The organism is Paenibacillus stellifer, from assembly GCF_000758685.1.
Taxonomy (GTDB): domain Bacteria; phylum Bacillota; class Bacilli; order Paenibacillales; family Paenibacillaceae; genus Paenibacillus_AQ; species Paenibacillus_AQ stellifer.
The window spans coordinates 2,903,595-2,961,265 of the sequence record NZ_CP009286.1 but is presented as its reverse complement, the minus strand read 5'-3'; the positions used below and the strand labels follow the sequence as shown (position 1 = coordinate 2,961,265).

Below are 57,671 nucleotides of genomic sequence, written 5' to 3'. Positions count from 1 at the left end.
TCATGGGCTGTTGCCATAAGGCTTTTGCTCTTAATGGAGCGTCCAAGGCGATTGCAATATATATACAGCCACTGCTTCCAGATCAGGGATACAGCCGCAGCGATAAGGGCGATCAGACTGGGCTTCGAGGCCGGGTGGGAGATTGAAAGCACGGCATGATAGGCGATGAAGAACGCCGCGATAATCATGATCACGGCTACGATGGCAGAGCCGATGACTTCAGCCTTGCCATGTCCGTACATATGGCTCTCGTCCTTGGGCCTGTTCGCAACTTTGGTGGACGCAAGCGCCGCAATCGTTGCGATCACATCGCCCGCATTATGTACGCCGTCGGCGACCAAGACTTGGCTTCCCGCCAGAGCGCCGACTGCAATTTTTATGCCCGTTAAAAACATATTGCTTATAAGACTGATCCAGATGGCTTGTTCGCCCGCAGATCTACCTGTCTTGTTCATAAGTCCTCCCGCGATGGTCATCCAGTTCAATTGGAGCCTGTTCATACCAGTGATGCCGGGCTCCGAAAGCTGCGCCGGAACAAAAATAACCGCGCCTCGCACGGTCAATGATAGTATATGTTTTTTTACCATTCAAATGCAATAAGCTCCGTTGGTGATCTTCTCGAGCCTATGCTCCACAGAAACTAAAAAGAGGAACCGCAATGGTTCCTCCTTAGAAAGATCGGGACGATTAGAAACGGTTGGCCAGAGCCGTAACTTCGGCAAGGCCTTCGCTGATGATGCTCTGCGAACGGTCAGGGAACTGGTTGTGTCCTTCGATCACGACGACCTCCGGATTTTGGATGCCCCAGAAGCCCAGTGTGTTCTTCACATAGTTCAGGGACATTTCAAGTCCATCCATTGGAGCAACGGAGTATACACCGCCGCGGGCTTGCAGCAGAGCAACCTTCTTGTCACCGACAAGTCCGACCGGACCTTGTTCCGTGTACTTGAATGTTTTGCCTGCCTGGTTCAGATAGAAGAAATAAGTCAGCAGCTGCGCCGGAATGGTGAAGTTCCAGAGCGGGAATGCGATAACGACCTTATCGGCTCCGAGGAATTGATCCAGGTAAGTATTGGCCAGATCCGCCAGACGCTGCTCGTCAGCAGTTGCTTCATAACCATTGGCAAGCTTATACAGGCCGGTCATCATTTGCTCGTCATAATAAGGCAGGTTCGCGTCGAACAAATTCAGCTCTGTGATTTGATCGTCTGGATGGGAAGCTCTGTATGCATTTACGAATGCGTCGTACATTTTTACGGTAACCGACTGCTCGATGGAGCGGTTGTTAGCTTTCAGAAATAATACTTTGGACATGATTCTCTCTCCCTCTTATGTTTCTGCATGTACTTACGTTATTTAAGTTACAGTATATTTAACAGATAATCAAGTCAAAAATTTAATTATTTCATTTTGCCGTTTATTTGCTTTTGATTTGGGAACGAAGCCGGTTGTATTGGTCGGCCAGAAAATGCGCTGAATATGGCGTATCTTTACGGAGCCAAGAAACAATTAATCCGATCAAGGCTGATGAATGGTACCAAATGGCGATATCCCTCTGAATGCCGGCATTTTGTAACGACTCTTCGGCTCCGCTCTGTTCCATTCTCTCAGTAACCAATTCCGACAGAAGCCGCAAGAGACGCTCTGTAAAGACCGGCGTTCGTCTGGACGCCAACACGACCTTGTAGAACTTGCTGTGTTTCGCGATATGCTCAAGCAGTCGAACCAATGCCGTCCAGTCGTCTGACGAGGCTGCATCAAGCGATTGCCGCTCCTGCTTCAGAATTCCCTCAAGATGACAGATCATCTCATCCGCCATCTTGTCCATTAAGTCCACAATATCTTTGTAATGCAGATAAAAGGTGACCCGGTTGATCGTCGCCCGCTCAGCGATACGGTTGATGGTGATTTTCTCGATATCCATTTCTTGCAGAAGCTCGATGAAAGCTTCGCGAATCAGCTGGCGAGTTCGTAAAATCCGGGGATCTGTTGAATTTTTGGGGGACTCCATTCTTATTCTCCTTTTTACGGACTACAATCTTTTGATTTTTGTAGGATATGTGCCGCTTCTTTTACACATTGGATAACTCTGTCGTCTACTCAACATTTCCGGCGAAACTGTCGCTTGTCAGATTAAGGCCACCGGAGTACTCTAGTTTATGCCACGTTTATTATACAACACAGTGTAAATTAAACAAGAGAGAGATACGAAAGGATGGAGCGGTTTGAGTGGACAAAGAGAAAAAACAACTGACGGCATCAAGAAAGGGCCAATTCTATTCATTATGATTTTGGGCGCTTTTCTTGCAACGCTGAACCAAACGATTATGAGCGTTGCCGTTCCCAAGCTGATGGTTGATTTCGACATTTCAGCAACAACCGCCCAGTGGCTGACCACAGGCTATATGCTGGTTAACGGTGTATTGATTCCGATCACCGCTTATTTCATGCAGCGTTTTACGACAAGGCAGCTGTTCCAGGCTTCCATGCTGATCTTTCTGGCGGGTACTCTAGTATCCGCCTTCGCATCCAGCTTCCCGGCGCTGCTTACGGGCCGGATGATTCAAGCGGCCGGAGCAGGCATCATCATGCCGCTGCTGACGAATGTTATTCTGACCCTCTTCCCTCCTGAAAAAAGAGGCGCCGCCATGGGGATGGTCGGTTTGGCTATTATTTTCGCACCGGCAATCGGACCGACGCTTGCAGGCTACATTCTGGAGAATTATGCCTGGGAGACGATGTTCTACGGGATGATTCCGCTTGCCCTTCTGGTTATTGTATGCGGGTTTGTCTACCTTAGAAACGTATCCGAGAAAGTTGCGACCAGGATCGATATCCTGAGCGTTATCCTCTCCACGATCGGTTCGGGCATTCAAGTACAACATGTTCTCCCTGACAACGCTGATCAATGTCGCGGTTACGATGGTCATGTACGCAGATATGATGCTGCTGCCGCTCTATCTCCAGAATGCCAGAGGTTACACGGCCCTGGAATCCGGACTTCTGCTGCTTCCCGGCGCGCTTGTGATGGGTGTGCTGATGCCGGTTACCGGCAGGCTGTTTGACCGCTTCGGAGCCAAGTGGCTGGCGGTCATCGGTATGATCATTACGATCACCACCACTCTCGGCTTCATTAATTTGACCGACTCAACCAGTTACACCTATCTGGTGCTGATGTCGACGGGCCGCCGGATCGGCATGGCTCTCCTGATGATGCCGATTCAGACAGCAGGTCTCAACCAGCTCCCTTCGAAGCTTAACGCCCACGGAACCGCGATCTCCAATACGATCCGGCAGGTGGCGGGTGCGGTCGGCACTTCCCTGTTAGTCACCGTCATGACAAGCCGGACCAAAACGCATTTCATGGAAATGATGACATCCGGCAGCGGAAAGGGCGCTTCGCAGGAACATATGGTTATGGAAGCCTCGATTCAGGGCATCAACAATGCCTACCTGGTTATCATCGGCATCGGGTTGATCGGCCTGCTGCTGAGCTTCTTCATCAAGCAGAGCAAGAAACCGGTGGCCTTGAAGAAGGCGGTCGTACAGGAAGCGTAAAGTTCGCTTGCGAAGACTTCAGCCGCATCATCAATGCTGCTTAAGCTTCGAATAATGATATTCTCAATCCCAATTCGTACAAGAAAATGCCGCCTCGGCCGAGGCGGCATTTTCATTAGAGCAGACCGGCAGCGCAAGCCAACCCCGTCGCTGGTCCAGCGGTGCAGTAAGCTCACATAACGTCACGGAACAGATAACCGGCAGCCTGCCGAACTACGCTGTTCCTTGATTGCTTTTGTACAATTTGATACATCCGCGCTGTGTGAGCGAATACGACTGATGGCGCTGCCTCAGTCTGTGTGCGTTGCTTCGAGGCAGCGACTACTATCTCCCTCTGATCCCCCTGACATCCGACACGCCCGCCGGCTTCTCTGTCCGAGGGGGCAGAATCCGGTCGATGAAGGCCGTCTGGTCGCGGGCCGCCAGCTTGATCTGGCCGGGAGCCCAACCAATCGTTGCTCTCCAGCTCCCAAGCAGCTGACGCTCGGCCAAATCCTCTTCTTGTACGCCGATCACCTCGTCTGTATACGGTGTAACGTACAGCGCATCGGCAGGACAGTACGCTTCGCAGATGAAGCAGGTCTGGCAATCCTCCTGCAGGGCGATTACCGGCTCTTGATCCGTCCGGTCAAAGACGTTGGTAGGGCACACCTTTACACATAAATTGCAGCCAATGCAGCGTTCCGAGCTGACCAGTTCAATCATTTTACCGCCGCCTCCTGACTATGAACCGATTTTGAATTGAAGCTGGCAGGTGCCAGAAAGGAACGATCTGTTCCAACACGGATTTCCTCCAGACCGGATACCAGCAGCCGATGCTGTTGTTCAGGGTCCGCATCCGGATACTCCTGCAGGACATGAAGTCCCTCTCCCCTTCTCTCCTTCCGGGCGAGAGCCGCCGTGTACATCCATCTGGCTGTCGCCGCCATAGAAGCGGCTTCTCGCGCGTGAAGACGGTCATGCACATTGGACACGATCTGATGATTGACCTCGGGCCACAGCTCGTTCAGCTTCGCCAGCGCTTGCGTCAACCCGCGCTCCGAGCGGAAGTAGTTGATCTTGAGCGGGAATACCTGATCCTGTATTCGCTTCACCAGTTCACGAGTCGGCGTTGCACCGCTCTTGCGGACTTCGTCCGAAGAGGCTCCCTCTCCCGGGGACAAGCCGTATCGGCCTGCCGGGCGCAGATTGCGGATCGAAGCGTTGAATCTGCCTGACGCGGCGTAAGCAGCCGCCCCTTCACCGGCCCAGGTTCCGGAGCAGATCGCCCAGGAGGCGTTAAATGCGCCGCCGCCCGAAGCGGCACCCGTCACTCGCTCACGGGTTGCCGCATCGCCGGCTGCATACAGCCCAGGAACGGTGGTGCCGCAATCGTCCGTGACGATCCGCAGGCCTCCGGTTCCTCTTACCGTTCCCTCATATCGGAGCGTCAGAGGGAACGGCTCCTTGAAGACATCGATCCCCGCCCGGTCATATGGAAGGAAGAATATCGCATGGGAGGAACGCAGAATCGCCTGCTTCTCCGGCGTATCTGCCTTGTTCATAATGGCGTATACCGGCCCCTTCAGCATTTGCTCCGCCAGAAAATCCTCGCCGCGCCGGCCGCCTAGCTCATTCCCATGCTGGTCGTAATACGTTGCCCACCCCAGTAATCTTGACCGGGTATTGGAGCCGAAGGCGGGGCTGGGAGCGTATCTTCTGGAGAATTCCATGCCGGACAGCTCGGCTCCCGCCTCTCCGCCCATGAGATAACCATCTCTGGTCAATACATTGCAGCCAAGTCCTTTGCTGAGAAAAGCGCAGCCCCCTGTAGCGATAATGACCGCATTCGCGCGGACCTCCCAGTCCCGGTTCTCCTGACGAAGAACGCCTCTGGCTCCGCCTACACCGTATCCATCAAGCAGCAGTTCCAGAGCCGGAGCCTGATCCAGAACCTTAACGCCTGCTCTCTTGACCATCTTCCGCATGAGCCGCATATATTCCGGTCCCTGCAGATGGTCACGCTGCGGAACACCGTTCTCGTCACGCACGAACGGGTATTCCCATTTCTCGACGAGTTCAAGATTGATGTAGACCTGATCAAGCACACGATGAATCCATCCCGCTTCCGCCAGTCCTCCTCCAATCTTCAGCCGGTGCTGTACGGCCTGCTCCCGAAGCTCCTGATCCGGAGGCAGGTACAGCAGATTCGTTCCTCCGGGCGCAGTAGCGCCGCTTGAGCCTAAATAACCTTTGTCGACCAGCACCACCTTAGCTCCCCTTTCGGCCGCGCTGCGCGCAGCCCAGGCTCCGGCGGGTCCGCCCCCAATGACAAGCACATCCGCGTTCAGTGTGAGATTCAAGCTCTTCGTCATGACAGCCCCTCCTTCTTCCTCTCCCCGTTCTGCCGGCTCACCGGATTTGCCCCCAACTCTCCCGCATCAAATAAAAAAAGACGCATGCTCTCTCTCCCGCATACCGTACAAGTACGGACTTGCGTGGGAAATCAAGCACACATCTCCATGGGAATGGTCAATGGCCAGTTGAATTACCGACAAAACCAACAAATTTAGTTATAATTTAAAATGATTGATTTTTATCCTATCACCGGAGCTGTGGGATGTCAACAAGTGAACATCTGCCTGTCTGCTTGCACGAGCTGAGCTTATATTCGGGTCCATACCTCTTATCCAGAATCCATACCGCTTATCAAGCCAAAGAGCAGCTTGCGTCTCGCCGCAAGCTGCTTTTTTCATCCTATGTCTAGGCATAAGCACAATCATCGGGTCATCGACCTACGTACCGTAGTACAGATTCATCATAAGCGCGAGAAAGGCAGTGAAGGATATGAGTTATCAGCCTGTGCAATCAACACAAATGGGCAAGGTTCTGTATCAGGCGGACGGCCCCTCCGTCCAGAACGTCAAGGCCATACGCAGCAATCTTCACCAATTATGCCGCCAATACTCCAACCGGATTGTCCGAATCGAAACGATTGACGGCCAGATCTTTGTGGGCAGAATCGTAAGCTGCGAGAGAGGGCTGCTTCACCTGGCTGTCCGCAACCCAAGCGGCCATCGCGCATTTTTCGGCATGCCCTACAGCAACGATGAGCTGATCCTGACCCTCGTTCTCTACGAACTGCTGGTCATCACCCTTCTGTCCACCTAAAAGCGCAGATCAGCAAGCAGAAAGCGTCAGTCCTGATGCGTTTATACGGACAGCAGTTCTCGGATCTCCTGCTCCGTCAAGGAGGTTAGCGATTCTCCGCCGGATTTGACGACCTCGTCAATCAGCGTCTTTTTCTTCTGCTGAAGCTCGAACATCTTCTCTTCAACGGTTCCCTGCGCGACCAGGCGGATGACTTGCACGACTTTCTTCTGGCCAATGCGGTGCGCGCGGTCCTCGGCCTGCTGCTCCACTGCGGGATTCCACCATAAATCATACAGAATGACCGTGTCGGCTCCCGTCAGGTTTAGGCCAGTACCTCCAGCTTTAAGGGAAATGAGGAAGAGCTCGCGCTCCCCATCGTTGAATCGGCTGCACAACTCCGTCCGCTCCCGAGCCGGGGTATTGCCGTCCAGGTAGAAGAACGGAATACCCCGGGTTACCAGCTCACGGCTGATCAGGCCCAGCATCTCCGTGAACTGGGAGAAGATCAGCGGACGTCTGCCCGCGTTTCGGCAATCCTCTACAATCTGCAGGAGCTGCTCGAGCTTGGCAGAGTGTCCGCTGTAGTCCTCGATGAATAAGCCCGGATGACAGCAGATCTGCCGAAGCCGGGTCAGACCGGCCAGAATCTTGATACGGCTCTGATGGTAATCATTGCTGTCCAGATGCTTCAACGTCTCCTGCCGGAGCTTGGCCAGATAGGCTGTGTACAGCTTCTTCTGCTCCGGCAGCAGCTCGGACACCTGCACCGAATCGATCTTCTCCGGCAGTTCCTGGAGCACGTCACGCTTCATCCGGCGCAGCAAGAACGGACGGGCCCGCCTGGATACTTCATCTCGCTTGAACTCCCCGAATGCACGGCGGTCGGGGAACAGGCCGGGAAATACGGCATCATAGATCGACCACAGCTCTTCCAGCGAATTCTCGACCGGTGTTCCGGTCAGCGCGAACCGGCATTCGGCCCGAAGCGACTTTACCGCCTTCGCTGTCTGAGTCGTGTAGTTCTTGAACGCCTGGGCCTCGTCCAGGATCAGCGTATGAAAAGTCAGCTTCGAATAGCGGGCGATATCCCGTCTCAGCAGCGGATAGGAGACGATGATGGCGTCAACGCTGCCGGCCTCCTTGAGTACGGCGCTCCGCTCGGCCGGCGTGCCGTCCGCAACCGCCGTACGGATGTCCGGCGCGAACCGGCGCAGCTCGCTGAGCCAGTTGTACATAAGCGATGCCGGCGATACGATGAGCGCCGGCTGCTTTCTCGCCCGGATTTCGGGCAGCACGGAGACCAGAAAGGCAATGCTCTGAACTGTCTTGCCAAGTCCCATGTCGTCGGCAAGAATGCCGCCGAAGCCGTACTGCGCCAAAGTCTTCAGCCATTGGAAGCCGAAATGCTGGTAATCGCGCAGAACCGGGGCAAGAGTCTCCGGAACCGGATGATCGAGAAGGTCGGGATTGCGGAGCCGTTCCAGCAGCAGGCGCAGCGGCTTGCCGAGGCTGATGGAGCCTCCCCGCTCCCGGCCGCTATCTTCGATCAGATGCAGGGCACGAGCCACAGGCAGGCGAAACCGCGAACCGATGATTTCACCCTTCGGCAGGGCAACCTCGTTCAGAAACCGGATAATCTCCTGATACTCCTCATCCTCCATCGGGAGCAAGGCCCCGTTCGACAATTTATGGTATCTGCGCTTCTCGCTGAGCGATTCGATGATGCCGCGGATTTCCGATTCCGGAATCCCATCCATCTGAAACCGGAATTCAAGCCAGTTCGTGCGTCCGTCCAGATTAGCCGAAAGTTTGGGTGGGGAGTAGCCGGAGAACAGGCGGGTTTTGACAGCCGAAGTGGCGTATATCTTCGCCAGCTGTTCCAGCCGGGGCATAACTGATTTCAGAAAATCATACTCCAGTTCCTCATCCTGCATGAAAAATCCGCTCTCGGTCCGGGCAAATCCGGCAGTCTCCATCAGCTCCAGGATGCGCGCCTCCTTCTCCCCTTCCCGGATCAGAATGCGCGTGTCTGCGCCGCGCGAACCTTCCTGCTCCAATGGATTGATTACAATATCGCCGTATTGAAACTCCAGACCGGCAAGCAGCCTTTCGCTAACCCGGTCCAGATAAATTCTCGCGTTAAGCGGGGATTGAACCATCCGGTCGGAGACACTCTTGGCAATCCGGACCTCTCCGAGCTTCATCAGGCCGGGTACGACCCGTTCCATAAAGGGCTCGGCCTCGCGCGGGGCTATGTTGAGATTTCCAGTTCCATACGCATCTCCGGTGAAAATACGCTGCAGCCCTGCAAGTCTTGCGCAATCCTCCGGTTTTAACCTGTAGAAACGGCCCTCCACTAGTGCCATGCCGTATTCCTCCAGCATTCTTAACGTCTGAAGCCCATGCACGGCAAGCGAAATGCCTTCATTCTCCTCCTGATCAAACTGGAACCGGAGCGGCAGCACATCTTCGGAGCAATCAAATCCATCGAAGCTTAACTCATCATGCTGCACCTGAACGAACGGAAGCTGCCCGAGCGCTGTGCTGACAGCCGGCCAGGCGTATGGAGGGATCGTCAGTCTTCGCGGTTCGTTGATTTCCCCCGTGTAGAAAGCGCCCGCCGCTTCGCGCTGCAGTTTCTCGCTTCGTCTTACCTCAATAAGCCGTCGCAGGAAAGCATCGACTTCGGGAGAGAAGCAGTGCAAATCCGGTTCATACGCAAAATGTCTGGAACAGGCATACGCCTGTCCCTGTTCATACCGGGTCAGAAACTCCCGGATATCATTCACGGCATATCGTCTGTCCGGGCCGATTCTCAGTTCGGCGCCGAGCAAATTCCTCCTTACGCCAAGCGGAAAAGGAGTAATCGTAACTTCAGCCGTCAGGAGTTCCCTGGATTCGAACAAGGCTCTGGGGCCTGTGCGGGACGATGCTTGTCTGCCGAACAGCTCCAGAACCCGGTTCACAAGCTGCGGATTTCCTTCAGACGGCATGCTTCCGTTATTCGGTGACTCCTGCGGCAGACGCTCCTCCGTCTCTTCCTCTTCAAAACGCTGAAGCACCATGATCTGCAGCAGCGCCGCAGCCACATGCTTGCAGTATTGATCAAATGCGAAGCCGATGGAGCAGGCGCATTCGGCAGTCACCTGACCGCCCGGCTCGATATGAACGGCGGCCCGGCAGACGCCATTGTCTTTGATGGCGGCCTCATAGCGAAGTCCGTCGACTCCTGCTTCCAACAAGGACAGGGTCACCTTCCCGGCACGCCGCATGGATTCGCCTTTTCGATAGGAGCTTATGCCGCATAACGACTTAATGAGCGGCTCGGTAATCCGAGAGCTGTGGGTTGTTTCAGTCATTTCCATTCTCCTCTGTCTTTCGGCGGGCGCGCTGCCCGTGGAGTGATGCTGGTTCCACTAGTGTACCATAATGCTTCATGTCCACGCCCTGGAAATGCCCGCCCCATACTTCCCTGCTTACATGCTGCCAGTCTCTGTACCTAAAAGAAAGACAGCCCGGATAATTCCGGGCCGCCAATAAGCTTTCATGACTTATTTTCAATTCAAAACAGCCAATGCTGACCGTTACTTTGCCTCCACAGCATGTCCGCCGAACTCGTTGCGGAGCGCGGCGACGACCTTGCCTGTGAACGTATCGCTCTCAAGCGAGCGGTAGCGCATCAAGAGCGACATCGCGATAACCGGCGTGGCCGTCTGCAGATCAAACGCTGTCTCCAGCGTCCATTTGCCTTCGCCGGAGGAATGCATGATCCCTTTAATCTCATCCAGCTTGGCATCTTTGGAGAACGCGCGCTCCATCAGCTCCATCAGCCAGGAGCGGATAACGGAGCCGTTGTTCCAGACGCGGGCCACCTGCTCGAAGTCGAAATCGAAGCCGCTCTTCTCCAGCACCTCGAAGCCTTCACCGATCGCGGCCATCATGCCGTATTCGATACCGTTATGGACCATCTTCAGAAAATGTCCGCTCCCGGCTTTACCGGCATGCAGATAGCCGTTCGGCGTTGCCGTATCGCGGAAGATCGGCATAACCGTCTCCCATGCGTCATCATCACCGCCGACCATGTAGCAGGCTCCATATCTGGCGCCTTCCATCCCGCCGGATGTTCCGGCATCCATGAACCGGATGCCGGATTCCTTCAGCCGCTCGTAGCGGGCGATGGACTGCTTGTAATGGGAGTTGCCGGCCTCGATCACAATATCGCCAGCTGTCAGCAGAGGCTGCAGCTCATCCAGCACCGCATCCACTACCTGATGCGGAACCATAATCCACAGCACACGGGGAGCCGGCAGCCGCAAGACAAGCTCAGCCAGACTGGTGCTTCCGACTGCTCCGGCTTGCCGGATCTCCTCCACCGCTGCGGAGTTCAGGTCATAAGCGACCAGTTCATGGCCGTGCTCCAACATATTTTTGCCAAGATTCAGTCCCATTTTACCCAAACCGATCAAACCGACTTTCATATCAATCCCTCCATAAATGAAACTTCTATCGCGATTAATATAGCGTTTAAGCTCCTTCTTTCAGCTTCTGCACCGTGTCATCCTGTTCTGTATTATCCTGTTCAGAAACACTACCCGGCTCTGTCTCCAGGATATCTCCATCCAGCCACCACGTATCATTGCCGAGCAGTGCGCGGGCCTCTTCAGGACCGTTCGAACCAGCTGTATAGGCACGAAGCGGAATCAATCCTTCCTCCATCGCCTCCTGGATCGGCTTCACCCACTGCCACGAGAGTTCTACCTCATCCCAATGGGCAAAGAAGGTGGCGTCGCCCCGGAAGGCATCATGCAGCAAATTCTCGTACGCTTCAGGAACATCTCCGCCCGGCGCCTTGTAGGTGATCCGGATCGGCTCTAGCTCTCCCTTCTTCAGCGGGTTGCGGCTGTTGACCTGGAGGGTGATTCCCTCATTCGGACTAATCTCCACAATGAGCAGATTCGGCGAAGTCTCCTTCTTCTCGGCCGGATTGCGCAGCGGCTCTCTGAATTCAATGACAATCCGGGTCGATTTCTCCTTCAACTTCTTGCCGGTACGGATATAGAAAGGAACCTCGCTCCATACCGGATCTTCGATCCAGAGGCGCGCCGCAATGAACGTCTCCGTCCGGGAGTCTACCGGGATTCCGGGCTCGTTCTTATAGCCTGCGGATATTTTTCCGTTCACCATGCTTTCCGTGTACTGCCCGAGAACGATCTCGTTGACAGTTTCCTCTTTTGTCAGCGGACGGAGCGATTTCATCACATGTCTCTTCTTGTCTCTGACCTGGACAGGCGAGCTGCCTTTCGGAAGCTGCATGGCGGTCATCATGAGAAGCTGCAGCATATGGTTCTGGAACATATCGCGCAGCGCGCCCGATTTGTCATAATAGCCCGCTCTCTCTTCAACGCCTACGGTCTCGCTGGCGGTTATCTGCACATTGGCGATATAGCGGTTACTCCAGAGCGCCTTCAGCACAGGGTTGGAGTACTCCAGCACTTCCAGGTTCTGAACCATCCGTTTGCCAAGATAATGATCGATCCGGAATATTTCATCCTCGGAAAAAGCGGAATTTAACGCAGCATTCAGTTCTCTTGCCGACTCCAGATCGCGTCCGAACGGCTTCTCGATAATGAGCCGCTTCCAGCCTTTTACAGCGCCCAGGCCGCTTGCTTCAATATTGGCGGCAATCGGTCCGAAGAATTCGGGACCTACCGATAAATAAAACATCCGGTTCCCGGCAATCCCTTGCTCGCTTTCGACCGACTGGACTCTGTCCAGAAGCCGGGTAAAGTCCTCCAGCCGTCCGACATCGAGAACACTGTACCGGAATACACGGAGGAAAGCTTCAAGCTGCTTCTCATCCGAAATTGGACGGCGGGAGAACGTACGAAGCGAGTGTTCCACCTGCACACGGAATGACTCATCATTCCATTCGCGTCTGCCCAAGCCGAACACAGCAAAGGCTTCAGGCAATTTCCCGTCAACGAACAAATTGTATAGAGCGGGGTAAATCTTCCGCTTGGCCAGGTCACCGGTAGCGCCGAATAACACAAAAGTTGATGACTCCACTTCCATTCCTCCCGTTAGTTTCATTTATTTATGTGGTTACTTAAATTCAGTGCAATTCGAGACTCCCTCATCATACGCTTATAGTTTCCCTTCGTCAATATCATTATGACATTTTCAAAAAGTACTTCTTTTCACTTATCTCAAATCTTGAACCCTAAATTTTCCTTATGTAAAAAATGTGACATATATCACAGTTTTCGAAATTAGTGTGATCGTGATCACACGTCCTTGTTCTCGCACAGAGTTATCCTAGACCCGTCACTGATGGACCAAATATCAAGGAGGAACTTAAATGCTATCTCAACATACGAAAGATATTGTGAAGTCCACGGCCCCGGTGCTTGCCGAACACGGTACCGCCATTACAACGGTATTCTATAGCAGATTATTCGAAGCGCATCCCGAGCTGCTTCATATTTTTAACCATGCCAATCAGGCCAAAGGCCGTCAGCAGACCGCACTCGCCAATACCGTATACGCGGCAGCGGTTCATATTGATAATCTGGAAGCGATTATCCCGGCCGTCATCCAGATCGGGCATAAGCACGTAAGTCTTGGCGTCAAGCCCGAGCACTATCCGATCGTAGGCGAATTTTTGCTGAAGGCGATCAAGGAGGTGCTTGGAGAGGCGGCTACGGATGAAATTCTGGGAGCCTGGCAAGAAGCCTATGGCGTCATTGCCGATGCCTTCATCGGTGTTGAAGCAGGTATGTATAAGGAATCCAGAGAACGGGAGCATGGCTGGAACTTCTTCAAGCGTTTTGTTGTTAGCCGCAGAGTGCAGGAGAGCGGGAATATTGTCTCCTTCCATCTCAAGCCTGCTGACGAAGGCGGCGTTCCGTCTTACAAGCCAGGCCAATATATTTCAGTCCGTGTATCTATTCCGGGTGAACGTTACAGCATGATTCGCCAATACAGCCTGTCCCAGGCACCGAAGCCGGATGAATTCCGGATCTCGGTCAAACGGGAAGCCGACAACGATCCGAACGGGCGTGTCTCGATCTATCTGCATGACGACATTCAGGAAGGAGATATCCTTGAGGTCAGCCCGCCTGCCGGCGAGTTCGTTCTCGATACGGGCAAGACCGGACCGGTCGCCTTTATCTCTGCCGGAGTCGGCATTACCCCGATGATCGGCATGTTCGAAACCATATCCTCGTTAACCCCGAACCGCCCTGTCGTCTTCCTGCATGCTGCCCGCAACGAAGCGCTCGGAGCTTTTCGGAAGGATATCGAAGAATACGCCGGACGGATGAGCAATTCGAAGTGGAAGGTGTTCTACTCGGAAGAACCGGATGGACGAATCAACCGGGATGTTTTGAGCACCTATGCGGATCTTTCCGGCGATGTTTACGTCTGCGGGCCGGTCTCGTTCATGGAGTCCGTCATTTCGGAGCTCAAATTACTGGGCATGCCGGACAGCCGGCTGCATTATGAATTTTTTGGACCTGCCATGCGCATATAGGGGAGCGAGTAATATGATTTCCCCCTAAAGCAAGGACTTTCGGATGCACCGGAGGTACATGTACAAACCCGATCCTGTGAAATAGAACAGGCTCATGAAGAGGAACCGAAGCAGGCCCGCCGTTTCCGGTGATGGATGGAAGGTCATGGATACCCCCCAGTAAAATGTATCGATGATCACTAAATCCACGAGGGCCAGCATCAGGTTTCTTTTTCGTGTGCTGTGTATACGGTTCTGCCAGCTCATGTTCGACATTAACGCGACCAACTCAAGCGTCATTATGCCGATGCAGGCTCCAGGATAACCCCAGCCGGGTATGGCGACCAGAATATATTGCAGCACAACAGAGCAGCCTATCCCCGTGAGCAGACCGACAAGCGGCTGCTTCTGGCTATCTCTTGCCCACAGGATACAGGTGGAGACTTCCCGGAAACCGACAATCATTGGAATGAGAGCCAAATACCGAATGATGATTCCGGCTTCTGCCGTATTGAAAATATAGAAGGAAAGCTCGTCCGCACACTCATACAAAAAGATGCCCGAAATGAGCCCCCAGAGCCAGGCGGCGCGAAGAATGGTTCGGGAGAGGCGTCGGTACCGGACCAGGTTGCCCTGCTGCCAGGCGGCTGCAAGCTGTGCGGACACCGTATGGCTTAACGCTCCGGTCAACAGAGTCGGAGTATAGACCACGATCACCCCCATCCCATATATGACGCCGTACATCGCTGTAGCTGTTGAGATGCTGTACCCGGCCGACAGCAGCCGGTTCGGTATGAGCAGCGCATCGATAAACTCAGAGGCGGGAATGAGCAAGCGAGTCGCGGAGATCAGAAGCGAAGTCTTGATGAACCAGGAAGCCGGAAGCGAACGTTCATGGGTTGCTGCCGGAAGACGTTTTTGCGAAAAGGCATGAAACAGGGTCAGCATAGCGAAAGCTGCGATAGCGCCGGAGACAGTACCATACATACCCCAGCCGACAGCTCGTTCAATCCCCGTATCCAGCAGCTGCCAGACCAGCAGGAGCAAGACGGCATACCTGACCGATTGTTCCACAACCTCGGACACGGCTATGACGGTTACTTGTTTTAATCCCTGCAAATACCCTCGCAGCAGGCTTAACAGTGTGACAGCCGCCAGTGCCGGCGCGAGGCTTCTAATGGCGAATTCCAGATTGCGGTTCCCTAGCAGGTCGGCTATTACGGGAGCTAAAAGAAACATGGTTAAACTGGCCAATCCAATCACAGGACCGACCAGAAGCGATAAGATTATGAAAAAAGTCCAGCCATGCGACGGCCTCTTCGCGGTCGCTAAGGCTAACGTGGTCGGAAGACCTCCTGCGAGCATCAGAGCGAATCCATAGAACGAGTAGGCAATCTGATACAGGCCGATCCCCTCGGGTCCGACCATACGGGTAAGAGTGACTCGGCCGGCGAGACCGATTCCTTTCACCAGAAGTATCGCGCAGACCCGGATTACGGATTGCTGCACAAGCCGGGGTATTGTCATATTGCCTCCAGCATAACAGAATTCTCATGATGTCCATTGTATGAGACTACCTCTTCCGTTATACCGGGCTTGTCAGCATTAGCCTGGGCTAATCTCTGATATGAATCAGCCGATATTGGGTGTTGCGGTCCCATCCGAGATCAAAAGGGACATGGTAACGGTCAGCCGTGTGGCAATTGACCATCGGATATCCGTAATCGTTGAAGCCTACGATAACCGCAAAGTGATCGATGTCATTATTTCTCGGTATATATGCGATCAGATCCCCAGGCTTCAGTTCACTGACCGCTCCGTTCGGATGCTTGGACGATGGTGCAACGACCTCTTCGTACCTACCCTGCTTAATGAGTCTTCCATAGCCTGAATACGTCAAAAAATGGCTGAATGAATCGGTATGAACCCATGTCCGCGTTCCACCGGTTCCTTTGAAATATAGCCAGCCGCCTTTATGTGATAAGCCGCCCCCCTCTTTCTCGTCTCCGACGACCTGAGAAGCGAAATTCGTACAATCTCCGCCTTTGCCGGTGTAATCGAGATATTTTTTATTATAGTGATGATGGTTTCCAGCTCCCCAGGCTGCCCCTGCATACTTATTGGCATATTGCACGGCGCGTTTGCGCTTATAAGTGCTGCCGTTATGCTCCGATTCATCAGCTTCCTTGTTAATGGAAGGCAGTGTGCCATCCGCGATTTTGTCGGGGTTTTCGTCGAGAGGGTCCAGATACCATTCCCGGTAGATTTTCCATACCCCATCCGTCTTCTTAAGAGTAATAAAGTGCCGGGTGCCGACTCCGAAAAATTGTTCGGGCAAAAATTTCTTCATATAGGTATACCCGATTTGTTCAGATTGCACCAAAGAGATCTTCGCATATTCCTGATGGACGCTCTTCCGGACGATCCGGATCGAGCTATCGGCATGTGTCAGCTTCACATCCCGCTTCTCCGCCCATTTGTTCATATAGCTGCAGCGGTTCCGCTCATGCCAGTATGCCACACGGCTAGCCTTCTCCTTATCATAGAAAGCTTCAATAGCCGGCATATCCTGAGTGACTAGAGTCTTGGCCCGTTCCTTGAACATGGTCTCAAGCACGGACTCTACTTCGTTCTCCTGCTCGGAGGGATTGGCCGCGGCCTGCGCTGGAGTGCACACCATGCTCAGGGATACCGGAATAACGACGCATATCAGAATACTCATTATCCGTTTCACTCGGTTCATAACTCTCCACCTAACTTTGAAAAGTGCTTACCGTGGCTTTCTTTAACGTGATCTGTACCTTAATATCTCCGCGAAAGGGCATTTTAGTTCAGAAAAAATGTTCCAAAGAACTGCCTCTGAACTTTAATTAGACATGGCAATCCGGATTATGCTTATATAGAGGATGGAGGTGGAACTAATTCCAATGTTTACTATACGAAAATTTCGGGAGCCGGAGGATTTCAAGGAAGCGGCTTTCCTGCTGAGCATGATCGAGCCGGAGCCTGTGTCGGCGGAACAGCTTAAGGAAGCCGAGGACATGATTCCTCCCGGACAGCTGGACTACAATGAGCAAGGAGAATTGACGGGATGGGACCGTCCGAAATGGGTGGCGGAGGATGCAGGCGGCCATCTGTTGGCTTATGCGATGATTTGGCGGGCGCCATGGACCACACCCGGTCTGTTATCTCTTACGCTTGCGGTTCATCTGGATTACCGTGGAATGGGAATTGGCCGAGAAATGTATGATGTGCTTCTGGAATGGGCACGAGGCGTTAAGGCTTCGCGTCTCGTCAGCCATGTGCGGGATGCCGACAACCGGTCCCTTGCTTTTGCCGAACGCCTGGGCTATCAGACCGAGCGGCATACGTTCGAATCCGTTCTGGACTTGTCTACGTATAACGGTGAGCCGCTGCTTCATGCAATCAAGGAAGCGGAAGCTTCCGGCATCACCTTCGTCACTCTGGCGAGCGAGCCGGGCGAAGAGCAAGAGCGCAAGCTGCATGAATTGTACAAGACGACTCATAATGATATTCCGGGATATACCGGCAGCTTCCCCTGGTTCGAGGAGTGGAGAAAATGGAATTTGCAGCAGAGCGATACAAGCCCGGAATGGATACATATCGCCAAAGACGGAGACCGTTATGTCGGTGTAGCCGCAATGCGGCGCAATGAACAGACAAGAGGAATGTATCATGATTATACCGGGGTACTCCTTGAATACCGGAACCGCCGGATTGCGCTGGCTTTGAAGCTGCTGGCGATTGAAACCGCTTCAGAGCTAGATTCTCCTTATTTGAGAACACACAATGATTCCAAGAACGGTCCGATGCTTCGAATCAACCGGGATTTGCTCGGATTCCGCTCCGAACCGGGGATTTACAAGATGATTCTGAACCTCTAATGGAGCCGAATTCCTGCAGCCGAATCGACAATAAGCCGCACCTGGTGCGGCTTTGTTATTTGGCTAAGCCATGCAGAACGATTTATTGAACCTCATACATGGTTACTTCGGTGCTCAGCAAATATTCCGGCTTCTCCTGATTGTGACTGTTCTTGTGTCCCGCAATATGGGCCGGACTCTTCTCCCAGCTCTTCCAGGCTTCCTCGGATTCCCACCGGATGAATACTACAACAACTTCCGTCTCTTCACTGCGGCTGCGGTTCTGCATGTTTCGCTCTAATTATCTTTATGACTTATAGTTAGAATTCTAATTATGTTATCGTGCCAATACTTAGTATTCTAACTGTAAATATTCTAATCCTCATTACATTGTATATCTTCTTCTTCACAAAAAGTCCCGCATTCTTGTGAATGCAGGACTTTTTATCTTCGTCATACCGAATATACTCGATTATTCCACGCTGTATATTACGAACTGCATAGGCTCAAGCGCAAAGCTTAATGCCTCTTTCTCCAGTACTTTCTGCTGCTCGCTCCAAAGATCAACGATCCGCTGCTTCGCCAAGTCGCCCGGCAGTGCAACGTTAACAGAAGCCGTTCCGTTATTGAGAGCTACCACGATCTTCTGCTGCCCTTCTCCTCTCGAGAAGACAAGCAGTCCGGAGTCGTTGTTGGCCTCAATGATGCTGAAACGGGCATTGTCGGTCAATGCACTGTTCGTCTTTCTTATACGAATTAACCGTTTGACGAAGCTCAGCAAATCCTGATCCTGCTTCTCCGGGTCCCATTCCATGCATCTGCGGTAATAGGCAAAATCGTCGCCGTCTCCCGTTAATCCAACTTCATCCCCATAATAGATGCTCGGACTTCCGGGATAAGTCAGCAGCAGCAGAAAAGCAAGCTTCAATCTCGACTTGTCGTCTTGAGATTCTGTCAATACTCGCGCTGTATCATGGCTTCCAAGCAAATTAAACATCACTTCATTGACGTTGTCGGGGTACAGCTGAAGATGACTGACGAGCTCGTTAGCGAACTTCTCCGCACCGATCTTGCGCTTAGCTACAAAATCAATGACCGCCTCAGTGAACGGATAGTTCATTACCGAGTCGAACTGATCCCCCTGCAGCCAAGGCATTGCATCGTTCCACACCTCGGCGATGATATAGAGATCGTCCTTTAACCCTCTAACTTCATTTCTGAACTGCCGCCAGAACTTATGATCAATTTCGTTCGCGATATCGAGCCGCCAGCCGTCTATATCACATTTTTCTATCCAGTATTTGGCAACCTTCAAGAGGTATTCCTTCACTTCCGGATTGGAGGTTTTAAACTTTGGCATATCCGGAACAAAGGCAAATGTCTCATAAGTGTGCGGTTCCCCATTCTCCCCGAAGCTTGAAATATGGAACCAATCGGCATAACGAGACTTGGCCCCGTGCTTCAATACATCCTGGAATGGCGCAAATCCATAGCCGGAGTGATTAAACACAGCGTCCAGCATAACGCGAATACCGCGGGCATGACTTTCCTTCACCAGCGTTCTTAACGTCTCTTCATCACCGAATTGCGGGTCAATTCTCAAATAATCCGTCGTATCGTATTTATGGTTCGTTGGCGACTCGAAAATCGGATTCAGATAAATCCCCGTGATCCCCAGCTCAACAAGATAATCGAGATTCTGTGTAATCCCTTCCAAATCGCCGCCGAAAAAGCTGTCCGACTTCGGAACATCTCCCCATTGCCCATTCACATTCGTCTTGCGATCCGGATTTCCGTTGGCAAACCGCTCAGGGAAAATTTGATACCACACGGTGCTCTTTGCCCATGCCGGAGCGTCAAACACATCAATCGCATTCAAGTATGGAAAACGGAAAAAGCGATTGCCGTCCAAAGAAGAAGTAAAGCCCTTTTCGCCGTAAATAGCGACTTCTTCCCCATCATGCAGCTCAAACATGTAGACGAACCGGTTATTTTGCGGCGAAATTGCGATAAACCAGTAATCGAACAGCTCATCCGAGGTAAGCTTACTCATTGGAACGGTATCGGACACCACTCCGTCCTCGGCCCAACTATACGGATCGCCATGGATTAAGTTTACTTCAGTAAGATCATTTTTCTTGGATCTCAATCTTAAATGCAGTGTCTTCGTGTCGTACGCATAGGCAAAATTATTTTTGGGACGATGATATACTGCTTCTTTTAACATAGTTACCTCCTGATAATTATTAAAAAGTATAAAAAAAAGAGCACCTCCCCTGTAGGTTGAACGGGGTTGTGCTCATCATTCGCTAATGAACGATAGTGGCAAACATTGCCCTTAGGTTTTAAAAACACTTTCATCTGTAGTATAGAGTCGGAGAAAGGGTTAGTCAATGAATGAAAAATGAACCTCTTGATTGTCATGCTTGCACACATGCTCTAGGAAAAAAGAATCATTTTAATATAAATAATTGATATATTAAATTCGATATATTAAGTAAGCTGGTGGAATGATTCGCTTCATGTCTGAAAGCTTCTACATAATCCCTAGGAGGAATAACTTTTGAGCAAAAAACGGTTATTTGGAGTCATGACTACTGCAGCGCTGCTAGCTTCTTCTGTGCAGACGGCTTTTGCGGCCGATACGACGTTCAGCGACATCAACAATTCTTTCGCCAGGGATGCCATCCTGGAGCTTGCGAACAAGGGAATCATAAATGGTACCGGAGCCGGGCAATTCAACCCGACAGGTCAGATCAGCCGGCAGGATTTCGCCGTTATTTTGGCCAAAGCGCTGAAACTGGATGTCAGCTCACCACCCGCTTTGCCGACCTTCTCGGATGTCCCTTCGGGCGGATATGCCTTCAACTATGTCGAGGCGGCGGTTAAGGCCGGATTAATCAAAGGTATGGGTGATGGGAACTTCGGTTATGGAAATACGCTATCCCGCCAGGATATGGCGGTTCTGTTCATTCGCGCGCTGGGTCTTACTGAAGAGTCTGCAGGCGCGGGCGGTAATTTAACCTTCTCGGATGCGTCTTCTATCTCGAATTATGCAAGAGATGCGGTTGCAGCAGCATTGAAGTTTGGCCTGATCAGCGGCAACGCTGATGGAACCTTCAACCCAAGAGGCAATGCTTCCCGTGAACAGGTTGCGCTGGTCGCGTCCCGCTTTATTACGACGCAGCAGCAGCAGGCTGCCGGACAAGCGAGCGCGTCGCAGGCGGCTAGTCCTTCGGCTTCACCAAGCGCATCGCCGTCGCCGACTGCCACCCCGACTCCTGCGCAGACTTCTACGCCGGTAACAGAGTCGACGCCAACATCAACGGCAACTCCTTCACCAACACCAACCGCTACTCCTTCACCGACACCAACAGCTACGCCGAGCCCGTCAGAAACAGCAACTCCAACGCCTGCCAACCCTTCGGATCTGATTCCGCCGGTGTTGACGGTGCTGTCTGAGCCTGTGGTCAATCAAGGGGAAGCGGTTACCGTCAAGAGCAGTGAGACAGGGGTTGTCTATCTGATTCCGCTCGGAACGTCAATCACTACTGTGGATGAGCTGGAGAATCTGGTGAGCCATGAGCTTGCAGTAAAGGCTTCAGTTGCCGAGCCGGACACGGCTACGTCAATTTCCACAACAGGACTTCAGACCGGCATTTACACAGTGATAGCCGTTGATGCCGCAGGCAACCTCTCTCTTCCTTCGGCTCCGATCGAATTGGCTCAAGCCACTGTGCAGTTGGCACCGCCTGTGATCTCTTTCAAGGACAGTGAAACGCTGAATCTCGCCTACAGCGAGTCCTTGAATCCCGATTACAAGCCCTCTGCACAAGAGTTCACTATTACGGTTCTGGATAGTCAAAGCTCTTTCCCGATTACGATCAGCGACGGGGATATTGCTGTGTCCGGCAGCAGCATTACAATCCTTCTGCCCTTTGAATTAATGGCTGGCGATTCGTTAATCGTCTCCTATCAGCCGTCGAGCCCGGATCATACGCTCCGGAGTTTATCGGGTAAGTTATCCCCGGCCCTTCTGTATTCGACAGTTATCTATACCGGAATCGATCAGCTCAATACAGCGATTGATAACGCGACTGTTCTGATTAACGAGGCGGTTGCCGGCAGCGGCAACGGACAATATCCAAGCGCGGCAATCGAGACTTTCCAGGCGGCAATCAACTCCGCAATCGCGGTTCAGTTGAATTCTGATGCCATACCGGACACGATTGTATCGGCAGCCTATTCATTGAATCAGGCTATTATTGTGTTCAACGCTGCCCAAATCCAACTGTTGTCCATTTCCATTGCCCCGGATTCCTCTTTTGTAGTCAATCCGGCATTAGGTCTTCCAATCGTAGTTACGGATCAGATTAATATGATGGGCTCTTATTACGAAGGATACAACAAACGAAATATCGCCAAGCTTGTGCAGATCAAGCGTGGTGAGGAAGTCGAGACTCTTTCCTATCTGTCCGGAAACATTTTCGACGTTCGCAGCAGCAACGGTACTAGTGTAGGCAAGCTGGAATTGACATCGGAGAACAATGATGTGACAGTAACATCAAATTCTTCGCCGAATGGCGTCAGTCTATTATTTAATCTGCCGATAGATACGAATGCCGCACATGCCTTACACTTTACCCTGACCGACAACAGCCAGATCGTCGATCAAGTGTCTCTTCCGGTACTGTTCGATTCGGTTGCGCCGTCTGTTACAAATTCAGTCTATCAGGACGGCAGCATCGTCCTTGGTTTTGATGAACCGCTGACTGCGTACCCAAGTGATCCTCCTACAACCCTGGTGCTGGAATACTCGGCAAGCGGCGACTTCAGCAACGATGTCATTACCTTGAATCAGGGTGTAGATTTCATATACAATCCACCGCTGAGTTCCGGTAATCAAATTACTCTGATTCTGCAAAATACTTGGCTGAACGCAAATTCATCCCTCATCGGTCGATTCCGTCTGTCGATTACCGGGTTGCATGATAGTGCCAACAATATGGCCCTCGTCAACCAGTTGCTCATTCCGGTGAACCCAAATCCGCTGCCATGAGTAACGCAGTCCGGTTCACCGTCTTCAAGGGAGCCATTCCATCGCAATTTGCGGAATGGATACCGGCGGAGCTTCGATCGTTAAGCGGTGAGCAGCTCCCTTCTACTGTACTGGCGCTTGGCGCCTATCATCTGGGAGTTCCGGCCGGTCTTGCAGCCGCTGTTCTTTCAGGCTATGGAACGCCGACAGCGAGACTCCTGGGCGTCGCCGTTGCGCCATCTCTACGGCGGCAAGGAGTCGGCAGCAAGCTGATCGCCGAGCTGGAACGAAGACTCCGGACTATCGGGATTACATTCTTAAGCGCCGAGTATCTGGAAGATCTGTCCCTGAGGTCGGAACAGGCTGACTTCCTGCTCGTCTGCGGGTTTGCCGAGCCGCAGGCGGGGATTCATGCCGCCACCGGCCCGCTTTCTCTGGCGAAGAAGCTCCCGTGGGTGGGAAGTCTCGTCCTGCCGCGCTCCTTCTCCATTCAGCCCTTTCATACGCTGACGCCGGAAGAACGGGAATTGCTGCGCAGCGGTGAAGATAATTGGTATCCGTCCATTCTAAACCCGCTTGCCGGGGAGAGCGGCATCGATGCCCAGCGCAGCCTCGTCGTCCGCCGGAAAGATCAGCTCGCCGGCTGGCTGACTGTTGAGGCATTCAGCCAGGATACCCTGCTCTTCAAGACGATGTTCGTCAGAGAGGAGCATCAGCGGCTTGGCCGTGGTGTGGCCTTGTTAGCCGAAATGCTTCGCCGGGCCGCAGGCGACAGCAGCTACCGGGAAGGGATCTTCTTCGTGGAAGCCGACAATGCACCTATGCTGACCTTTCTGGAACGGCATGTGTACCCTCTTGGACTCAGGCGGGAGATTTTGTGGAAAACCGTTAAGTCGATTTAGCTCATTAGAACCCTTCTAGCTTCAACAAAACAAGGCTGCTCCCGGCCATTGTCATGAGATTCATGACGGCCGGAGCAGCCTTGTTTTGTTGGTAAGAGAATCACCTGAGAGCATTCTTGAGTGCCGGGCAATCAGAATATCATCATCCAGATCGGGATCGTAAACAGCGAGCACAGAGTGGTCATGAACGTCCCTTTTGTTACGAGATGCAGATTCCCGTCATATTCCGAACAGACCATGGATACGTTCCCGGCCGTCGGAAGACCGGACAGCACCACCGCGATTCCGAGAATCATCGGATCATGGATAAAGAAATGAAACAGAAACCAGATGATGAGAGGATACAGCGCAATTTTCAGAAAGGTATAGAAGTACATCATTTTATCGCGCACGACATCCTTAAAATGCACTGTACCCATCGTGGAACCGATCACGATCATGGCCAGCGGCGAGGTGATGCTTCCGACTGAATTGAAGAGCTGGAGCAGCGGGTCCGGAATCCGGATCTCGAACAGAAAAATGCCGACTGCAATCAGGGAAGACACAATGCCGGGGTTCAGCATGTTCTTCAGATTGAGCCGGCCCCCGGTCCCTTTTTGCAACAAATATACGCCATGCGAGAAGAGGCTGACATTGAAGACCATCATGAACAAGGAGACAAAGAAGACAGATTCTCCGCCATAAATGCCCGATATTATCGGAATCCCCATGAAGCCCAGGTTGCTGTAATTCAGCATCAGTTCATATGTAGTTTCCAGCTTGAGCCTTCGTACGATGCAAATGCTGATCAAGGGAGTAACAACGAACATCGCCGCCGCAGCGGCCAGAACCAGAAATACCTTGGACTTGTCTTCCATCTCATGTCCGGTTGCCGAAGCGATGATAAGAGCCGGAATCGTCACGTTAACGAGCAGCTTGGAAATTTTCTTGTTGCTCTCGGCATCCATAATGCCGGTTTTGTGTGCGATAAATCCAACCAAGATGAGACCGAACAGAATGATCATTTGGGTGACTATCATGAACCCCTCTGCCTTCTTTCCTCGTAAAAAAGCAGAAACCTGGCTGGCGCCGGTCCCTGCTTCTTAATCATTTAATCACATGAACCCTATAGCATTAAAGTATAAGTCCATGATTATGGATGGGCAAGAGAAATATTATAGCTTCCATCTGTTCCGGCCTACTTCTGCTTCTCCTTCCCGTTTGTGATGAAGACGACGGCTCCAACGATTAGAAATGTGGCGATCCAGACGTTGGTTGTCAACGCTTCGTTCCCGGCGAAGAATCCAAGGAATACTGCGACAATCGGATTAACAAAAGCATAGGTTGAAGCAATCGCCGGATCGGCGTTATTAAGCAGCCATATGTATGCCGTGTACCCCAGTAGCGAGCCAAACAGGACCAGGTAACCGAATGCAGCCCATGAACGGACGGAAATCTCTGAGATATGAAGTCCGGACCAGTCTTCCATTACAAAGGACAGGATCAGCAGAAGGGCGCCGCCAGCCACCATTTGGATAGCCGTTGACATTAACGGAAATACGGGAAGCTTGGCGCTCCTCGAGAACAGGGAGCCTGCCGCCCAGGAAATCGAAGCAAAGATCAGTACGATTAGGCCGAGGGGACTCAGCCTGGTCTGAGCAGACCCGCCGGAATGCAAGACAAGCACGGCAATCCCGGCCAGTCCAAGCAGAAGCCCCACATATACGAAGGGACTTTGACGTCTGTTGGACCCGCGAAGCTTGCCCAGAAGGATCATCCATAACGGTACGGTCGCCACCACCAGTGAAGCGATGGCTGATGGGACATGCTGCTCCGCCCAGGCGACTCCCCCATTGCCCATGAGCAGCAGCAATCCTCCGACTATTCCGGCATTGCGCCATTCTAACGCCACAGGTCTCGGGGCTCCTTGCGCTCTGGACAGGATGTACAGGATCAGCCCAGCCGTCATGAAACGGGCGCCCGCCATCAGGAACGGAGGCATGCTCTCGATGGCGATCTTCATGCCGAGATAGGTTCCTCCCCAGAACAGATAGACCATAAGAAGAGCCGCTGCAACCGATAAAAAAGATGCTGCGTTTTTGCCTTTTGCCAAATCCGTCTGAACGGTATTCATTGTTCCTTGCCTCTTTTCCTCATAGCCAATTTTGGCCGTTCTCAAATATTGTCGATAAAATAAAGGTCGTAGACGTCTCCTTCACCTCCGGGATTTGAACCATGCAGTCAAGCAGCCGGGTCAAATCATCAGGGGCGACCACCCTTACTTTGAGCAACAAGCACCACTCACCGGCCAGTCGATGGCTTTCGATGATGGTGGTTCCTTCGATTTGCAAACTGCTGATTTGCTGTGCGATTTCATTGAAATTTTTGCATTTGACCTTAACGAAAATCAGTACCTTGATCTTCTGCTCTAGCTTGCTCCAGTCGATAACAGCCCGATAGCCATGAATGACCCCCATCTTCTCAAGCTTGGCGACACGCTGATGAACCGCCGGCCTGGACATATGGAGCTGCTTGCTGATCTCCTCATGTGAAATTCGCCCGTCCTGCTCCAGCAGTTCGATTATCTTCAAATCCAGTTCATCCATGATGCTCCTCCTTTTGCCATTCATCCTAACATAATCTGACTATTCGTAAAGAGGATAAGCCTATCTCCGACTATATGTAATTTATTTGTTCTCTGAGAAAAATATCGTTCGTCCAGACCCCGATTTTGCTCTCATAACTTACGATTCGTAATCCTCATTTTCTTTCCTGCCGCCCAGCACAAAACAAGCCCCTGGCTGAGATGCCAAGGACTTGTACACTTCGATATGGAACGGGGTTCTTCTTCAGAATCACTCCCCGGTTTCGGCAAAGCGTCTGATGCGCTCCCCCACCTGATCGCGAACGCGGCGGAAGACTTCCCACTTCTCCTCTTCGCTGCCCTGCGCTTTGGCCGGATCGTCAAATCCCCAATGTACACGAGTGACACTCGGCGGTGTAACCGGGCATTTGTCGGCCGCGTCACCGCACAGCGTAACGACCATATCAGCATTGTTCAAAATCTCCGGGTCGATGATATCGGAGGTCTGCGTTGAAATATCGATTCCCACCTCGCTCATCGCCTTCACCGCCTTCGGATTCAGCCCATGCGCTTCGATCCCGGCGCTGTACACGTTCCAGCCGTCATTCAGATATTTCTTGGCCCATCCTTCCGCCATTTGGCTTCTGCAGGAATTGCCTGTGCATAAAAAATAAATGGATTTCTTCTCCATATCTTTCATAACTCCTTTAGCATTTAAAATAAGATCAGCCGCAAATACAATCCCAGCAAGGTGATGAACAGCGTTGGGACGGTAAGAAGAATCCCTGTCTTGAAATACGTCCCCCACTTTATTTTCACGCCCTTCGATGATAGGACATGAAGCCAGAGAAGCGTTGCCAGCGAGCCAATCGGCGTAATTTTCGGCCCCAGATCGGAGCCGATGACGTTCGCGTACGTCAGAGCTTCTCTCACCGCATTTCCGGTATGTGTGGCATGAATTGCAAGCGCGTTAATCATCACGGTCGGCATATTGTTCATCAGCGATGAAATCAAGGCTGCCAAGAAGCCCATGCCCATCGTCGCAGCGAACAGTCCTTGATCAGCAGCCTTCTGAATGATGCCGGCCAGCACATCGGTGAGCCCGGCATTCCGCAGACCATACACGACGACATACATGCCGATCGAGAAAAAGACGATGTTCCAAGGCGCGCCCTTGATAACCTCTTTTGTGTGCACAGCCGGACTTTTTCTCGCCATGAACAGAAAGAACAGTGCGGTCAGCCCCGTCACCGCAGATACAGGAATGTCCAGAAATTCGCTGACGAAATATCCGACAAGCAGAAGCAGCAGCACGAACCATGATAATTTGAACATGGCCGGGTCCTTGATCGCGTCAGCCGGAGCCCGCAGCATTGAGCTGTCAAAGCTTCCCGCTATCCTTCTGCGATAGAACAGATACAGCACCAGTATGCTGGCCGCCAGGGAGAACAGATTGGGCAGCAGCATGTGACCGGCGTACTCCAGAAACGTAATTCCGAAGAAGTCAGCCGAGACAATGTTGACCAGGTTGCTGACAACCAGCGGAAGCGACGTGGTATCCGCGATAAAGCCGCTCGCCATTACAAAAGCAACAACCTTGTACTCTTCAAAGCGCAGGGCCCGGACCATGGCCAGCACGATGGGAGTCAGGATCAGCGCAGCTCCATCATTGCCGAAGAACGCGGATACCAGCGCCCCCAGCAGCGTGACGTATATGAACATGCGAACGCCGTTGCCTCTTGCTGCGTATGCCATATGCAGAGCGGCCCATTCAAAAAATCCGATCCGGTCGAGGATGAGTGAAATCAGGATGATCGCCACAAAGGCAAAGGTAGCGTTCCAGACAATCCTGGTGACGTCCACCACATCGCCGAAGCTGACTACTCCCGAAACAAGAGCCAAGACAGCACCGCCGCTGGCCGACCAGCCGATGGACAGCTTTCGCGGTTGCCAGATCACAAATCCTAATGTAATCACAAAAATCAGTATTGCGAGAATTACCAACGAAAATCCTCCAGTCTATACCCAGTTGAGCGTTTTGCATCAATCGCAGCATGCATTCGGTGCTTTTGTGTTCAATTGCGTCAAAATAATGTCGGAGCCCGGTGTCAGCTCCAGGATGGCCGAGATATAAGGCTTGTCCTGAACATTCAGCGAGTAATGAACCCACTGCCCTCTTTTCTGCTCCTTCACGATCCCGCGGTCCTTCAGCTTTCGAAGATGCTGGCTAATTGCAGGCTGCGAGATGTCAAATACTTCAACGAACTCGCACACGCACCACTCCCGCTCTTTCAGAAGGGAGAGTATCTGGAGACGCGTCTTGTCCCCCAGCAGCTTTAAATCCTCCGCGATATCCGAGATTGATTCCATGAGATCCCCCTTTATATAAGCGAATGGTTATATACTAATATAGAGAGGATTCATTTGACAAGAACAAAGAATTCCAATTTTATGTTAGATAATTTAACTCAAAAATCTGAACTTTGCTGAAAAAGTCGTTAAATTATTATTATTTTAAATTTTTATGTCATGGTTATTGACATTTAATCCAGCTCTCTTTATATTGTCATTATACGATTTACATCAGCCGCTCGGTCTTCTTCACAAAGATGTGACCGGAAGCCCAGCGTGCATCCCACAATTGAATGAAATTAATCAGTCAGCCACAATGACGTGGCTGCAATGGCAATGGGGCCGATTAACAAGATCCGCATAAATGCATGCGGGTTCTGTCAGTCGGCCCCTTTTTGCCTGATGCCCGCTCATTATTGGCCCGGGGGTGAACGTCAAACCGTTTTCTTGCTTCAGTCGCAGCAGCTTAGAAATGCCGGAAAGATCATTCGTACAGAAAAAGGAATGGGAGGAATTTTTACATGGAGAAAGGTTTTCGAAAGGCTGGCCACTCGCCGAGTTTACTGTCCGCTTTCCTGTACTTTGACGTCAGCTTTATGATTTGGGTCATATGCGGCGCTCTTTCGCTCTACATTACGAAGGATTTCGGACTTTCGGATACCCAGAAAGCTACGATGGTCGCCATCCCCGTTCTTGGCGGTTCGCTGTTCCGGATTCCGATGGGCATTCTGGCGGACCGGATCGGCTGTAAAAAGGCCGGGCTGACCGGCATGGGACTTACTATCCTTCCTCTGCTCTGGGGATGGCTGGGCGGAAGCAGCCTGCTGCAGGTCCATATGATCGGATTTCTGCTTGGCATCGCAGGCGCTGCCTTTGCCGTATCCCTCTCTCTCGCCAGCCGCTGGTATCCTCCTGAATATCAGGGTCTTGCGATGGGCATCGCAGGCGCGGGCAACAGCGGAACAGCGCTGGCTACCTTCTTCGGACCCCAGATCGCACAGGTATACGGCTGGCATAGCGTCTTCGGATTTGCCATAATTCCGCTCGCAATCGTAATGATCGTATATGCAGTTCTGGTTAAAGACGCTCCAAACGCACCTGCTCCGAAGCCGCTTAAGAGCTACCTGAGTGTGTTCAAGCATGCCGATACGTGGTGGTTCTCCATATTTTACGCCATAACCTTCGGCGGGTTTGTCGGCTTCGCCAACTATGCGAACATCTTCTTCTATGATATTTACGGCGACAATGTACATTCCGGCGGTCTATCCAAAGTCGAAGTCGGCTATCTGGTTACCATTACAGTCATTGCAGGCAGCTTCTTCCGTCCGATCGGAGGCTGGATCGCAGACCGGATCGGCGGCATGCGCCTCCTGCTTGTCCTGTACAGCATCATTTCGGTCTGCGCGTTTCTGATCGCCTCCATGCCGGGCTCCTTCCTTGTGATGCTTCTCTACACCAGCATTATGATGGCCTGCCTCGGCATGGGCAACGGATCTGTCTTTCAGATTATCCCGCAGCGCTTCTCCCATGAAATCGGGGTTATTACCGGAATTGTCGGTGCGGCCGGCGGCCTGGGAGGATATTTGCTCCCTACCTATGTGCTCGGACCGCTGAAGCAGTCCACCGGCTCCCAGGTGACGGGCTTCCTGGTTGTCGGATCAATCGTCCTGATTACGACGCTTGTCTTCTACGCCGTGACCCGTTCCTGGAGAAGAACCTGGGCCAAGGCGGAGTCCGGAATCAACTTCTAAATCCATGATCGGCGGTGAATGATTATGACCACACGGCAAGTGAAAAGCGTATGTCCCTACTGCGGCGTCGGCTGCGGAATCGTACTTGAAGTCTCCGGAGACCGCGTGGTCAAGCTCACCGGCGACAAGAATCATCCGGCCAATTACGGCCGGCTCTGCACCAAAGGCGGAAGCGCCGCGGCAGCCCTTACAGAGTCGGGCCGTCTGGAGCACGCTTTTTATCGAACGGACCGGCATAACGAGCCTGCCTCAATCCTGATGCAGGACGCGATCCGGTTGACGGCAAGCCGTCTGCGGGGCATTCTGGACCAACACGGTCCGGATGCCCTGTCCTTCTATGTATCCGGCCAGATGTCGCTTGAAGCGCAATATCTGATTAACAAGCTTGCCAAGGGCTACATCCGCACCCGGCATATCGAATCCAATTCCAGACTGTGCATGGCGAGCGCAGGCACGGGTTATAAGCTCTCGCTGGGCGCTGACGGCCCGCCAGGGTCATATGAGGATATGGATGGGACCGACCTCTTCTTCGTGATCGGCTCCAATATGGCGGACTGCCATCCGATCCTGTTCCTCCGGATGATGGACCGCATCAAAGCCGGTGCCAGATTGATTGTCGTCGATCCCCGACGGACGGCCACAGCAGAGAAGGCCGATCTATATTTGCGGATCAATCCGGGTACTGATTTGGCTCTGCTTAACGGTCTTCTGCACCTGATCTTGAAGAATGGTTATGCCGACCATGAGTTCATTCAAGCCCATACAACGGGCTTCGACAGCCTTCCAGCGTTTCTGGAAGACTATCCTCCGGTCAAAGTCTCCGCAATTACCGGAATTCCTGAAGAAGAAATCGTCAAGGCCGCCGAATGGATCGGGAATTCCGGCAATTGGATGTCCCTGTGGACCATGGGGCTGAACCAAAGCACCCACGGCACCTGGCACACCAATGCCATCTGCAATCTGCATCTGGCGACCGGAGCCATTTGCACTCCGGGCAGCGGGCCCTTCTCCCTTACCGGCCAGCCGAACGCAATGGGCGGCCGCGAGATGGGCTACATGGGTCCCGGTCTGCCGGGACAGCGGTCACTGCTGTCGGAAGCCGACCGCAGGTTCACGGAAGACCTGTGGCGTCTTCCTCATGGAACTCTTCGTCAGGAATCCGGGACGGGCACCGTCTCCATGTTCGAAGCGATGGAAGCCGGCGAGATCAAGGCCTGCTGGATCATCTGCACCAATCCTGTGGCATCGGTTCCCAATAGAACCAAGGTCATCGCGGGCCTTGAGGCTGCCGAGCTGGTCGTGACCCAGGACGCTTTCTTCGATACGGAGACGAACAAGTACGCGGATATTATGCTCCCTGCCGCGCTTTGGGCGGAGGGCGAGGGTGTAATGGTCAATTCCGAGCGCAATCTGACCCTGATGCAGAAAGCGGTCGAACCGCCCGGAGAAGCGATGCCTGACTGGGAGATCATTGCGAGAGTCGCCTGCGAAATGGGCTTCGGAGACGCGTTCACTTACCAATCGGCAGCGGAAGTGTACGCGGAGCTTCAGGGAGCGTGGAATCCGCAGACAGGCTATGATATCCGGGGCGCGACCTACGAGCGCCTGCGGACAGCGCCCGTCCAGTGGCCCTGCCCGCCGGACTCGGAGAATCGCAATCCGATTCGCTATGTCAAGACGAATCGGAGCGGGTCGGCCGTGGATGAAGCGATAGCAGTACAGGAAGCAGGGATTATCTTCCCTGCTCCGGAAGGCAAAGCCGTCTTCTGGGCGCGGCCTTACATGCCGCCTTCCGAAATGCCGGACGTGGAGTACCCGTTCGTCCTGAATTCGGGCCGGCTTCAGCATCAATGGCATACGCTGACCAAGACCGGCAAAATTCCGAAGCTGAACAAGCTGAATCCGGGTCCTTTCATTGAGATTCATCCGGATGACGCGAAGCAGCTCGGATTGCGGGACACGGACCCTGTCGAGATCAGATCGCGGCGGGGCCGTGCCGTACTGCCGGCTGTTATTACCGATCGGGTGAGTCCGGGGAGCTGCTTCGCCCCTTTTCACTGGAACGATGTGTATGGCGAGGATCTAACCGTCAACGCGATAACCAGCGACGCAGTCGATCCCCTGTCCCTCCAGCCTGAGGTGAAGTTCGGCGCCGTTTCACTGGCCAAGTCAGCCATACCGGCAGCTGCACTGTCGGCTCCTTCTGGACCCCCGGCCATCACTATAATGCAGCCAATAGAACCTGAAGAAACTGTGAAGGTGGTGAATCCTGTTATGAATCAATCCGTATATTCCACTCTGCTTGACGCATTCGAGAATGCCCTGCAGCTTCCGGCGCTTTCCGCCTTCCAATTGAACCGGCAGGATGCCATCTATTTGACCGGCTTCATGGCAGGCCTCCGGGCAGATTCCCACTCCACATCAGCCGGAGTTCCCGTTCTGCCGCAGGACGCGCCGCTTGAACCGGAGAAGCGCTTGTGGGTGAATGGAATGCTTGCCGGATTGTTCTCACGGACTGGGAGCACTGCCACCGTGCAGCCTGTTCAAGACACAGGGTCTGCACCTGCCTCTTCAGGGATTCCGGTTACGATTCTATGGGCATCCCAGACAGGGAACGCCGAGAGCGCGGCTTCCGGCTGCGCTGAGAAGCTTCAAGCCGCAGGATTTGAAGTCAAACTGACCTGTATGAGCGACTATAAGCTGTCCGCGCTTCCGCAAGAACGGTACGTTCTCTTCATCGCGAGCACTTTCGGAGCGGGCGATCCGCCTGACAACGGCGTCCGCTTCTTTGAAGAGCTATCTACTGATCAGGCCCCTTCCCTGCATTCGCTGCAATATGCGATTCTGGCTCTAGGCGATACCAGCTATGACGAATTTTGCGGATTCGGCCGCAAGCTGGATGACCGTTTAAGCAAGCTGGGGGCCGGAAGGATGCTGGATACCCTGCTCTGCGATACGGATTATGAAGATCAGGCCGAGAGCTGGACGATGATGGCCGCGGCTGTAATGAGCGATGAGAACGAGGTGAAAGAGTACTTATCTCCGGTGGCCGCCACCTCCTTGTCGATCGACGATACGGTTCAGATTAAGGAAGATATAGGATACAACCGGAAGCATCCCGTGATGGCGCGGATTGTTCACAGCCGCCTGCTGAACCGGGATAGCTCTGCCAAAGAAACCCGGCATTACGCTTTCGATATCAGCGGTGCCGGAATTCAATATGAGGCTGGCGATGCTCTAGGTGTCTGGCCGGTCAATTGTCCTGAACTGGTCCTGGAGCTGCTCGATATTCTACACCTGAATCCCGATACACAGGTTGAGCTGCCGGATAAGGGCAATATGCCGCTCTTCCAGGCGCTGCAGCAGCATTACGAAATCGCCAGAATCACTCCTGAGATGCTCCGGCATGTACAAAGGGCAAGCGAAAGCGCCCAACTGAGCGAGCTGCTGAAGAGCGAGAACAGCACCAGGCTGAAACATTGGCTGTACGGGCGGCAATTGCCCGATATGCTGAAGGAATTCCCTTCTTCAATTAGCCCGGACTCACTGCTCAGATTGCTGAAGCCGCTCCAGCCCCGGCTGTACTCCATATCGTCCAGCCCGAAGGCCCATCCCGGCGAGGTTCACATTACAGTATCCACCGTTCGCTATAGTCATAACGGAAACCCGAGAAAAGGCGTCTGCTCGACCTTCCTCGCCGATATCGCGACAGCGGAGACGGAGATACCGGTCTTCATCCAGAGAAATACCCGTTTCCGGCCTCCCGTAAGTCCCGATACGCCGATGATAATGGTGGGACCCGGAACCGGCATCGCGCCGTTTCGCGGCTTCCTTCAGGAACGGCGGGAGCGCGGTGCGCGGGGACGAAACTGGCTCTTCTTCGGAGAGCAGCACGAGGACAAGGACTTCTATTTCAAGGATGAGCTGGCGGACTTGCAAAGAGAGGGCTTCCTGCACCGTCTCGTCACCGCCTTCTCGCGCGATCAGGCCGAGAAAATCTATGTCCAGCAGCGCATGCTGGAGCATGGCGAAGAGTTGTGGAGCTGGATTTCGGACGGCGCCCATTTCTATGTCTGCGGCGACGCTTCGCAAATGGCGCAGGAGGTGGATGCCGCGCTGCGGACCGTCATTTCCCGGCATGGCGGCATGAGCGAGGACGAGACCAGAGATTACCTGAAGACCATGACTCAGGAGAAAAGATATGTACGCGATGTTTATTGAAATAATGACATCAACGTTTTTAGGAATACATGCAAGGACTCCAGCAAAATGCAGGGGTCCTTCTTATTTTCCCGAATAAGGAGAAATACCCATCATCTGACCTTGATCGATCCGGAACACGGCTTCTGCGACGTCTAAATCCAACAAATGCTCCCCCAACTTGGAGGAGCATTACATCTTCGTGTGCGGGCAGCCGCATATGACAACTGTACTTTGCAACGAGCCAAGATGCGGAAGGATTAGCATTAACGCAACCCTCCCCCTTCTTGGTCTTCCACTGGCTCGGCAGGCTCGTAATGAACGTTCACCTCGTAGATGACCGGTACTTTCTTTAGCTCTTCCTCGACTTGTGTGGCGATTTCATGCGCCTTCTGAAATTCGGTGTCCGCATCCACTACGATAATGACATCGATGACCTCGTTATTTCCGTAGTTTCTCGCCTTGATATCCTTCACTTCCTGAACGCCGCTGACCTTCGCAATCATGTCCTTGTATGTAGCTATCAGGCTCTCGTCAAAGCCGTCGGACAAATGATGGGAGGCCTCCCGGAAAATATCCCAAGCCGTCTTGCAGATGATGCAACCGACCAGTACGGCGGTCAGAGGATCAAGCCAGGGCATGTTCAGCTGCGAGCCTGCGATCCCGATTACCGCTCCGATACTGACTACCGCGTCAGAGAGGTTATCTTTGGCCGCTGCCATGACCGCCTGGCTGTTAATCTGTCCGGCAAGCCGGCGGTTGTAACGGTATACCACATACATGACAGCGGCGCAGAACAAGCCCGTCCACATCGAGATGGGATCCGGCGGCTCGCCGCCGCTCTCAAAGATGGATACAACCGCTTGATACAGCACCTGCAGGCCGACCGCCATCATGATGAACGAAGCGATCAGCGAAGCAATGGTCTCCGATTTCCAATGTCCGTATTGATGGTCTTCATCCGCCGGCTTCTGGGCAAGCTTAAGCCCGATCAGCACCGCGACCGAAGCGACAATATCCGTTGCGTTGTTAAGACCATCCGCCTTCAGCGCTTCGGAGCCTGCTGCCACCCCGATTATTAGTTTTAATGAGGACAGAACGATATAAGCGACAATACTGATGATTGCGCCCCGTTCGCCCATTTTCAAATTATGGTACCTCTGTTGTTGATCCATGAACCCCGGGTTCCCCTTTCTACACCCTCTATGGTAACTAATACTAACAGCCGCCATTCATGTGGGTCTAGAGAAACGTTTTTTTACCGGGGTGAAAAAATAGGGCCTGACTAACTAAGTTGCACCGGACAAACTTACTTTCACCGGACTAAATGAGCGTCGTTCCTTGGATTGCACAGCCTGTACAAGCTTCCGACCTCATCTGAACGAACCCGCTACGCACATGTCCGCCTAAATAGCGCAAGGGACAATCTTAGATGCCGAAGCAACCCAAGCGGATATGGATACGGCACATACCATAATAACAAGAACATGTTCAGGAGGGGTATTCATGTTGCATGCCTTCACAAGCGCCGCCATCAACTACTTGCCCAAATGCAGGGTGCTCTGCGAGTCCGTTAAGCGGCATCATCCGGAGATCCGGTTTCACCTGGCGCTGACGGATCGGCTCCCGGAGTCGTTCAATCCCTCAGCCGAGCCTTTTGACAGCATCATTACGATCGGTCAGCTTGAAATCCCGGACACCGTCCGGTGGTTGTTCAAGCATAACCTCACGGAGCTTAGCACCGCTATCAAACCGTTTGTCATGAAGATTCTGTTCCGGCAGCCCGGCTGCGACGGCGTTCTGTATTTCGATCCGGACATCGTCGTATTCAGCAGGCTGGACGATCTGCTTCATGAATTCGCAAGCTCCAGCATTGCGCTGACACCGCATCTGTTGAAGCCGTCGCCGACCTATGAATCGGTCATTGAACACGAAATTTTCAGCACCCTGCGCAACGGTCTCTTCAACCTCGGTTTTGCGGCAGTCCGAAACGATGCGAACGGACGCGCCTTTGCCGACTGGTGGGCTGACCGCTTGTATCATTTCTGCCGGGCGGAGCCTGAGAACGGAATGTGGACGGATCAGAAATGGGCTGATCTGGCTCCGATCTATTTCGACGGGGTCCATATCCTCCGCTCTCCCCGCTTCAATGTAGCCTCCTGGAATATTCCAACAAGGCATCTGACCGGTACGGTGGAGAGCGGTTTTTATGTTGAAGGCCTGCCGCTGGGCTTCTACCATTTCACCGGGTGGGACAGCGGCGCTCACCTCGGCCAGGTGCTCAAGCATGCGGGATCAAGCCGGGACGCGGTCCTTGCTCTGCTCCAGTGGTATGAATCCCAGGTCCAAGTGAAGTCAGATTACTTAACCCAAATCAAATGGGCTTTCGGCTCTTTCGACAACGGAATGCCGATCACCGCACTGCACCGCAGGCTATACCGGGAACGCATCGATCTTCAGAACGCCTTTACCAATCCCTTTGAAACCGCAAGCGGGTTTAACTACCAAGCCTGGTTTGAGCGCCATGCGCCTCTAGAGCATCCCGATCTGTTCAATGGCGTCCCCGGCGTTTGGAAATTCGATGTCAAATAACAGCACGGTGTGCCCGCAGACATGATGTAATCAGCCTGCGGCGCACTTTTCCGCGACATCAGCCACTTTACCCTATAACCGCTTTAATTTCTCCAGCCGCTTCTTCATCATTGCCCCGACCTTCAACGGTGAGAACTCGGTTCGAATCGTATGCTGCCCTTTGGCAGCTATTTTGTTTCTCCACTCCGCATCGCTCACCAGCCTATTCATGAAGTAAGCGGCCTGCTCCACGTCGGGCTCCGCCCACCGCTGGCCTTTTGAATAGGGACCATAGCTTTCATCCAGCTCTACCAGTTGGTACGAGACCCCGCAAGAATTGCCGGCGTTCATGAAATCCGTATTCCCCGACCACAGGGTTCCGATCACCGGCTTACCCAGATACATGGCCTCTGCCAGTACGATGCCAAAGCCTTCCGAACGATGCAGTGAAACGAAACAATCTACCGAATGAATCAGTGCGTTGATTTCAGGCCGGGTCAGGCTGATCTCGATCAAATAAATATTGGGGATACCCGCCAGGCTGCGCTTCAGCTGCTCCAACTGCTCCGGCATCGAATTCGCATTATTCACTTTCAGCACAAGCCCCGCATTGCTGTCCGGCTCCGGGAAAGCCTTGCGGAAAGCCTCAATGGCAGCCTGGGGATTTTTGCGTTCCTGAAAGCTCCAGGTGTCGTACATCGACAGGAACAGGAACTTGCCCACCGGAAGTCCGAAATAGCTTCTGCCGCTCCACTGCGGAACTTCCACGTTCACCGCATGGGGCATCCGGATAACCGGGATCGGAGAGATTTCCTGAATGGCCTGCTGAACAAAGCGGGAAGGCGCCCAGACCTCATCCAGCATTTCAAAACAAGAGGACCACGTATCCGGAAATTCGGGAAGCTCCCAATGCCATAAGGCAATGTTCGTGTTGCCGGCAAAAAAATTCCACCCCAAGCGGTGATACACTCCGGTAACCGAATCAGCGTTGATATACATCAAATTCGTCGAATAGCGCGAGTCCGTGATTTCCATATGACTCCAGGAGCGATCTTCGGATTGGGCTCCGTTCAGAGGAATATGAATCATTCCGAATGGAATACCAGCAGCCTGGATCGCCCTCGCTGCCATCCGGCTGGCCTCTCCTACCCCATTCTCCGTTCGGGTATAACCGATCAGATTAATACCTCGCTCACGCCCCGAATCCAGCGAGATAAAAGGGAAGCGGCTATGCCTGTAGAACGGCTTCGAGGTTCCGCTTAGCTGAAAACGCTCATGAATGCGGCGTTCCTCTGGATGATGCAATTGTAGATGAACCTGCGCCCATTTTAACAGACGGACCTCATCTTTGCCCAAAGGATCGGGAAACGCCTGCTGTAAATCCGGCCGCTTTTGAACCATTTCATAAACCATTCTCGGAAGATGCACCTGCGGGTTAACCGGAGCCAGGGCCCATGCCAAGAGTGCTTGAGGATCAGACGGCGTCTCCTTGGTATTTCCGATATATTCGGGCAGCCATTCGAAATTCGGACTAAACTCCGCCGGAATCCGGAATTGCGCCCATTTCAGCAGGTGAACGGCGTCCTGGCCCAAGGGATCGTGAAACACACTCTGTAAATCCGGGCGTGTACGGTAAATTTCATAGACCAGATTGGGCAGCACAGTGCCGGGATGAACAGGCGCAAGCGCCCATTCCAGGCTGCCGAACGGGCATTTGAAGAAATCGGAAGCAATGCCGTATTCGGTTTGGGTGTTATTTGTGCCCCATTCCGTAAATGCTGCTTCATCTTGTCCCAGCGGGTCGGGATAAACCATCCGGACATCTTCCCGGAGCCAATAAATTTCATACAGAAGGTTAGGAACGGATGTCTTCATGCTTACCGGTGATTTCAGCCAACGCAGAAATTCTTCCGGAGAGTTCGAATCGAACGGATTGATAAAGCGGCTGCCATGGGGATCGATAGAGCCATAAATCAGCCGAAACACATCGGGAATCGGAAAACCATTCGAGAATCGGGACCATTTGTATAAATCCGGCTCAACATATGGGGTTGCCGGATTCCGGTACGTTAGTGTAGAAGCCACTTGGGATATTCGGCCGGGACTCAGGCTGATCTTGTTTAAAATATCTGAATCAACAAGCAGCTTGTGTATCTCTTCTACTTTCATGCTTGGTTCACTAGAGTCATTCAGCACCCTGTTCTCGATTCGGCTTCTCCATTTCGCGAGCGCCTTTCTTCCCTGGGCCTGACTGGTTATCCCAATCAGCGGAAAGAGGTCGTCCGCCGATCTTGAGGCGTAAACGGCGCTGTCCCGGTTCATGGAGTCCATCAATTCCGGAAGGGAACCCGAAATTCGCAGGCAGCCGTCTATATATAGAATATTGTCAAGCTGCCGGACCGAGAGCAGATAATCGATCAGCAGCGGCTGCAGTACAGCCGTTAACTGGCTCATGGAGAAACGAAAAGCCAAGGTTTGCGGCCGGGCAACGCCAATCTGCTGCATATTCAGAACGTGCAGACGTGCCTCTCCGCCATAATTGATCACCTCTTCCCCGTCCAGCAGCAATACCCATAATTCGGAATCCGGATAGACGCGCTTCAGAGAATCGGACAGTTCACGAGCCTCTGAAATCCGGCTGGCCATTATGATGGTGCATGCGTGGAATACCAACTTCAACTCCTCCCTTCATAGGCGATTTACTTTACCAAAGAATATATATATGCAGGCTTCGCCACATTTCCAACCTGAAGTCATTCTTTTTTAATAATTGCTGCGGCATCAGCCCTGTCCAAGCGATTTGAGCTTGCATTAACTGAATGAACAAGCAAATTTAAGCAGATGAATCAGATGAATGTGGAGGAGAGCGAGATGAATCCTGTACCGGTTATTTATGAAGACCGAGTGATCGGAGTAATAGGAATGGGATACGTCGGTGTTACGCTGGCGGTAGGCCTGGCTGATGCCGGCTTCCAAATTTACGGGGTCGAGAAGGCGGAAGCTGTACTTGAACAGCTGCGCCAGATGAAACCCGGCTTCTATGAACAAGACCTGGAGGAACATCTGATCCGGCATTTGAAATCCGGGCGAATCCAGGTAAGCCAAGAAATTCCGGCAGATCAAGGAATCCGGACCTACATCGTCACGGTAGGCACTCCCGTCGGTCCAGACAAAAAAATCCGGCTTGAGCCGATCATGGAGGTCGGACGTCAGTTGGCCGACGTACTTAAGGACGGCGATATGGTCATACTCCGTTCTACGGTTAAGGTAGGCGTAACGCGCCATACCGTTCTTCCGCTTCTGCAGGCGGGCGGCACTTCGGTCGATCTTGCCTTCTGTCCGGAGCGTACGGTTGAGGGCAAGGCGTTGTCGGAGCTGTCCACCCTGCCACAGATCGTATCCGGTCTGACAGAGTCCGCATGTCTCCGGGCAGCACGTTTATTCAGCTTTCTTACGCCGACAGTGATCAAAGTCGGATCGCTTGAAACAGCCGAGCTCGCCAAGCTGGTGAGCAATACGATCCGCGATGTGAATTTTGCCTTTGCGAACGAAATTGCTTTGATCTGCGAGCCGCTTAACATCAATATGTCCGAGATTATCCACGCTACTACGCTTCACTACCCGCGATGCAATCTTTCCGCTCCCGGCCCGGTCGGCGGACCTTGTCTGGAGAAAGACCCTTACATCCTCGCTGAAAGTCTGGAGCTGCATAATGTGGTTCCCAAGCTTACACTCACGGGGCGCAAAATCAACGAGGAGCTCCCGATCCGGTCGGCTGAGCGAATTGCGGAGATACTTCGGGCATACACGGACGGCAAAGGCATAGTCCAGCCCGAAATCGCGATCCTGGGAATGGCCTTCAAAGGAAGTCCGGAAACCGATGATCTCCGGGGAAGTATGGCGTTCCCGCTGATTGAAGCGATCAGGAAGCAATTCCCGGATGCAGCCCTTCGTATCTTTGACCCTGTCATAAGTCCGGGCAAATTGGCGAAGCTGTCCCTTGATGGCGTCCAGGTCGCCAATACGCTGGAAGATGCTTTTAAAGGTACGCATGTCGCTGTGATCCAGAATAATCATCCGGTGTTCCGGTCCATGCCGCTTCACCAGTTGGCCGGTACCATGGCGTCTCCGGCCATCGTATATGATTTCTGGAACCTGTTCCAGGGAAGAGACAATGATGTGCGCAAATTCAAATATATCGCACTGGGTGCCCGAATGGATGGTGAGGAACAATGAGCGTGTATCTCGTTACCGGCGCAGCCGGCTTTATCGGTTACCACCTGGCCGAGTATTTGAGCCGGGACTCGCGAAATATTGTAATATGTGCAGATAATCATGTCCGCGGGGAACAGGATTCTTTGTACCAAGAGCTTACAGCCAGAGCGAATGTAACAGCCTATGACGTCGATCTGACCCGGCCTGAAGAGGTTCGGAAATTGCCCGGGCAAGTAGATTATTTGTTTCATCTGGCGGCTCTCAACGGCACGCAGAACTTCTATCAGCGTCCGTATGAGGTTCTTCGCCATTGTACGCTTCCTGCTTTTCATCTGATTGATTATTACGGCCGCCCGGATTCCGGTCTGAAACGGTTCGTGTACGCCAGCACCTCTGAAACGTATGCGGGCACTGTCGATTCCTTTAACTGGCCGGTGCCTACAGCCGAGGATGTCCCGCTTGTCATTCCGGACCCCGGCAATCCCAGATGGTCTTACGCCGCATCCAAGCTTCACGGCGAGGTGCTCGTGCATCAGGCGGGCAGCTCCAAAGGCTTTCCGTTCACCATTATCCGCTATCACAATGTATACGGCCCGAGAATGGGCGACAAGCATGTAATGCCCGACTTCGCCCGCCGGCTAAATGAGAGCCGGTTCGAGCTATACGGATATACGGACACCCGTTCCTTCATGTATATCGATGATGCGGTAAAGGCAACTGTCCTCTGCGCTCATGAGTCCGAGACCGCAGGCGAGACGGTCAACGTCGGCGGCACGAAAGAACTCAGTATGCTGGAGCTTGCCGAAATGATGATGGACATTAGCGGCATTAAGGGACAGCTCGAACTTCATCCTTCTCCCCGCGGCAGCGTCTCCCGGAGGGCTCCCGTTATCGACAAACTGCTTCGCCTGACTTCTTACCGGGAAGAAGTGCCGCTGGAAGAAGGCATAAAGCGAACACTGGACTATTATTTGACTGATGAGCAGAACTAAGCGAATTTAAGGCAACCTGCAAGGATAACCTACTGGTTAACAGTCCTCAGTTTGCCCATAATCTGATCCCACGCCGGACGATTATCCAGGAACATATCCGGAACTTGCGGAATTTGCAGCATACAGATCCTGCCGGTCTGACATTTCAGATCGGTAGGCGTCTGTATGCCTGGCGCATGATTGATAACAAGCAGAGTGGCATTGCCACCTGTCTTTCGCTCCAGTATGGAGAACAATTCAACCGCTTCTTCATAAGTCGTGTCAGTGCGGATAAATAACATGTAAGGCAGCGTCCTCATATGTGTTAACATCCGTTCCGACCTGAGCTTCAGCTTGTGATTGACATTCTCCCACTCCCTCAGATCATCTGAGCTGTTCTTCCCCACTCCGAAATCATGCATGGATACCATCCGATATTTTCTGTCTACCACCATATAACATTGGGACTCAGGGTTAATCCCGGTTACTTCCAAATTCGGTTTGGCAAAAAAATCCTGAAAATCGGCTGTCAGCAGGTCCATTACTCCTCGAGCATCTGGCGCATACAACCAGTCCAGTGGACCCGCCTGCATCCGCAGTCCGGACCGTCGAAGCTCCGATGCAGCCAGACAGTTATGACCTAGGCTGAAAATAACACTGTAGCTTAAGCAAGCGATCTCCTCGAAATTCATAGACTCACCTCGTGCCCGGTATAGAACAATCTATGCGTGAACCGCATTCCAAGGCACAGCCTGGCGTCAGGATTCGGAAATTTTTCAGCATTTATGGGGATCAGCTGCGAACAGGCTCCGGAACAGGCGCAATAATCAATATTAAAAATAAGGTTTGATTTTCTGATCTTAATATCGTAATATTACGATATATCGATTGAATTGATTTTAAATTTTGCATCTTCGAGGTGAAACCTGTTCATGGATAACCAGTTTAAAGCCTATACCCAGAGCGCCGAGCTGCTCAAAGCAATCGCCCATCCGGTACGATTGTGCATTATTAAAGGACTCATCGACAAAGGCAGCTGCAACGTGACCTATATGCAGGAATGCCTGGAGCTGCCGCAATCGACTGTTTCCCAGCATTTGCAGAAGCTTCGCTCTCTGGGCATAGTCGAGACACAGCGCAACGGTCTGGAGAATTACTATTCAGTCAAAGACGAAAGAGTTATACGTCTGGTTCAACTACTGCTTAAGGAGGAATCACAGCATGATTAAAAAAGTATTGATTGTCGGCGGAGTGGCCGGTGGCGCATCCGCCGCTGCCCGTCTTCGCAGACTGGACGAGGAAGCACATATTGTCATGTTCGAACGGGACGCCTATATTTCATTCGCTAACTGCGGACTTCCCTATTATATCGGCGGCTCCATCCAGGACCGCTCGCGGCTTCTAGTGCAGACGCCTGAGGCAATGCATAGCCGGTTCAATATCGATGTCCGGATTCAGAGCGAGGTGATCTCCATTGACCCCACGAATCACACAGTGACGGTTAACAGCCGCGAACGCGGCATCTATGAAGAAAGCTATGATGCACTGATCCTGTCTCCCGGAGCCAAGCCGATCCGGCCGGCACTTCCGGGCATCGACAGCTCCCGCATCTACACGCTGCGCAACATACCCGACACCGACCGTATTAAATCCATTGTCGCTGAAGAAGGAACCCGTTCAGCCGTGGTCATCGGGGGAGGCTTCATCGGAGTCGAAATGGCGGAGAATCTGCGAGAGGCAGGGCTTGAGGTTACGCTGATTGAAGCGGGCAACCAATTGCTGGCTCCCTTTGACCCGGAAATGTCCTCTGTTCTGTCGCGGGAGCTTGAGGACCATGGCGTCCGTCTGATTTTCTCCGACCGGGTACAGGGCTTCAAGGAAGAAGGCTCCCAGGTCGAAGTATCACTGTCCAGCGGCAAGGCGCTCCGCAGTGAAATGGTTCTGCTTGCCATTGGCGTGACGCCGGATACCGCTTTTCTTAAGGACAGCGGACTGGAGCTCGGTCCGAGAGGACATATTGTCGTCGATAAGCATATGATGACCAATTGTGAGAATGTCTATGCCGTCGGCGATGCTGTTGAAGTGGTTGACTTCGTGAATGGACAGAAGACGGCTGTGCCGCTTGCAGGACCGGCCAACAAGCAGGGGCGGATTGCGGCGGACAACGTCGCCGGACTGCGCACCGAATATAAAGGCACTCAAGGGACTTCGATCCTGAAAGTATTCGATTTGACAGGTGCGGCTACGGGTAACAACGAGAAAACGTTAAATCGGTTAGGCATTCCCTATCAAACCGTATATGTTCATCCCGGCTCCCATGCTTCGTATTATCCCGGAGCTATGCCATTGTCGATGAAGCTGATCTTTGACGCCACAGGCAAGGTGCTCGGAGCGCAGGCTGTCGGCAATGACGGTGTGGACAAACGAATTGACGATATCGCCGCCGTCATCCGGTTCGGTGGAACGGTTCGGGATTTGGCGGAATTGGAGCTTGCATATGCTCCTCCTTACTCTTCGGCCAAGGACCCCGTTAACATGGCAGGCTATACGGCGGAGAATGTCGTTCTCGGACTGACCGAAGTCATCGTTCCTTCTGACCTGAAGGACCTTGACCCGGAATCCGTAATGCTGGTTGACGTCCGGACAGCAATGGAGCATGCGAACGGTCATATCGAAGGCTCCGTCAACATTCCGGTAGACGAACTGCGGAACCGGCTGAACGAACTGGACCACAGCAAGGAAATCTGGGTATACTGCCAGGTTGGGCTGAGAGGCTATACCGCTTCCCGTATCCTGAAGCAGAAAGGCTACCGCGTCAAAAATCTCACCGGTGGCTATAAAACGTACCAAATGACCCAGTTCACCCCGAAGCCGACTCCTCCAACCAATCCGACAGGCGGGAAAACTGTAACGGCAGAGAAGGAAGTCAAACCGGATACAGGCAGCAATGTCATTAAGGCGGATTTCGGCTCTAAGCCGGCTACCGCCGTCAGTGAACTAAAGGCCGATGCCGAGCTTGACGCTTGCGGTCTCTGCTGCCCCGGTCCGCTTATTCAGGTGAAGCAGAATATCGACAAGCTGGAGGCAGGCCAGATTCTGAAGGCGACCGCCACCGATCCCGGCTTCTATGAGGACATACAGGCATGGGCCCGCATGTCGCGCAATCCGCTTGAACGGCTGACCAAGCTGCCAGGCGGCACGATCGAAGCTTATCTGCGAAAGGACGGCACGATGCCGCAGAATGAGTCTGTTCAGCAGCAGGACACGGCGCGCAATGCCAGTACGATGGTCGTCTTCAGCGGAGATCTGGACAAAGCCATCGCTTCATTTATTATCGCGAACGGCGCCGCCTCCAGCGGCAAGAAGGTCACCATGTTCTTTACGTTCTGGGGTCTCAACATCATTCGCAAATCCAGCAAGGTCCCGGTCCGGAAGGACATCATCGGTCGAATGTTCGGCGCCATGATGCCGCGCGGAAGCCGGAAGCTGAAGCTGTCGCAGATGAACATGCTCGGAGCTGGTCCCCGAATGATCCGCTCCCTGATGAAGAGCAAGAATGTCTCGTCACTGGAAGAGCTAATCCAGAGCGCACTCGACCAGGGCGTTGAAATCGTCGCCTGCCAAATGTCGATGGATCTAATGGGAATTAAGCGTGAAGAGCTGATCGACGATATCGGCATCGGCGGAGTCGGCTACTACCTGGGCCAGGCGGACCAGGCTGGACATAATCTGTTCATATAATAATCAGGAACAACAAATAAGCCGGCCGGTCAGGATTGTCTCCTCGACCGGCCGGCTTGCCTATTTATGCCCTATCTATTATGCACACGCAACAATATTTAAGTCAGTATTATTTAGCCAGAAAACCATCTGTAAAGACCTTCAGCAAATAGTCGAGCGTAATCGGATCGCTGTAGGTGGATTTCTCCGTCTCAATTTCAATCACATGCCCGTTCTTGACGGCCGGAATGTTCTTCCACGTATCCGTCGAGAAGAAGGCATTCTCACTGTTCGTTGCCGGTTTGCTAAGCACGATGTAATCGCCGGCATACTGCGGGACCGTCTCATTAGACAGCGTGTAGTAGCCCGGACCGAGCGCGTCCTTCTCGACCGCTGCCGGCATTTTCAGACCCATTGCCTGGTACAGTACTTCCGTCCCACGCGCCCAGTTATTCCCGAATACATAGAAGCTCTTGGCATCATATTCAAAGACGGATACCGTCGCATTCTCTCCGATCTTCGCCTTGATCTCTCTGCCAGCCGCCTCGGCGCGCTGCTTAAAGTCATCGACCCAGGCCTGCGCTTCCGCCTGCTTGTTCAGCAGCTTGCCGATTTCAATCTGCTGGTTCAAATAATCCAGCTTGCCCCAAGTGTACACTACTGTCGGCGCAATTTGAGCAAGCTTGTCCAGATTCTTCATATAGTCGCCGGCGATGATAAGATCGGGCTTCAGCTCGATAATATCTTCGAGACTGTCCTCCGATACGACCTTGACTCCGCTGAGCTTATCCGTGAAGAGCGGATTCTTGCCGGTCCACTCATCAACTCCGACCAAAGTGCCGCCAAGCGAAATCACATTGGGCGCATTAGTCAGGGCGACGATCCGCTGCGGGTTCGCAGGAATTCCGATCGGTCCAGTCTGGGACTCGTATGTAACCGTTCCGCTTTCAGCCGGGGCGGATGCTGCCGGTGCACTGCTTGCAGCCGCGGATGCTTCGGCGGCCTGGCTCGGAGCCGGTGTTCCGGCTGCGGCGTTATTGTTCGCCGCCTGGTTTCCGCAGGCTGTTAGTACTACCATCAACAGCAGAAGCGCAGGTGTCAGCCATTTTCTCATGATGATTATCCCCTTTCTAAATCCACTAATAATGCGATAATGATTCTCACTCTCACTGAAATATAACTATAGGTGTTACCCCCCTGCTTGTCAATATGAATTCAAGCGATGTTGTTTCGAAGGACTTGCTGCTGCCTGCCCAATAGTGAAGCCGGCCAGCCAAGGATCATATCTTGGCCGGCCGGCTATTTTTTTATAGCATATAAGAATCTTCTGAGCCAATTACTCACAGCCAAATGATCGATATCTGTGCCATATCATGGATTATCGGAGGTTCGGAAGCTCTACCCTGAAGATGCTGCCTTCCCCGGAAGTGCTGGTCACCTCAATCGTTCCGCCGTGGGCTTCAACAATCCATTTGGCGATTGAAAGTCCTAGCCCATGACCGCCCAGCTCCCGGGCTCTCGATTTCTCCTCGCGGTAGAACCGTTCGAAGATCCGTTCCCGGTCTTCCGGCTTGATGCCGATCCCGGTATCACGCACTTCAATAACAAGCTTCTGCCCCTTGACCTCCATCTGGAAGACCGAGAGCTCAATTAGCCCTCCATCAGGTGTATACTTGATGGCATTGTCCAGCAGGATGACGAGCAGTTGGGACAACCGCTCTGAATCGCCGCAGTATGGAAGCGGCCCTGTTCGTTCATAACGGAGCGTAATCTCCTTGGAAACTGCCATTGGTCTTAAGGAATCCGCAATCCGCTCGGCGACCGCCCCAAGATCAAAGTCCGTAATCCGGAGCGTCGCCGCACCCGAATCCGACCTCGCCAGCGTCAGTAGACTGTCCGACAGCCGGATCATGCGCTTGGCTTCATCTCTCATATTGTGCAGCACCTTTCGGGCAAATGGCTCCCCTTCGCCCACCCCTTCCATTTCGAGCGCATCGACTGAGGACAACAGCACGCTAAGTGGGGTCCGCAGCTCATGGGACGCATCCGCGACAAATTCCCGCTGTCTGGCGAAAGATCGCTTAACCGGAATCATGGCCTTGGAAGACATCTGATGGCTCAAAAATACAGCAAGTCCCGCAAAAAGCACCGCGACTGCTGCGAGCACAGCCAGCAACCACTGGAACAATCGATGCTGGGCCGTTATATCCTTGGCTCCATACATTACACCAAGCATTTGCCCTTCCTCAACAATTGCCCGTCCGGCGACAAGCAGCTTGCTTTTACCGCCTACTAGAGCGGATTCTGCGGTTGACTCACCGCCGTTGTCTTGATCCGCCGCTGCAGTTGTTTCATTGTTATCCACCCAAATAGTCCAGTACTCGGTCGCCTCACCTACAGATGTGTAAGAATCAGAGTAAACATCCTTCATGGCGTTTTCGATCTCACTAACCAGGTTCAAGGTATCAGCATTCAATGCTAGCAGATTGCCCGATGTGTCTGCGACAAATCCTGCGATCTCATTGCCGCCGCTGCGTACTCCCCCACCCGGATTGCCACCGCCTCCGATGAAGCCTTTCTTACCCTGACCATGCTCCCGGCTTTCATGCAATGAGTACACCTGCTGCTCAAGCCAGCTGTTCAACTGCTGCTTCTGCTGATTCATGAGGAGGTAATGAAGCAGCAAATATACCGTAACGATGAATAACAGCAGAAACCCGATCAGAACGGCGCTATAACGAATCGTCAGCTTGCGCTGCGTCAACCGGATGACATCGTTATCTGGCGGTTTGCCGGCCGATAATCTCCATTTTGGAAGCCGATTAGTGAACCTTCTCTTTATCAATTTTATATCCAACCCCCCGAACGCTCTGAATCCAGTCCTCATCCGTAATTTCGCCAAGCTTCTTGCGCAGCAGCTTCACTGTGGCATCTATCGTCTTGGGCCCGACATCGCTCTCCAGCCCCCAAATTCGGTCCAGAATGACCTCTCGCGTCAAGACGATCCCTGGGTTCTGGACCAGTAAATCAAGCAGCTGGAATTCCCGCGGTGTTAGCTGGACGGACTCGGTGCCGCGCTTCACCGTCTGAGCGGTCCGGTTGAGCGCCAGTTCGCCCAGCTTCATCACCTGCTCCAGAATCGGCGCAAAATTGCGGCGGGTAAGCGCCCGTATACGTGCAAGCAATTCGTCAATTTCGAACGGCTTCACGAGATAATCGTCGGCTCCGGCATCGAGCCCCTCGATTTTGTCCTGAAGACTGTCCTTCGCAGTGAGCATCAGAACCGCCCCGCTGTATCCATCCCGCCGCAGCTTCCTGCATACTCCCAAGCCGTCACCCTCCGGCATCATCCAATCCAGAATAAGCACATCGTACTGGGCTTCAGCCGCATAGTGGTAGGCATCCTCTCCGGTCGTCACCCAATCAATGGCGCATTCGGCTTTCTTCTTCAGCATATGGGCAATCAGTTCACCCAGCCGCCGGTCATCTTCTGCCAGCAGTATCTTCATGAACAGCGTCTCCTTCTTCAATAAGAAATCCTGAACTCAGGATAACATGCCATGATGAAATTCACATGAAAAAGAAGCTCATGAGAGGTTTCACCATTTTTTCACCAATTGCGTCTAAAATTCAGCTATCACTAAAGACGAGGGTGAGGACACTATGAAAAAACAACAATGGGTGAAATGGCTGACCGGCGTATCGGGAGTTCTTCTGTTCACAGGCTTCGTCGGATATATCGGCAATCAGAACCAGGCGGATGCAGGCAGCGCTGCCGCCTCTAACCAAACTCAGCAGGACAGCAGCATCTTCGAGAGCAGCCAGAATCAGCCACGCTGGGATTTCGACTCGGACTCCGGAACAGACAGCGGTTCGAGCACAGATCAAGGCTTCGGCCCAGGCCGGGGCCGATCGTATTCCTCCGGCGATTCCGGATCTTCCTCCGGCTCGGGCTTCTCGGATAATTCGTCCTCGGATAGCCAGGACAGCGGCCGAATGCGTACACGCGCTTCTTGATCCGGAAGGGGGACTGCGGAATGAAACATTTTAAAGCGATGAACACTGACTTTTACCTGTATGGACTGCCGGCAGAGTCTGAGACTCAAGCGGAGAAGTATTTCCGTTCCGTCGAGTCCCAGCTCAGCCGGTTCCGGCCTGCCAGTGAGCTGTCCCGTCTCAATCAGGCTTCAGGCAGAGCCTTTGCCGCCTCCCCGCTGCTCTTTCAGGCCGTCTCGGAGGCGGCTAGGTATTACCGCGAAACGGACGGTGTTTTTAATCCGTTCATGGGCAGAGCGCTGGAAAATGCCGGATACCGGGAGAGCTTCGAGCTCTTGGATAAGCAAGCGCCCGACACTTCAGCTTCGGCCTTCTCGGCAACCCATATTCAAGCACCGGAGACGCGTACTCCTCTTCCTCTGGATACCTATCTGGAGTTGGATTTAGAGCTGCGAAATATTACGCTTCAGCCGGGCATCTCGCTTGATCTGGGCGGTTTCGCCAAGGGGTGGAGCGCCGAACAAATGGCGGAGAAACTAGCCAATCGAGGTATACGTCAGGGAGCCATCGATGCCGGTGGCGACATTATCATCTGGGGAGAAGCTCAGCGGCTTATCGACATAGCCCACCCCTATCAGCCTGTAGAAAATATCGCAACTCTCTCGATCAGTACAGGAGCGGGGATCGCAACAAGCAGCCGGGTCAAACGGAGATGGAAAGGTCCTGGCGGTGAGGAAATGCATCATATTTTGGACCCCCGCACGCTCAAGCCCTGCACCTCTGATTTGATTCAGGTGACGGCGATTTGCCCTTCACTCGGGCAGGCGGAGGTTCTGGCGAAGACCTTTTTGATTCTAGGCGGAACGCGAGGAGTATCCTGGGTGAAGGAGCAGCATCCGGACTGCGCGGTAATCGCCGTACGGGAAGACTGCTCGATTGTGCTGGGTGGCATGGCGGAATTTTACCTGGCAGATATGAAAGGAGAGGAACGATATGTACAGTTGGTTCAGTAGTATTGCGGATACATTAAGCGTGTGGACGACCGTACGGGCTGCCGGGTTAACCTCTTATATGTTGCTCTTCGCGGCGATATTCGCCGGATTGCTTCAGGGAGAACCGTGGGCGAAAGGCGCTCGCAGAGCTCAGCTCAATCTGATTCATCAATGGACCGGATGGTTCGGCATGCTCTTCGGTCTGGTGCATGGGCTGGTTCTTGTGTTTGACCAATATGTCGGCTATTCGTTCTTTGAAATCGTCATTCCATTCGCATCCCGACATGAGCCGTTCTGGACAGGTCTTGGAACCCTTGCCTTCTATCTCATGCTCGCTTTGATTCTCAGCTCCGATATGATGAAGTCGATTGGTAAAAAAACTTGGCGCATCATTCACTTCATGGCACTCCCAACCTTCATTATGGCGTTGTTACATGCTGCAATGATAGGAACCGACAGCAGTACACCTGCCATGAAGCTGATGTATACGACAACCGGAGCGCTAGTCATTGGGATGGTTATTCGCCGGATTTATCTTGCCACACGGAAACGTGAAGGCCGTCGTGCGGCGCAGCCGGAGGTGGTATATCCAATATCCCGGCCTGACAAGAGGTACAGCTCTTTCCGATAAGAGTATTCGCCTAACCCTGAAATTCCAGTCAACAGCGACAGCCATGGACGGAATAATAAGTCCTAGTCTGTCGCTGTTTCATTGAATTAGAATGTCCCTTTAGTACAACGTGTTTATTTTGAAATAAAAACTATTTATTCATCATTTAGTCCATTCTTTGCGTTCTCAACAATCAGATTATAAATAAGGCTTACTGCATCATTACGCTCGAAAGAACTCATATTTCGAATATACCGTTCTTTTTCTTCTGCTAATTCATATATACTAGCAATTAAGCTATCAGGATTCAGTTGTTCTTCGTGTAGAACTTTACAGTAACCCTTGCTTTCAAAAGAAGCAGCATTTAAAAGTTGATCTCCTCTACTCTGTTCCTTAGTAAGAGGGATCAAAATCATTGGTTTCTTTAAAGATAAAAACTCAAAAATTGAATTCGAACCCGCTCGTGAAATCACAAAATCACACATGGTTAATATGTCTGGTAATTCTTCGTTTATATACTCATATTCACGGTAATCAGAATTAGCAATAGAAGAATCCAGATGTCCTTTTCCACAAAGATGAATGACTCGAAACTTCTTTGTTAGTTGTGTTAAGGATTCTCGAATCACATGATTGATCTTCCGTGATCCCAAACTCCCCCCCATAATAACTATTATAGGTTTCTTAATATTTGAAAACCCAACGAATGCCCGTCCACGTTCAGCATCGCCCTTTGTCAATTCATCTCTAAGAACAGGTCCCACGCAATAACATTTGTGGTTGTTAAAGTAAGATGATGTTTCCGAAAAAGTAGTGCAAATCAGACTAGCAAACGGACTTGCGAGCTTGTTGGCTAAGCCTGGAGTTAAATCAGATTCATGTATGATAACGGGAATTTTGTTCAACCAAGCTCCAATTACAACTGGTACAGAAACAAAGCCACCTTTAGAAAACACAATATTAGGCTTCTGCTTCTTAATAAGCTGATATGCTTGCATAATCCCTTTCACCACTTTAAACGGATCCTTTACGTTCTGCCAATCTAGATACCGTCGTAGCTTCCCTGTTGATATTGAATGGTATTTAACATTAAAGTTAGATGTGATTAGCTGCTTTTCAATACCATCCACTGAACCAATATATTCGGTTAACCAGCCTGCACGGATGAATTCAGGTATCATTGCAATGTTGACGGTTACATGTCCTGCAGATCCACCGCCAGTAAAGATTATTTTTTTTATTTTTACCACCTACCGATGATGTTTAATTCATTATACTCGATGTACCCTTAAAATATCTCAAGCAATGTACAACGCTTTTCTGCCCGTTTTTGAGCGAAGAGCGGTTACGTGGCAACCCTTATCCATTTAACTATCGTTCTCGATAATGGCGTACCGTCAGTCAAATAACTTATTCTCCTTCGACAACAGACCGTATGGTGCCGCTCTTTTATCAACCTACAACTTAATTCACAGTGTTCTTCAATGTATAAGACCTTGGGTAAAATCCATATTTCTCATAAAACTTCAATGCTTGTTCATTTCCAAATAAAACGGATATGCCAATGTCGAGAATTTCATTTTCCTGAAACCAATCCAGCGTTCGTCTCATTAAGGTATCTCCAATGCCTGTACCCCGATAACGATCCAGAATAAAAATCGAATCGATCTCTCCCTGCTTCCCCTCGTTGATCGAGCTAATACAATATCCGATCAGTATCTTCGCCGCTGCAGTTGCATCATGAGCTAAAATAATCTTTATTTGTCCTTGTCTCGATTTATCGAGCAGGTCGCGTGATCGCCCATCAAATGTATTGCTGCTTAGCTGCTCCGAAAAATGTCTCGACAATGAAGCATGATGATCTCTAAGCCGCTCCCATAATGGCTGGATTAATGCAAGTGAGGTTAGATCCGTCTCTACATACTCAATTTTCAATAGACTCACCTTCGTTTACGATTCAGTAAATTACATACTTTTTCAGAAAACAGGACATTGCGCCTGCAAGTATTGCAAATAAGGAGTATACCGTCACCAGTGTTTTTAATAAGGTAGCGACATTTGTTAAGACAGCAAGTACTTCCATTTGTCTTGGATATGAAACTAACATTGCTAATACCCCTATGTTCTCCACATATTCAAACACAATGATCAATAACGGCAGGAGACATATCGTCTGCGTAAACGTATTTAGGGGGAACATTTGCCGAAGAATCAGGGTAACAGACAAGCTGAAAAACAAACTGTAAATAAGCGGAAAGATGAAGTCAACGACTTCCAGTACAATATGGATTTTTCTCCCTTGGGGTCCGTAGGCTTCGATCATTGTGTAGACTTTGTCTGCGGAATAATTAAAGGTTGAATCTATGACTCCAATTCCGCCGGATAACTGTTTGAGTTGGGGGACACCCAGGATAAAATTCAGCAAGATGTAGAGAGAAATAATTGCAACACACAATATTACAACCAGCCTGGGCGTTGCCAATTTAGAAATCATTGTGTACACATCATTGATCACCAAGAATCCCCCTTATTCAGATTCCTATAAGCATATTCTATCAATGTTAACTAATGTATCTTCATTAAATTCCATCTTGTAAATATCCGGTTTGGACGTGTTCATTAAGAACTCATATCCATATTGATTATCGAAGTGGTTCATCATTAGGGTCATAACGAGACCGTGGGTTCCGATTGCTACTCTTTGCCCTTTGTATATGGTTAAAATTTCCTTCAATGCTGCCACCGCTCGTTGCTGACACTCTGTCATCGACTCACCCATTGGAGGTACATAGTCAGGGGTTTCAAACATTTTTCTCACCATTGCGTATACTTCCTGATCTCCTACGACTTTGTCTTCGGTTGAGAACATGAACTCTTTCAAATCCTCGATTACAGATACTTCTTGCCCGCAAAAGTGGGCTAATCCCTCAATCGTCATAACAGCTCGCTTATAGGGACTTGATACGAAGCTGGTGATTCCCTCGTCCTTCAAAAGTTCTATTATTTTCTCCGAATCAAGTCTACCTTTCTCACTTAAACCACGGGTTCTTTCATTTCCTTCGGTTTTTGGCGATTCTCCATGTCTGATCATATATATGCAGGTATTCATTGCTTCCTCCTGGTTGCTGTCTGTTCATCTTTCATATTTGTCCGGCAATAATTGTTGTATATTCTTATTAAAATAATGGTTGGTCCCCTTCAAAATAACTTGTATGTCTGCTCCATAATCGCTAATCAATTCCCTGCAGATGCCGCAAGGCGATACAACTTCAATGGTTTGATCCTCTTCTGTCGGATCGGGATGCCTTACGGCTACTATCGTAGCAAAATCATCCTCGCCTTCAGATATAGCTTTGCCCAAGGCGATCGCTTCAGCACACACAGATACTCGGCCGATGTAAGCCTCTAGATGCACCGCTGTGTATATTTTTCCTGTTTTTGTCCTAACCGCCGCTCCAATGTGATGTTTGCCATCTTTGTATAAACTTCTTATCGTGTTCTGCGCTGCCTCTATAAGTTCCAGATCAACTTTCTCGATATTCAACTTCGACCCCGCTCCTTAATCATTTGTACTTACCTGAAAGAGTCACCTCAATATGTAAAAAGAAATAGACCGCCCTGGCCAGGATCACGGTCTATTTCCGCCCCATCATTAGATGGAAAAAAGCACCAAGTATAACTAAACTCAGTATAGCTTATATTATTATGCTTTTATAGTGGCCCCAGGTAGGATTTCTTTGCCTCCAATGCCTTCCTTGATCCATTCCGATACCCGTCTGGACATGGCCTCATTTCCATTCAGGTCAACTTCATAGAAAGCGGGATCAGCCTTCGGAAGCTGAAGATTCAGCTGATGCTTGGCATCGATCCACAGTACGCCTTCAGTCATTTTGCAATCGATCACATGGCCCATAAATTTCCGGTCATCGCTGATGAAATGCGCGTGCAGTCCTCCCGCTCCACCGTTGATCCCTGATAAAAATGACGGGAGCCAGAAGGCAATGATGGTGCCGCTGATATTATCCACTTCAACATTGATGGATTGGTCTGTCATTTCGGGAACGACACGCGGATACGGCTTCTGAAACGATAAGGGGATAGACGTTTGAATGGATTCGAACTTGCCTTTGCATTTGACGGCGTACATGATATTGGGAGTCGGCAATGCCGAATCAATATAGGCTCTCAGATCGTTCAGGTCCATCGTCTGCTGAAGCCTGACCGGATTGGTCTCCTCGAAGAAGGCCAGCAGAAATAACCCGATCTTCTGATCGTCTTTGACTACTTTATTGACATAGGTCTGATTATCCAGCAGCAGAACCGATTCCTGCATCCCCTTCGTGCAGCCCAGCCCGAAATCTCCCCACTCACTCAGATCGCGAATTGTAACCTCTGTCTCCATCACGCCCGCAACAAGCGCTGCCGTTGTATTGACTTGCGTATACACATCCGTATTGCGGTACTCTACATTTTGACCGTTCTTCATCTAAACCCCTCCTCCATCGGATTCTTCGCCTTACACACTGGCATTTATTGCAGTGAAATGTCCACGACCTGTTGAAGGATGTTCATCGTATCGGATAAATCGGCTTGGTAGTACTCCTCATCGCTGGGAAGAACGAGCCGCAAAGTATGCTTGTAATCCAGATAGGCAGTTCCGTCAATCAGTGTAAAATCAATCATATGACCTCCGTACTTGCCGTCCTCTGTAATGAAGTGAAAATGGTAGCTTAGCCCGGAAATCTCGCCAAGATGTTCCGGCATAAGGTAGCCAACCAACGTTCCGCGCTCGTTATGATACGTTCGGACATGCTTGGATAAAGCGGTGTTGATCCCTTTGGGATACGGCTTCGGCTGGGCAGGATAACATTTGGTCCGTAAAACTTCGAAGAGACCTTCGATCTTGATCGCATACATGATGTTGGCTGAGGGAAGCGCCTGCTCGATCGCAGACTTCGTCTCCTCATAGGTGGCTGCTGTGTGCAAAGGAACAATCTGATCCGTTTTGAAAAAGGAAAGTAGCATTTTGGGCGTTAGGTCCTCTCGGTCAATGGAACGAGTCTGCCCATATTCATCAAAATGATGGATGATACCGTCCAGAATGGCGATTTCGCCATGGAGTCCCGTAATGCTGCCAATGCCGAAGTCCCCCCATTTGCTCAAATCCTTCAAAGGCACAAATCCATCCAATACTCCCGCGAACACGGCGCCATAGGTTGACACTTGATAAACGGTATCCATATCCCCCAGCACCAGACTCAATTCCCGGTTCGCGGCTTTCGGTTCATACATGCAGTTTCTCCTCCTTTTCTTTGCCGGCCGGCAGCTTATCAACATAATGGCAGACACCAAACAGCAGGATCGAGATGAGCATCAGTCCGCTGTATGTGAACGACATCGGAAGCTGGGAATCGACCTTTAAATGGCTGGCGAATGTTGTGACGAGCGATACGATGACACCCGACAGAGAGCCGAACAAGGAACTTGCCGTACCCGCCAGATGGGCAAACAGTTCCATTGATCGCGCTAACGTATTGGGGACGATAAAACCGCAGACAAAGACGATCAGCAGAACCGGAATCACCGTTCCGGGAAGACTCACGCCTGCCGCAAACTCAATCAAAATCATGATCAGGCTGAAAATCAACGCACTGGATAATCCGAAGATCAATAAGGTCATGATGGGATAACGGCCCACGCTGAACC

Annotated in this window: 47 protein-coding genes and 1 pseudogene (2 of these 48 cut by a window edge); 16 read left to right on the top strand and 32 right to left on the bottom strand. The window is 51.9% G+C overall.

Annotated elements, in window-relative coordinates:
• From PSTEL_RS13560 to PSTEL_RS13550, 3 genes are all read right to left on the bottom strand, one after another.
• Positions 1-500, bottom strand: partial view of a cation diffusion facilitator family transporter gene (locus PSTEL_RS13560; protein ID WP_342666499.1) — the 5' portion only. The gene continues 499 nt to the left of window position 1, outside the view; 500 of the gene's 999 nt are visible here — the first part of the coding sequence; its start codon is at positions 498-500; the stop codon falls past the left edge of the window.
• A 187-nt stretch (positions 501-687) separates the two neighbouring features.
• Complete coding sequence (locus tag PSTEL_RS13555) at positions 688-1,314, bottom strand: FMN-dependent NADH-azoreductase (protein ID WP_038696054.1); 627 nt, start codon at positions 1,312-1,314, stop codon at positions 688-690.
• Between the two features lie 103 nt (positions 1,315-1,417).
• Positions 1,418-2,011, bottom strand: coding sequence for a TetR/AcrR family transcriptional regulator (locus PSTEL_RS13550; RefSeq protein WP_038696051.1), 594 nt, complete (start codon positions 2,009-2,011; stop codon positions 1,418-1,420).
• A 214-nt stretch (positions 2,012-2,225) separates the two neighbouring features.
• On the opposite strand from PSTEL_RS13550, the pseudogene PSTEL_RS13545 reads away from it, so the two are divergent.
• Positions 2,226-3,558: pseudogene (locus PSTEL_RS13545) on the top strand (MDR family MFS transporter).
• A 324-nt stretch (positions 3,559-3,882) separates the two neighbouring features.
• Here the strand turns inward: PSTEL_RS13545 and PSTEL_RS13540 are convergent.
• Together PSTEL_RS13540 and PSTEL_RS13535 are read right to left on the bottom strand one after the other, a co-directional pair.
• Positions 3,883-4,263: a 4Fe-4S dicluster domain-containing protein gene (locus PSTEL_RS13540; protein ID WP_038696049.1), complete on the bottom strand. Its 381-nt coding sequence runs from the start codon at positions 4,261-4,263 to the stop codon at positions 3,883-3,885.
• Positions 4,260-5,912 carry an FAD-dependent oxidoreductase gene (locus tag PSTEL_RS13535; protein WP_052098452.1) on the bottom strand — a complete coding sequence of 551 codons (1,653 nt, stop codon included), beginning with the start codon at positions 5,910-5,912 and terminating at the stop codon, positions 4,260-4,262. The genes PSTEL_RS13540 and PSTEL_RS13535 overlap by 4 nt, the downstream gene beginning before the upstream one ends.
• A 487-nt stretch (positions 5,913-6,399) precedes the next feature.
• Here PSTEL_RS13535 and PSTEL_RS13530 point away from each other — a divergent pair, with 487 nt between their 5' ends.
• Positions 6,400-6,708 (top strand): hypothetical protein, encoded by a 309-nt coding sequence (locus PSTEL_RS13530; protein WP_156995871.1) that lies wholly within the window; start codon positions 6,400-6,402, stop codon positions 6,706-6,708.
• A 41-nt stretch (positions 6,709-6,749) separates the two neighbouring features.
• Here the strand turns inward: PSTEL_RS13530 and PSTEL_RS13525 are convergent, their stop codons facing one another.
• From PSTEL_RS13525 to zwf, 3 genes are all read right to left on the bottom strand, one after another.
• Positions 6,750-10,049: a DEAD/DEAH box helicase gene (locus PSTEL_RS13525; RefSeq protein WP_038696045.1), complete on the bottom strand. Its 3,300-nt coding sequence runs from the start codon at positions 10,047-10,049 to the stop codon at positions 6,750-6,752.
• Positions 10,050-10,274: 225 nt separating this feature from the next.
• A complete protein-coding gene (gnd, locus tag PSTEL_RS13520) occupies positions 10,275-11,168 on the bottom strand; it encodes a phosphogluconate dehydrogenase (NAD(+)-dependent, decarboxylating) (RefSeq protein ID WP_038696043.1) in 894 nt (297 codons plus the stop codon).
• Positions 11,169-11,214: 46 nt separating this feature from the next.
• Positions 11,215-12,756, bottom strand: a complete 1,542-nt coding sequence (gene zwf / locus PSTEL_RS13515; protein ID WP_052099231.1) for a glucose-6-phosphate dehydrogenase — start codon at positions 12,754-12,756, stop codon at positions 11,215-11,217.
• A 292-nt stretch (positions 12,757-13,048) separates the two neighbouring features.
• Here zwf and hmpA point away from each other — a divergent pair, with 292 nt between their 5' ends.
• Positions 13,049-14,221, top strand: a complete 1,173-nt coding sequence (hmpA, locus tag PSTEL_RS13510; protein WP_038696041.1) for an NO-inducible flavohemoprotein — start codon at positions 13,049-13,051, stop codon at positions 14,219-14,221.
• A gap of 24 nt (positions 14,222-14,245) precedes the next feature.
• On the opposite strand, the gene PSTEL_RS13505 is transcribed toward hmpA, so the two are convergent.
• Positions 14,246-15,727, bottom strand: coding sequence for an oligosaccharide flippase family protein (locus PSTEL_RS13505; RefSeq protein WP_038696038.1), 1,482 nt, complete (start codon positions 15,725-15,727; stop codon positions 14,246-14,248).
• Between the two features lie 88 nt (positions 15,728-15,815).
• Complete coding sequence (locus tag PSTEL_RS13500) at positions 15,816-16,943, bottom strand: amidase domain-containing protein (RefSeq protein ID WP_038696036.1); 1,128 nt, start codon at positions 16,941-16,943, stop codon at positions 15,816-15,818.
• 184 nt (positions 16,944-17,127) lie between these two features.
• Between PSTEL_RS13500 and PSTEL_RS13495 the strand changes: the two genes are divergently transcribed.
• On the top strand, positions 17,128-18,105 hold the full coding sequence (locus tag PSTEL_RS13495) for a GNAT family N-acetyltransferase (RefSeq protein WP_038696034.1): 978 nt from the start codon (positions 17,128-17,130) through the stop codon (positions 18,103-18,105).
• A gap of 82 nt (positions 18,106-18,187) precedes the next feature.
• Here PSTEL_RS13495 and PSTEL_RS13490 read toward each other — a convergent pair whose 3' ends face one another.
• Positions 18,188-18,373 carry an antibiotic biosynthesis monooxygenase gene (locus tag PSTEL_RS13490; protein ID WP_038696032.1) on the bottom strand — a complete coding sequence of 62 codons (186 nt, stop codon included), beginning with the start codon at positions 18,371-18,373 and terminating at the stop codon, positions 18,188-18,190.
• A 183-nt stretch (positions 18,374-18,556) separates the two neighbouring features.
• Positions 18,557-20,311: a glycoside hydrolase family 13 protein gene (locus PSTEL_RS13485; protein WP_038696030.1), complete on the bottom strand. Its 1,755-nt coding sequence runs from the start codon at positions 20,309-20,311 to the stop codon at positions 18,557-18,559.
• A gap of 336 nt (positions 20,312-20,647) precedes the next feature.
• Here PSTEL_RS13485 and PSTEL_RS26300 point away from each other — a divergent pair, with 336 nt between their 5' ends.
• Together PSTEL_RS26300 and PSTEL_RS13475 are read left to right on the top strand one after the other, a co-directional pair.
• Positions 20,648-23,143 (top strand): S-layer homology domain-containing protein, encoded by a 2,496-nt coding sequence (locus PSTEL_RS26300; RefSeq protein WP_052098449.1) that lies wholly within the window; start codon positions 20,648-20,650, stop codon positions 23,141-23,143.
• Positions 23,140-24,024 carry a GNAT family N-acetyltransferase gene (locus tag PSTEL_RS13475; protein WP_038696028.1) on the top strand — a complete coding sequence of 295 codons (885 nt, stop codon included), beginning with the start codon at positions 23,140-23,142 and terminating at the stop codon, positions 24,022-24,024. Before PSTEL_RS26300 ends, PSTEL_RS13475 begins: the two co-directional genes overlap by 4 nt.
• A 131-nt stretch (positions 24,025-24,155) precedes the next feature.
• On the opposite strand, the gene PSTEL_RS13470 is transcribed toward PSTEL_RS13475, so the two are convergent.
• The 6 genes from PSTEL_RS13470 to PSTEL_RS13445 form a co-directional block, all read right to left on the bottom strand.
• Positions 24,156-25,043, bottom strand: coding sequence for an AEC family transporter (locus PSTEL_RS13470; protein ID WP_084065063.1), 888 nt, complete (start codon positions 25,041-25,043; stop codon positions 24,156-24,158).
• Positions 25,044-25,201: 158 nt separating this feature from the next.
• Positions 25,202-26,137, bottom strand: coding sequence for a drug/metabolite exporter YedA (yedA, locus tag PSTEL_RS13465; protein WP_084065059.1), 936 nt, complete (start codon positions 26,135-26,137; stop codon positions 25,202-25,204).
• A gap of 19 nt (positions 26,138-26,156) precedes the next feature.
• Positions 26,157-26,609, bottom strand: coding sequence for an Lrp/AsnC family transcriptional regulator (locus PSTEL_RS13460; RefSeq protein WP_038696024.1), 453 nt, complete (start codon positions 26,607-26,609; stop codon positions 26,157-26,159).
• Between the two features lie 249 nt (positions 26,610-26,858).
• Positions 26,859-27,278 carry an arsenate reductase (thioredoxin) gene (gene arsC, locus PSTEL_RS13455; protein WP_038696022.1) on the bottom strand — a complete coding sequence of 140 codons (420 nt, stop codon included), beginning with the start codon at positions 27,276-27,278 and terminating at the stop codon, positions 26,859-26,861.
• A gap of 23 nt (positions 27,279-27,301) precedes the next feature.
• Positions 27,302-28,591, bottom strand: coding sequence for an arsenic transporter (locus tag PSTEL_RS13450; protein WP_038696020.1), 1,290 nt, complete (start codon positions 28,589-28,591; stop codon positions 27,302-27,304).
• 39 nt (positions 28,592-28,630) lie between these two features.
• On the bottom strand, positions 28,631-28,957 hold the full coding sequence (locus PSTEL_RS13445; protein ID WP_038696018.1) for an ArsR/SmtB family transcription factor: 327 nt from the start codon (positions 28,955-28,957) through the stop codon (positions 28,631-28,633).
• 503 nt (positions 28,958-29,460) lie between these two features.
• Between PSTEL_RS13445 and PSTEL_RS13440 the strand changes: the two genes are divergently transcribed.
• Complete coding sequence (locus PSTEL_RS13440; protein WP_038696016.1) at positions 29,461-30,690, top strand: nitrate/nitrite transporter; 1,230 nt, start codon at positions 29,461-29,463, stop codon at positions 30,688-30,690.
• Between the two features lie 24 nt (positions 30,691-30,714).
• Positions 30,715-34,911, top strand: a complete 4,197-nt coding sequence (locus PSTEL_RS13435; RefSeq protein ID WP_038696014.1) for a bifunctional nitrate reductase/sulfite reductase flavoprotein subunit alpha — start codon at positions 30,715-30,717, stop codon at positions 34,909-34,911.
• Positions 34,912-35,156: 245 nt separating this feature from the next.
• Here the strand turns inward: PSTEL_RS13435 and PSTEL_RS13430 are convergent, their stop codons facing one another.
• Positions 35,157-36,065 carry a cation diffusion facilitator family transporter gene (locus tag PSTEL_RS13430; protein ID WP_038696011.1) on the bottom strand — a complete coding sequence of 303 codons (909 nt, stop codon included), beginning with the start codon at positions 36,063-36,065 and terminating at the stop codon, positions 35,157-35,159.
• A gap of 331 nt (positions 36,066-36,396) precedes the next feature.
• On the opposite strand from PSTEL_RS13430, the gene PSTEL_RS13425 reads away from it, so the two are divergent.
• Positions 36,397-37,482 carry a glycosyltransferase family protein gene (locus tag PSTEL_RS13425; RefSeq protein ID WP_052098448.1) on the top strand — a complete coding sequence of 362 codons (1,086 nt, stop codon included), beginning with the start codon at positions 36,397-36,399 and terminating at the stop codon, positions 37,480-37,482.
• Between the two features lie 72 nt (positions 37,483-37,554).
• Here the strand turns inward: PSTEL_RS13425 and PSTEL_RS28470 are convergent, their stop codons facing one another.
• Complete coding sequence (locus PSTEL_RS28470; protein WP_245624949.1) at positions 37,555-40,134, bottom strand: glycosyltransferase family 4 protein; 2,580 nt, start codon at positions 40,132-40,134, stop codon at positions 37,555-37,557.
• 168 nt (positions 40,135-40,302) lie between these two features.
• Here PSTEL_RS28470 and PSTEL_RS13415 point away from each other — a divergent pair, with 168 nt between their 5' ends.
• Complete coding sequence (locus PSTEL_RS13415) at positions 40,303-41,697, top strand: nucleotide sugar dehydrogenase (protein WP_084065058.1); 1,395 nt, start codon at positions 40,303-40,305, stop codon at positions 41,695-41,697.
• Entirely contained in the window at positions 41,694-42,668 is a 975-nt protein-coding gene (locus PSTEL_RS13410) for an NAD-dependent epimerase/dehydratase family protein (RefSeq protein WP_038696007.1), read from the top strand. The genes PSTEL_RS13415 and PSTEL_RS13410 overlap by 4 nt, the downstream gene beginning before the upstream one ends.
• Positions 42,669-42,697: 29 nt before the next feature.
• On the opposite strand, the gene PSTEL_RS26295 is transcribed toward PSTEL_RS13410, so the two are convergent.
• Complete coding sequence (locus tag PSTEL_RS26295) at positions 42,698-43,339, bottom strand: DUF1796 family putative cysteine peptidase (protein ID WP_052098444.1); 642 nt, start codon at positions 43,337-43,339, stop codon at positions 42,698-42,700.
• A 240-nt stretch (positions 43,340-43,579) separates the two neighbouring features.
• Between PSTEL_RS26295 and PSTEL_RS13400 the strand changes: the two genes are divergently transcribed.
• Together PSTEL_RS13400 and PSTEL_RS13395 are read left to right on the top strand one after the other, a co-directional pair.
• Positions 43,580-43,876, top strand: coding sequence for an ArsR/SmtB family transcription factor (locus PSTEL_RS13400; RefSeq protein ID WP_156995870.1), 297 nt, complete (start codon positions 43,580-43,582; stop codon positions 43,874-43,876).
• Positions 43,869-46,388 (top strand): FAD-dependent oxidoreductase, encoded by a 2,520-nt coding sequence (locus PSTEL_RS13395; protein WP_038696003.1) that lies wholly within the window; start codon positions 43,869-43,871, stop codon positions 46,386-46,388. The genes PSTEL_RS13400 and PSTEL_RS13395 overlap by 8 nt, the downstream gene beginning before the upstream one ends.
• Before the next feature lie 109 nt (positions 46,389-46,497).
• On the opposite strand, the gene PSTEL_RS13390 is transcribed toward PSTEL_RS13395, so the two are convergent.
• The 3 genes from PSTEL_RS13390 to PSTEL_RS13380 all read right to left on the bottom strand — a co-directional run bounded on the left by PSTEL_RS13390 (position 46,498) and on the right by PSTEL_RS13380 (position 49,876).
• The gene (locus tag PSTEL_RS13390) at positions 46,498-47,481 is read right to left on the bottom strand and encodes an iron-hydroxamate ABC transporter substrate-binding protein (RefSeq protein WP_038696001.1); all 984 of its coding nucleotides are present in this window, start codon (positions 47,479-47,481) and stop codon (positions 46,498-46,500) included.
• A 264-nt stretch (positions 47,482-47,745) separates the two neighbouring features.
• Complete coding sequence (locus tag PSTEL_RS13385; RefSeq protein WP_169744576.1) at positions 47,746-49,212, bottom strand: sensor histidine kinase; 1,467 nt, start codon at positions 49,210-49,212, stop codon at positions 47,746-47,748.
• On the bottom strand, positions 49,190-49,876 hold the full coding sequence (locus tag PSTEL_RS13380; RefSeq protein ID WP_038695999.1) for a response regulator transcription factor: 687 nt from the start codon (positions 49,874-49,876) through the stop codon (positions 49,190-49,192). The genes PSTEL_RS13385 and PSTEL_RS13380 overlap by 23 nt, the downstream gene beginning before the upstream one ends.
• Before the next feature lie 154 nt (positions 49,877-50,030).
• Here PSTEL_RS13380 and PSTEL_RS13375 point away from each other — a divergent pair, with 154 nt between their 5' ends.
• From PSTEL_RS13375 to PSTEL_RS13365, 3 genes are read left to right on the top strand one after another with little or no spacing between them, the layout of a single operon-like run.
• Positions 50,031-50,384: a hypothetical protein gene (locus PSTEL_RS13375; RefSeq protein WP_038695997.1), complete on the top strand. Its 354-nt coding sequence runs from the start codon at positions 50,031-50,033 to the stop codon at positions 50,382-50,384.
• A 20-nt stretch (positions 50,385-50,404) separates the two neighbouring features.
• Complete coding sequence (locus PSTEL_RS13370; protein ID WP_052098440.1) at positions 50,405-51,376, top strand: FAD:protein FMN transferase; 972 nt, start codon at positions 50,405-50,407, stop codon at positions 51,374-51,376.
• Positions 51,357-51,986: a ferric reductase-like transmembrane domain-containing protein gene (locus tag PSTEL_RS13365; RefSeq protein ID WP_038695995.1), complete on the top strand. Its 630-nt coding sequence runs from the start codon at positions 51,357-51,359 to the stop codon at positions 51,984-51,986. The genes PSTEL_RS13370 and PSTEL_RS13365 overlap by 20 nt, the downstream gene beginning before the upstream one ends.
• Before the next feature lie 134 nt (positions 51,987-52,120).
• On the opposite strand, the gene PSTEL_RS13360 is transcribed toward PSTEL_RS13365, so the two are convergent.
• The 8 genes from PSTEL_RS13360 to PSTEL_RS13325 form a co-directional block, all read right to left on the bottom strand.
• Positions 52,121-53,206, bottom strand: a complete 1,086-nt coding sequence (locus PSTEL_RS13360) for an undecaprenyldiphospho-muramoylpentapeptide beta-N-acetylglucosaminyltransferase (RefSeq protein WP_038700858.1) — start codon at positions 53,204-53,206, stop codon at positions 52,121-52,123.
• Between the two features lie 223 nt (positions 53,207-53,429).
• On the bottom strand, positions 53,430-53,900 hold the full coding sequence (locus PSTEL_RS13355) for a GNAT family N-acetyltransferase (RefSeq protein ID WP_038695993.1): 471 nt from the start codon (positions 53,898-53,900) through the stop codon (positions 53,430-53,432).
• Positions 53,901-53,922: 22 nt separating this feature from the next.
• Positions 53,923-54,480, bottom strand: a complete 558-nt coding sequence (locus PSTEL_RS13350; protein WP_038695991.1) for a hypothetical protein — start codon at positions 54,478-54,480, stop codon at positions 53,923-53,925.
• Positions 54,481-54,504: 24 nt separating this feature from the next.
• Positions 54,505-55,074, bottom strand: a complete 570-nt coding sequence (locus PSTEL_RS13345; RefSeq protein ID WP_038695989.1) for a histidine phosphatase family protein — start codon at positions 55,072-55,074, stop codon at positions 54,505-54,507.
• Between the two features lie 24 nt (positions 55,075-55,098).
• Positions 55,099-55,509, bottom strand: a complete 411-nt coding sequence (locus PSTEL_RS13340; protein ID WP_038695987.1) for a cytidine deaminase — start codon at positions 55,507-55,509, stop codon at positions 55,099-55,101.
• Positions 55,510-55,668: 159 nt separating this feature from the next.
• Complete coding sequence (locus PSTEL_RS13335) at positions 55,669-56,451, bottom strand: acetolactate decarboxylase (protein ID WP_038695985.1); 783 nt, start codon at positions 56,449-56,451, stop codon at positions 55,669-55,671.
• A gap of 44 nt (positions 56,452-56,495) precedes the next feature.
• On the bottom strand, positions 56,496-57,257 hold the full coding sequence (locus PSTEL_RS13330; protein ID WP_038695983.1) for an acetolactate decarboxylase: 762 nt from the start codon (positions 57,255-57,257) through the stop codon (positions 56,496-56,498).
• Positions 57,250-57,671: the 3' end of a multidrug effflux MFS transporter gene (locus tag PSTEL_RS13325; RefSeq protein WP_281176788.1), read on the bottom strand. The gene runs 781 nt beyond the window's last position; the window shows 422 of its 1,203 coding nt (coding positions 782-1,203); its start codon lies off the right edge, out of view — the gene reads right to left on this strand; its stop codon occupies positions 57,250-57,252. Before PSTEL_RS13325 ends, PSTEL_RS13330 begins: the two co-directional genes overlap by 8 nt.

Excerpts from the sequence above, each read along its gene's own strand:
- PSTEL_RS13400 (WP_156995870.1), top strand. The coding sequence starts at position 43,580 with ATGGATAACCAGTTTAAAGCCTATACCCAGAGCGCCGAGCTGCTCAAA.
- PSTEL_RS13440 (WP_038696016.1), top strand. The coding sequence starts at position 29,461 with ATGGAGAAAGGTTTTCGAAAGGCTGGCCACTCGCCGAGTTTACTGTCC.
- PSTEL_RS13435 (WP_038696014.1), top strand. The coding sequence starts at position 30,715 with ATGACCACACGGCAAGTGAAAAGCGTATGTCCCTACTGCGGCGTCGGC.
- PSTEL_RS13505 (WP_038696038.1), bottom strand. The coding sequence starts at position 15,727 with ATGACAATACCCCGGCTTGTGCAGCAATCCGTAATCCGGGTCTGCGCG.
- PSTEL_RS13365 (WP_038695995.1), top strand. The coding sequence starts at position 51,357 with ATGTACAGTTGGTTCAGTAGTATTGCGGATACATTAAGCGTGTGGACG.
- PSTEL_RS13395 (WP_038696003.1), top strand. The coding sequence starts at position 43,869 with ATGATTAAAAAAGTATTGATTGTCGGCGGAGTGGCCGGTGGCGCATCC.
- PSTEL_RS13430 (WP_038696011.1), bottom strand. The coding sequence starts at position 36,065 with ATGGATCAACAACAGAGGTACCATAATTTGAAAATGGGCGAACGGGGC.
- PSTEL_RS13390 (WP_038696001.1), bottom strand. The coding sequence starts at position 47,481 with ATGAGAAAATGGCTGACACCTGCGCTTCTGCTGTTGATGGTAGTACTA.
- PSTEL_RS13540 (WP_038696049.1), bottom strand. The coding sequence starts at position 4,263 with ATGATTGAACTGGTCAGCTCGGAACGCTGCATTGGCTGCAATTTATGT.
- PSTEL_RS13475 (WP_038696028.1), top strand. The coding sequence starts at position 23,140 with ATGAGTAACGCAGTCCGGTTCACCGTCTTCAAGGGAGCCATTCCATCG.
- arsC (WP_038696022.1), bottom strand. The coding sequence starts at position 27,278 with ATGGAGAAGAAATCCATTTATTTTTTATGCACAGGCAATTCCTGCAGA.
- PSTEL_RS13555 (WP_038696054.1), bottom strand. The coding sequence starts at position 1,314 with ATGTCCAAAGTATTATTTCTGAAAGCTAACAACCGCTCCATCGAGCAG.
- PSTEL_RS13525 (WP_038696045.1), bottom strand. The coding sequence starts at position 10,049 with ATGACTGAAACAACCCACAGCTCTCGGATTACCGAGCCGCTCATTAAG.
- PSTEL_RS13330 (WP_038695983.1), bottom strand. The coding sequence starts at position 57,257 with ATGTATGAACCGAAAGCCGCGAACCGGGAATTGAGTCTGGTGCTGGGG.
- PSTEL_RS13460 (WP_038696024.1), bottom strand. The coding sequence starts at position 26,609 with ATGGATGAACTGGATTTGAAGATAATCGAACTGCTGGAGCAGGACGGG.
- PSTEL_RS13535 (WP_052098452.1), bottom strand. The coding sequence starts at position 5,912 with ATGACGAAGAGCTTGAATCTCACACTGAACGCGGATGTGCTTGTCATT.
- PSTEL_RS13335 (WP_038695985.1), bottom strand. The coding sequence starts at position 56,451 with ATGAAGAACGGTCAAAATGTAGAGTACCGCAATACGGATGTGTATACG.
- PSTEL_RS13500 (WP_038696036.1), bottom strand. The coding sequence starts at position 16,943 with ATGAACCGAGTGAAACGGATAATGAGTATTCTGATATGCGTCGTTATT.
- PSTEL_RS13410 (WP_038696007.1), top strand. The coding sequence starts at position 41,694 with ATGAGCGTGTATCTCGTTACCGGCGCAGCCGGCTTTATCGGTTACCAC.
- PSTEL_RS13380 (WP_038695999.1), bottom strand. The coding sequence starts at position 49,876 with ATGAAGATACTGCTGGCAGAAGATGACCGGCGGCTGGGTGAACTGATT.
- yedA (WP_084065059.1), bottom strand. The coding sequence starts at position 26,137 with ATGAATACCGTTCAGACGGATTTGGCAAAAGGCAAAAACGCAGCATCT.
- PSTEL_RS13470 (WP_084065063.1), bottom strand. The coding sequence starts at position 25,043 with ATGATAGTCACCCAAATGATCATTCTGTTCGGTCTCATCTTGGTTGGA.
- PSTEL_RS13495 (WP_038696034.1), top strand. The coding sequence starts at position 17,128 with ATGTTTACTATACGAAAATTTCGGGAGCCGGAGGATTTCAAGGAAGCG.
- PSTEL_RS13445 (WP_038696018.1), bottom strand. The coding sequence starts at position 28,957 with ATGGAATCAATCTCGGATATCGCGGAGGATTTAAAGCTGCTGGGGGAC.
- PSTEL_RS13490 (WP_038696032.1), bottom strand. The coding sequence starts at position 18,373 with ATGCAGAACCGCAGCCGCAGTGAAGAGACGGAAGTTGTTGTAGTATTC.
- PSTEL_RS13425 (WP_052098448.1), top strand. The coding sequence starts at position 36,397 with ATGTTGCATGCCTTCACAAGCGCCGCCATCAACTACTTGCCCAAATGC.
- PSTEL_RS13415 (WP_084065058.1), top strand. The coding sequence starts at position 40,303 with ATGAATCAGATGAATGTGGAGGAGAGCGAGATGAATCCTGTACCGGTT.
- PSTEL_RS13485 (WP_038696030.1), bottom strand. The coding sequence starts at position 20,311 with ATGTTAAAAGAAGCAGTATATCATCGTCCCAAAAATAATTTTGCCTAT.
- PSTEL_RS13375 (WP_038695997.1), top strand. The coding sequence starts at position 50,031 with ATGAAAAAACAACAATGGGTGAAATGGCTGACCGGCGTATCGGGAGTT.
- PSTEL_RS13550 (WP_038696051.1), bottom strand. The coding sequence starts at position 2,011 with ATGGAGTCCCCCAAAAATTCAACAGATCCCCGGATTTTACGAACTCGC.
- PSTEL_RS13370 (WP_052098440.1), top strand. The coding sequence starts at position 50,405 with ATGAAACATTTTAAAGCGATGAACACTGACTTTTACCTGTATGGACTG.
- PSTEL_RS26295 (WP_052098444.1), bottom strand. The coding sequence starts at position 43,339 with ATGAATTTCGAGGAGATCGCTTGCTTAAGCTACAGTGTTATTTTCAGC.
- hmpA (WP_038696041.1), top strand. The coding sequence starts at position 13,049 with ATGCTATCTCAACATACGAAAGATATTGTGAAGTCCACGGCCCCGGTG.
- gnd (WP_038696043.1), bottom strand. The coding sequence starts at position 11,168 with ATGAAAGTCGGTTTGATCGGTTTGGGTAAAATGGGACTGAATCTTGGC.
- PSTEL_RS13345 (WP_038695989.1), bottom strand. The coding sequence starts at position 55,074 with ATGAATACCTGCATATATATGATCAGACATGGAGAATCGCCAAAAACC.